This is a genomic window from Octadecabacter dasysiphoniae (genome assembly GCF_021532615.1).
GTDB lineage: Bacteria > Pseudomonadota > Alphaproteobacteria > Rhodobacterales > Rhodobacteraceae > Octadecabacter > Octadecabacter dasysiphoniae.
Map to the genome: position 1 here is coordinate 229,402 of NZ_JAKGAQ010000002.1, position 54,837 is coordinate 284,238.

Annotated in this window: 66 protein-coding genes (2 of these 66 cut by a window edge); 42 read left to right on the plus strand and 24 right to left on the minus strand. The window is 58.3% G+C overall.

Features of this window, described 5'->3' with window-relative positions; genetic code table 11:
- Both L0664_RS07970 and L0664_RS07975 read right to left on the minus strand, forming a co-directional pair.
- Positions 1-421, minus strand: partial view of a coiled-coil domain-containing protein gene (locus L0664_RS07970; RefSeq protein ID WP_235225123.1) — the beginning only. It extends 656 nt beyond the left edge of the window; the window shows 421 of its 1,077 coding nt (coding positions 1-421); its start codon is at positions 419-421; its stop codon lies beyond the left edge, outside the window.
- Between the two features lie 256 nt (positions 422-677).
- Positions 678-1,469, minus strand: a complete 792-nt coding sequence (locus tag L0664_RS07975; RefSeq protein WP_235225124.1) for a L,D-transpeptidase — start codon at positions 1,467-1,469, stop codon at positions 678-680.
- Between the two features lie 145 nt (positions 1,470-1,614).
- On the opposite strand from L0664_RS07975, the gene L0664_RS07980 reads away from it, so the two are divergent.
- Genes L0664_RS07980 through L0664_RS07990 form a run of 3 tightly spaced genes read left to right on the plus strand, consistent with a single transcriptional unit; the run spans position 1,615 to position 3,124 of the window.
- A complete protein-coding gene (locus L0664_RS07980) occupies positions 1,615-2,343 on the plus strand; it encodes an SDR family oxidoreductase (protein ID WP_235225125.1) in 729 nt (242 codons plus the stop codon).
- 2 nt (positions 2,344-2,345) lie between these two features.
- Positions 2,346-2,702, plus strand: a complete 357-nt coding sequence (locus tag L0664_RS07985) for a cupin domain-containing protein (RefSeq protein ID WP_235226159.1) — start codon at positions 2,346-2,348, stop codon at positions 2,700-2,702.
- Complete coding sequence (locus tag L0664_RS07990; RefSeq protein ID WP_235225126.1) at positions 2,702-3,124, plus strand: hypothetical protein; 423 nt, start codon at positions 2,702-2,704, stop codon at positions 3,122-3,124. The genes L0664_RS07985 and L0664_RS07990 overlap by 1 nt, the downstream gene beginning before the upstream one ends.
- Here the strand turns inward: L0664_RS07990 and L0664_RS07995 are convergent.
- On the minus strand, positions 3,117-3,869 hold the full coding sequence (locus L0664_RS07995) for an alpha/beta hydrolase (protein ID WP_235225127.1): 753 nt from the start codon (positions 3,867-3,869) through the stop codon (positions 3,117-3,119). The genes L0664_RS07990 and L0664_RS07995 overlap by 8 nt on opposite strands.
- A gap of 72 nt (positions 3,870-3,941) precedes the next feature.
- On the opposite strand from L0664_RS07995, the gene L0664_RS08000 reads away from it, so the two are divergent.
- The 5 genes from L0664_RS08000 to L0664_RS08020 all read left to right on the plus strand — a co-directional run bounded on the left by L0664_RS08000 (position 3,942) and on the right by L0664_RS08020 (position 9,667).
- Complete coding sequence (locus L0664_RS08000; protein WP_272492451.1) at positions 3,942-5,420, plus strand: NAD-dependent succinate-semialdehyde dehydrogenase; 1,479 nt, start codon at positions 3,942-3,944, stop codon at positions 5,418-5,420.
- A gap of 147 nt (positions 5,421-5,567) precedes the next feature.
- Complete coding sequence (locus tag L0664_RS08005) at positions 5,568-6,197, plus strand: hypothetical protein (RefSeq protein ID WP_235225128.1); 630 nt, start codon at positions 5,568-5,570, stop codon at positions 6,195-6,197.
- Positions 6,198-6,619: 422 nt separating this feature from the next.
- Positions 6,620-7,036 carry a CopD family protein gene (locus tag L0664_RS08010; RefSeq protein ID WP_235225129.1) on the plus strand — a complete coding sequence of 139 codons (417 nt, stop codon included), beginning with the start codon at positions 6,620-6,622 and terminating at the stop codon, positions 7,034-7,036.
- An 85-nt stretch (positions 7,037-7,121) separates the two neighbouring features.
- On the plus strand, positions 7,122-7,658 hold the full coding sequence (locus L0664_RS08015) for an RNA polymerase sigma factor (protein WP_235225130.1): 537 nt from the start codon (positions 7,122-7,124) through the stop codon (positions 7,656-7,658).
- A complete protein-coding gene (locus tag L0664_RS08020; protein WP_235225131.1) occupies positions 7,655-9,667 on the plus strand; it encodes a YfbK domain-containing protein in 2,013 nt (670 codons plus the stop codon). Before L0664_RS08015 ends, L0664_RS08020 begins: the two co-directional genes overlap by 4 nt.
- A gap of 58 nt (positions 9,668-9,725) precedes the next feature.
- On the opposite strand, the gene L0664_RS08025 is transcribed toward L0664_RS08020, so the two are convergent.
- The 4 genes from L0664_RS08025 to L0664_RS08040 all read right to left on the minus strand — a co-directional run bounded on the left by L0664_RS08025 (position 9,726) and on the right by L0664_RS08040 (position 12,218).
- A complete protein-coding gene (locus L0664_RS08025) occupies positions 9,726-10,409 on the minus strand; it encodes a helix-turn-helix transcriptional regulator (RefSeq protein WP_235225132.1) in 684 nt (227 codons plus the stop codon).
- Complete coding sequence (locus L0664_RS08030) at positions 10,410-10,781, minus strand: VOC family protein (protein WP_235225133.1); 372 nt, start codon at positions 10,779-10,781, stop codon at positions 10,410-10,412.
- Between the two features lie 73 nt (positions 10,782-10,854).
- Entirely contained in the window at positions 10,855-11,583 is a 729-nt protein-coding gene (locus tag L0664_RS08035; protein ID WP_268821616.1) for a hydroxypyruvate isomerase family protein, read from the minus strand.
- A gap of 26 nt (positions 11,584-11,609) precedes the next feature.
- A complete protein-coding gene (locus tag L0664_RS08040) occupies positions 11,610-12,218 on the minus strand; it encodes a DUF1285 domain-containing protein (protein ID WP_235225135.1) in 609 nt (202 codons plus the stop codon).
- Between the two features lie 66 nt (positions 12,219-12,284).
- Here L0664_RS08040 and L0664_RS08045 point away from each other — a divergent pair, with 66 nt between their 5' ends.
- The 4 genes from L0664_RS08045 (at position 12,285) to L0664_RS08060 (ending at position 19,206) form a co-directional block, all read left to right on the plus strand.
- The gene (locus L0664_RS08045; RefSeq protein ID WP_235225136.1) at positions 12,285-13,292 is read left to right on the plus strand and encodes an AAA family ATPase; all 1,008 of its coding nucleotides are present in this window, start codon (positions 12,285-12,287) and stop codon (positions 13,290-13,292) included.
- Positions 13,289-14,164 (plus strand): DUF58 domain-containing protein, encoded by an 876-nt coding sequence (locus L0664_RS08050; protein ID WP_235225137.1) that lies wholly within the window; start codon positions 13,289-13,291, stop codon positions 14,162-14,164. Before L0664_RS08045 ends, L0664_RS08050 begins: the two co-directional genes overlap by 4 nt.
- A gap of 139 nt (positions 14,165-14,303) precedes the next feature.
- Positions 14,304-17,060: a DUF4159 domain-containing protein gene (locus tag L0664_RS08055; RefSeq protein WP_235225138.1), complete on the plus strand. Its 2,757-nt coding sequence runs from the start codon at positions 14,304-14,306 to the stop codon at positions 17,058-17,060.
- A 70-nt stretch (positions 17,061-17,130) separates the two neighbouring features.
- Positions 17,131-19,206 (plus strand): hypothetical protein, encoded by a 2,076-nt coding sequence (locus tag L0664_RS08060; protein ID WP_235225139.1) that lies wholly within the window; start codon positions 17,131-17,133, stop codon positions 19,204-19,206.
- Here the strand turns inward: L0664_RS08060 and L0664_RS08065 are convergent.
- Together L0664_RS08065 and L0664_RS08070 are read right to left on the minus strand one after the other, a co-directional pair.
- Positions 19,203-19,535: a hypothetical protein gene (locus tag L0664_RS08065; protein ID WP_235225140.1), complete on the minus strand. Its 333-nt coding sequence runs from the start codon at positions 19,533-19,535 to the stop codon at positions 19,203-19,205. The two genes, L0664_RS08060 and L0664_RS08065, sit on opposite strands and share 4 nt — an antisense overlap.
- A 35-nt stretch (positions 19,536-19,570) precedes the next feature.
- The gene (locus L0664_RS08070) at positions 19,571-20,290 is read right to left on the minus strand and encodes a DUF599 domain-containing protein (RefSeq protein WP_235225141.1); all 720 of its coding nucleotides are present in this window, start codon (positions 20,288-20,290) and stop codon (positions 19,571-19,573) included.
- An 81-nt stretch (positions 20,291-20,371) separates the two neighbouring features.
- Here L0664_RS08070 and L0664_RS08075 point away from each other — a divergent pair, with 81 nt between their 5' ends.
- The 6 genes from L0664_RS08075 to L0664_RS08100 all read left to right on the plus strand — a co-directional run bounded on the left by L0664_RS08075 (position 20,372) and on the right by L0664_RS08100 (position 26,027).
- The gene (locus tag L0664_RS08075; protein ID WP_235225142.1) at positions 20,372-21,811 is read left to right on the plus strand and encodes an FAD-linked oxidase C-terminal domain-containing protein; all 1,440 of its coding nucleotides are present in this window, start codon (positions 20,372-20,374) and stop codon (positions 21,809-21,811) included.
- Between the two features lie 9 nt (positions 21,812-21,820).
- A complete protein-coding gene (locus L0664_RS08080) occupies positions 21,821-22,915 on the plus strand; it encodes an FAD-binding protein (protein WP_235225143.1) in 1,095 nt (364 codons plus the stop codon).
- The gene (locus L0664_RS08085; protein ID WP_235225144.1) at positions 22,912-23,229 is read left to right on the plus strand and encodes a hypothetical protein; all 318 of its coding nucleotides are present in this window, start codon (positions 22,912-22,914) and stop codon (positions 23,227-23,229) included. The genes L0664_RS08080 and L0664_RS08085 overlap by 4 nt, the downstream gene beginning before the upstream one ends.
- Position 23,230: 1 nt before the next feature.
- A complete protein-coding gene (glcF, locus tag L0664_RS08090; protein WP_235225145.1) occupies positions 23,231-24,550 on the plus strand; it encodes a glycolate oxidase subunit GlcF in 1,320 nt (439 codons plus the stop codon).
- 55 nt (positions 24,551-24,605) lie between these two features.
- A complete protein-coding gene (locus L0664_RS08095; protein ID WP_235225146.1) occupies positions 24,606-25,418 on the plus strand; it encodes a trypsin-like serine peptidase in 813 nt (270 codons plus the stop codon).
- Between the two features lie 141 nt (positions 25,419-25,559).
- Positions 25,560-26,027 carry an Hsp20 family protein gene (locus L0664_RS08100; protein ID WP_235225147.1) on the plus strand — a complete coding sequence of 156 codons (468 nt, stop codon included), beginning with the start codon at positions 25,560-25,562 and terminating at the stop codon, positions 26,025-26,027.
- A 91-nt stretch (positions 26,028-26,118) separates the two neighbouring features.
- Here L0664_RS08100 and polA read toward each other — a convergent pair whose 3' ends face one another.
- The 3 genes from polA to L0664_RS08115 form a co-directional block, all read right to left on the minus strand.
- Entirely contained in the window at positions 26,119-28,908 is a 2,790-nt protein-coding gene (gene polA / locus L0664_RS08105; protein WP_235225148.1) for a DNA polymerase I, read from the minus strand.
- Between the two features lie 61 nt (positions 28,909-28,969).
- Positions 28,970-29,575 carry a Pr6Pr family membrane protein gene (locus L0664_RS08110; protein ID WP_235225149.1) on the minus strand — a complete coding sequence of 202 codons (606 nt, stop codon included), beginning with the start codon at positions 29,573-29,575 and terminating at the stop codon, positions 28,970-28,972.
- Positions 29,572-29,745, minus strand: a complete 174-nt coding sequence (locus L0664_RS08115) for a zinc-finger domain-containing protein (RefSeq protein ID WP_235225150.1) — start codon at positions 29,743-29,745, stop codon at positions 29,572-29,574. The genes L0664_RS08110 and L0664_RS08115 overlap by 4 nt, the downstream gene beginning before the upstream one ends.
- Positions 29,746-29,841: 96 nt before the next feature.
- Between L0664_RS08115 and L0664_RS08120 the strand changes: the two genes are divergently transcribed.
- Complete coding sequence (locus L0664_RS08120) at positions 29,842-30,768, plus strand: ABC transporter ATP-binding protein (protein WP_235225151.1); 927 nt, start codon at positions 29,842-29,844, stop codon at positions 30,766-30,768.
- Positions 30,769-30,867: 99 nt separating this feature from the next.
- Here the strand turns inward: L0664_RS08120 and L0664_RS08125 are convergent, their stop codons facing one another.
- Entirely contained in the window at positions 30,868-31,230 is a 363-nt protein-coding gene (locus tag L0664_RS08125) for an HIT domain-containing protein (protein ID WP_235225152.1), read from the minus strand.
- A gap of 9 nt (positions 31,231-31,239) precedes the next feature.
- Complete coding sequence (locus tag L0664_RS08130; RefSeq protein WP_235225153.1) at positions 31,240-32,817, minus strand: DUF5928 domain-containing protein; 1,578 nt, start codon at positions 32,815-32,817, stop codon at positions 31,240-31,242.
- A gap of 144 nt (positions 32,818-32,961) precedes the next feature.
- Here L0664_RS08130 and L0664_RS08135 point away from each other — a divergent pair, with 144 nt between their 5' ends.
- Positions 32,962-33,780 carry a sulfotransferase family protein gene (locus tag L0664_RS08135; protein ID WP_235225154.1) on the plus strand — a complete coding sequence of 273 codons (819 nt, stop codon included), beginning with the start codon at positions 32,962-32,964 and terminating at the stop codon, positions 33,778-33,780.
- A gap of 345 nt (positions 33,781-34,125) precedes the next feature.
- Positions 34,126-34,815, plus strand: a complete 690-nt coding sequence (locus tag L0664_RS08140; protein ID WP_235225155.1) for a hypothetical protein — start codon at positions 34,126-34,128, stop codon at positions 34,813-34,815.
- Here L0664_RS08140 and L0664_RS08145 read toward each other — a convergent pair.
- Both L0664_RS08145 and nth read right to left on the minus strand, forming a co-directional pair.
- Entirely contained in the window at positions 34,812-35,789 is a 978-nt protein-coding gene (locus L0664_RS08145; protein ID WP_235225156.1) for an adenosine kinase, read from the minus strand. The genes L0664_RS08140 and L0664_RS08145 overlap by 4 nt on opposite strands.
- Positions 35,786-36,430 carry an endonuclease III gene (gene nth / locus L0664_RS08150; RefSeq protein ID WP_235226161.1) on the minus strand — a complete coding sequence of 215 codons (645 nt, stop codon included), beginning with the start codon at positions 36,428-36,430 and terminating at the stop codon, positions 35,786-35,788. The genes L0664_RS08145 and nth overlap by 4 nt, the downstream gene beginning before the upstream one ends.
- Positions 36,431-36,539: 109 nt before the next feature.
- Here nth and L0664_RS08155 point away from each other — a divergent pair, with 109 nt between their 5' ends.
- The 4 genes from L0664_RS08155 to L0664_RS08170 all read left to right on the plus strand — a co-directional run bounded on the left by L0664_RS08155 (position 36,540) and on the right by L0664_RS08170 (position 40,052).
- Positions 36,540-37,535 (plus strand): Hint domain-containing protein, encoded by a 996-nt coding sequence (locus L0664_RS08155; protein ID WP_235225157.1) that lies wholly within the window; start codon positions 36,540-36,542, stop codon positions 37,533-37,535.
- A gap of 9 nt (positions 37,536-37,544) precedes the next feature.
- Positions 37,545-38,378 carry a methylated-DNA--[protein]-cysteine S-methyltransferase gene (locus tag L0664_RS08160; RefSeq protein ID WP_235225158.1) on the plus strand — a complete coding sequence of 278 codons (834 nt, stop codon included), beginning with the start codon at positions 37,545-37,547 and terminating at the stop codon, positions 38,376-38,378.
- A gap of 140 nt (positions 38,379-38,518) precedes the next feature.
- Positions 38,519-39,178, plus strand: a complete 660-nt coding sequence (locus L0664_RS08165; RefSeq protein ID WP_235225159.1) for a YiaD family glycine zipper/OmpA-like lipoprotein — start codon at positions 38,519-38,521, stop codon at positions 39,176-39,178.
- Between the two features lie 106 nt (positions 39,179-39,284).
- Complete coding sequence (locus L0664_RS08170) at positions 39,285-40,052, plus strand: FadR/GntR family transcriptional regulator (protein ID WP_235225160.1); 768 nt, start codon at positions 39,285-39,287, stop codon at positions 40,050-40,052.
- Positions 40,053-40,107: 55 nt separating this feature from the next.
- Here L0664_RS08170 and L0664_RS08175 read toward each other — a convergent pair whose 3' ends face one another.
- From L0664_RS08175 to L0664_RS08195, 5 genes are all read right to left on the minus strand, one after another.
- Positions 40,108-40,680, minus strand: coding sequence for a F0F1 ATP synthase subunit B (locus tag L0664_RS08175; protein WP_235225161.1), 573 nt, complete (start codon positions 40,678-40,680; stop codon positions 40,108-40,110).
- 4 nt (positions 40,681-40,684) lie between these two features.
- The gene (locus L0664_RS08180; protein WP_235225162.1) at positions 40,685-41,209 is read right to left on the minus strand and encodes a F0F1 ATP synthase subunit B'; all 525 of its coding nucleotides are present in this window, start codon (positions 41,207-41,209) and stop codon (positions 40,685-40,687) included.
- A 90-nt stretch (positions 41,210-41,299) separates the two neighbouring features.
- Positions 41,300-41,524, minus strand: a complete 225-nt coding sequence (locus L0664_RS08185; protein ID WP_015496525.1) for a F0F1 ATP synthase subunit C — start codon at positions 41,522-41,524, stop codon at positions 41,300-41,302.
- Between the two features lie 67 nt (positions 41,525-41,591).
- On the minus strand, positions 41,592-42,347 hold the full coding sequence (locus tag L0664_RS08190; protein WP_235225163.1) for a F0F1 ATP synthase subunit A: 756 nt from the start codon (positions 42,345-42,347) through the stop codon (positions 41,592-41,594).
- The gene (locus tag L0664_RS08195; RefSeq protein WP_235225164.1) at positions 42,347-42,685 is read right to left on the minus strand and encodes an AtpZ/AtpI family protein; all 339 of its coding nucleotides are present in this window, start codon (positions 42,683-42,685) and stop codon (positions 42,347-42,349) included. Before L0664_RS08195 ends, L0664_RS08190 begins: the two co-directional genes overlap by 1 nt.
- Before the next feature lie 204 nt (positions 42,686-42,889).
- Between L0664_RS08195 and L0664_RS08200 the strand changes: the two genes are divergently transcribed.
- Positions 42,890-43,219, plus strand: coding sequence for an ArsR/SmtB family transcription factor (locus tag L0664_RS08200; protein ID WP_235225165.1), 330 nt, complete (start codon positions 42,890-42,892; stop codon positions 43,217-43,219).
- Here L0664_RS08200 and L0664_RS08205 read toward each other — a convergent pair.
- Complete coding sequence (locus L0664_RS08205; RefSeq protein WP_235225166.1) at positions 43,216-44,094, minus strand: LysR family transcriptional regulator; 879 nt, start codon at positions 44,092-44,094, stop codon at positions 43,216-43,218. The two genes, L0664_RS08200 and L0664_RS08205, sit on opposite strands and share 4 nt — an antisense overlap.
- A gap of 107 nt (positions 44,095-44,201) precedes the next feature.
- Between L0664_RS08205 and L0664_RS08210 the strand changes: the two genes are divergently transcribed.
- The 16 genes from L0664_RS08210 (at position 44,202) to L0664_RS08285 (ending at position 53,244) form a co-directional block, all read left to right on the plus strand.
- A complete protein-coding gene (locus L0664_RS08210) occupies positions 44,202-44,726 on the plus strand; it encodes an FMN-dependent NADH-azoreductase (RefSeq protein WP_235225167.1) in 525 nt (174 codons plus the stop codon).
- A gap of 47 nt (positions 44,727-44,773) precedes the next feature.
- Positions 44,774-45,247 (plus strand): hypothetical protein, encoded by a 474-nt coding sequence (locus L0664_RS08215; RefSeq protein ID WP_235225168.1) that lies wholly within the window; start codon positions 44,774-44,776, stop codon positions 45,245-45,247.
- Complete coding sequence (locus L0664_RS08220; protein WP_235225169.1) at positions 45,244-45,516, plus strand: hypothetical protein; 273 nt, start codon at positions 45,244-45,246, stop codon at positions 45,514-45,516. Before L0664_RS08215 ends, L0664_RS08220 begins: the two co-directional genes overlap by 4 nt.
- Positions 45,513-46,040: a hypothetical protein gene (locus tag L0664_RS08225; protein ID WP_235225170.1), complete on the plus strand. Its 528-nt coding sequence runs from the start codon at positions 45,513-45,515 to the stop codon at positions 46,038-46,040. The genes L0664_RS08220 and L0664_RS08225 overlap by 4 nt, the downstream gene beginning before the upstream one ends.
- A gap of 150 nt (positions 46,041-46,190) precedes the next feature.
- Positions 46,191-47,693: a signal recognition particle protein gene (ffh, locus tag L0664_RS08230; protein WP_235225171.1), complete on the plus strand. Its 1,503-nt coding sequence runs from the start codon at positions 46,191-46,193 to the stop codon at positions 47,691-47,693.
- A complete protein-coding gene (locus L0664_RS08235) occupies positions 47,690-48,022 on the plus strand; it encodes an NIPSNAP family protein (RefSeq protein WP_235225172.1) in 333 nt (110 codons plus the stop codon). Before ffh ends, L0664_RS08235 begins: the two co-directional genes overlap by 4 nt.
- Entirely contained in the window at positions 48,019-48,579 is a 561-nt protein-coding gene (locus L0664_RS08240; RefSeq protein ID WP_235225173.1) for a GNAT family N-acetyltransferase, read from the plus strand. Before L0664_RS08235 ends, L0664_RS08240 begins: the two co-directional genes overlap by 4 nt.
- Complete coding sequence (locus tag L0664_RS08245; protein WP_235225174.1) at positions 48,576-48,875, plus strand: chorismate mutase; 300 nt, start codon at positions 48,576-48,578, stop codon at positions 48,873-48,875. Before L0664_RS08240 ends, L0664_RS08245 begins: the two co-directional genes overlap by 4 nt.
- Before the next feature lie 12 nt (positions 48,876-48,887).
- Entirely contained in the window at positions 48,888-49,301 is a 414-nt protein-coding gene (rpsP, locus tag L0664_RS08250) for a 30S ribosomal protein S16 (protein WP_235225175.1), read from the plus strand.
- 47 nt (positions 49,302-49,348) lie between these two features.
- The gene (gene rimM / locus L0664_RS08255; RefSeq protein WP_235225176.1) at positions 49,349-49,876 is read left to right on the plus strand and encodes a ribosome maturation factor RimM; all 528 of its coding nucleotides are present in this window, start codon (positions 49,349-49,351) and stop codon (positions 49,874-49,876) included.
- A gap of 14 nt (positions 49,877-49,890) precedes the next feature.
- Entirely contained in the window at positions 49,891-50,673 is a 783-nt protein-coding gene (locus L0664_RS08260; RefSeq protein WP_235225177.1) for a hypothetical protein, read from the plus strand.
- Complete coding sequence (gene trmD / locus L0664_RS08265; protein ID WP_235225178.1) at positions 50,663-51,454, plus strand: tRNA (guanosine(37)-N1)-methyltransferase TrmD; 792 nt, start codon at positions 50,663-50,665, stop codon at positions 51,452-51,454. Before L0664_RS08260 ends, trmD begins: the two co-directional genes overlap by 11 nt.
- 51 nt (positions 51,455-51,505) lie before the next feature.
- Positions 51,506-51,919: a BLUF domain-containing protein gene (locus L0664_RS08270; RefSeq protein ID WP_235225179.1), complete on the plus strand. Its 414-nt coding sequence runs from the start codon at positions 51,506-51,508 to the stop codon at positions 51,917-51,919.
- A gap of 256 nt (positions 51,920-52,175) precedes the next feature.
- The gene (gene rplS, locus L0664_RS08275) at positions 52,176-52,562 is read left to right on the plus strand and encodes a 50S ribosomal protein L19 (RefSeq protein ID WP_235225180.1); all 387 of its coding nucleotides are present in this window, start codon (positions 52,176-52,178) and stop codon (positions 52,560-52,562) included.
- An 11-nt stretch (positions 52,563-52,573) separates the two neighbouring features.
- On the plus strand, positions 52,574-52,795 hold the full coding sequence (gene rpmE / locus L0664_RS08280; protein WP_235225181.1) for a 50S ribosomal protein L31: 222 nt from the start codon (positions 52,574-52,576) through the stop codon (positions 52,793-52,795).
- A gap of 68 nt (positions 52,796-52,863) precedes the next feature.
- Positions 52,864-53,244: a DUF1294 domain-containing protein gene (locus tag L0664_RS08285; RefSeq protein ID WP_235225182.1), complete on the plus strand. Its 381-nt coding sequence runs from the start codon at positions 52,864-52,866 to the stop codon at positions 53,242-53,244.
- Here L0664_RS08285 and L0664_RS08290 read toward each other — a convergent pair.
- The gene (locus tag L0664_RS08290) at positions 53,241-54,728 is read right to left on the minus strand and encodes an inorganic phosphate transporter (RefSeq protein WP_235225183.1); all 1,488 of its coding nucleotides are present in this window, start codon (positions 54,726-54,728) and stop codon (positions 53,241-53,243) included. The two genes, L0664_RS08285 and L0664_RS08290, sit on opposite strands and share 4 nt — an antisense overlap.
- A 72-nt stretch (positions 54,729-54,800) precedes the next feature.
- Positions 54,801-54,837: the 3' portion of an NUDIX hydrolase gene (locus L0664_RS08295; RefSeq protein ID WP_235225184.1), read on the minus strand. 428 nt of this gene lie beyond the right edge of the window; the window shows 37 of its 465 coding nt (coding positions 429-465); its start codon lies beyond the right edge, outside the window; it ends in the stop codon at positions 54,801-54,803.

A 54,837-nucleotide genomic window follows, 5' to 3' on the forward strand; every position in this document is an offset into this window, starting at 1 on the left:
TCGCGAGCTGGTTTTCCAACAGCTGAGTAATCACGTCGGATTTCGAAATCAGGTCTTGCAGCTTGTCATCCACAGACGCCGTGCGCATCCGTTCTTCGCGCATGCTGTCCGACTTGGCCCCGCTGAAAAAACCGACAAAGCTTTCCCATCCGGTTTTGGATCGCATCTCGTCGAAATCCTGCTGGAACCCAGCGGTGACATCATCCAGCCCCATAATCAGTTCTGCGATGTTGGCGTTCATCAGCTCGGTGTGCGCGTGCACATCCTCAAGCGACGCATTTTCGATATCGACAGCAATATCCGTCCCCTCGGCCATTTTTTGACGGGCCGTTTCGATCCGGCTGGTCAGCTCGGAAATCTTGGATTGCGCTTCTTGCACTTGTGTCTGGGATTCACGGATTTGGGCGTCGAAATCAGCCATTTTAGTCCTCACTGCGATAATCGGTTGTGGGTTACATAGGTAATGTTAACGGCATTTATTAGGCGCGAGTAGTCCGAATTTGGGATTAAGGCCCCAAAAAGGGTCTGGAAAACCCGACTGCGCACCCGACATATGAACGCCGTTCAATGCACATTCGCCAGCATCGCAACGGCCTGCGGTTCGTGGTGTTTGCACTGCTTTTCTGGACGCCCTATTGAGGCCGACCCCTTAATACCGACGTCATCGAATGCAGATTTTAGGCGTCAACTTCAGCGTCAGTGTTTGTATCTTCTTGGGCGCTATCATCGTCGTCCGTGCCATAAATCAGCTCGGGGTCAACGATGTTGGGTTCCAGAACCACACCACGATTGGCCAGTTCCTCCCCCTCAAGCTCAACCGATTGCGCCTTGGTGCGCACGACAACACGGGTGCCGTTGGGCACGCGATCATACAGATCAATGATATCGTGGTTGAACATGCGGATACATCCCGCAGACCCCGAATTGCCGATGGATGGTAAATCGTTGGTGCCGTGAATGCGGAAATGCGTGTCGCGCCCGTTCTGGAACAAATACAGCGCGCGTGATCCCAGCGGGCTGGCCAATCCTCCCTCGATACCGCGTGCGAACGGGCCATACACCGCAGGTTCGCGGCGCAGCATGTTTGCGGTTGGGGTCCAGCCGGGCCATTCGCGTTTCATCTGGATGGTGGATGGTTGGCTCATGCGTAGGCCTTGCTGGCCCACGGCGATCGGATACCGGCGCGCCATGCCGTCTTCTTCTACGAAATACAACAGCTTGGCATGAGGATCGACCACGATCGTTCCCGCTGCTTCGGGCCCGTTATATTCAACAACCGCGCGCTGATTGACCCCTTGCAAATACTCAGCCGGGATCGGGGGCAGCGTGTATTCGCCGTCTTCCAACAACCCGTAACCCTCGATGATCTCATCAACCGGCACATCGCCAATCAGCTCTGGTTCGGGCGATCCGCAGGCGGCCAGAAACCCCAACGCAAGGGCGGCAAAGGGTGTCGAAAGTCTGTGCATAGGTGTCCCCGAAATCCAAGTGTTGTCGAAACCTTAACAGCCAAGCGCCGCCCAAAACCAGCCCCAAAGCCCCTGCAACACATTCGGATCGGGCGGCGTTCACAATTTTCTGGGAATCCGGCGCATCCCTGCCCATGTTGGGGGTATGAGACTGACAGGAAAAACCGCAATCGTTACCGGGGCTGGCTCCGGTTTTGGGGCAGGCATTGCCCAGAAATTTGTCGCCGAAGGCGCGCGTGTGCTGGTGGCCGACATCAACGGCGATGCCGCCAATGATGTTGCCCGCCAGATCGGGGCATCGCCTTGGGTGGTGGATGTGTCTGACAACACGTCCGTGCGGCGCATGGCGGGAAAACTGCCCAACCCAGACATCATCGTGAACAATGCCGGTATCACGCATTTGCCCGCGCCCATGGAAACGATCAGCGACGAAGACTTTGATCGCGTGTTTCAGGTCAACATGAAATCCGTGTTCCTGATGGCCCGCCATTTCGTGCCAAAAATGAAAGACCGCGGCAGTGGTGTGATCCTCAACATCGCGTCCACTGCGGGCGTGTCGCCGCGCCCGAACCTGAATTGGTACAACGCCTCAAAGGGGTGGATGATCACCGCGACCAAGGCAATGGCGGTTGAACTTGCGCCCCACGGCATCCGCGTGAACGCGCTGAACCCCGTTGCAGGCGAAACCCCGTTGCTCAAATCCTTTATGGGTGAAGACACCCCCGAAATCCGTGCGAAATTTCTGTCCACGATCCCGCTGGGCCGGTTTTCCACCCCCGAAGACATGGGAAACGCCGCCGCGTTCCTGTGCAGCGATGAGGCAAGCATGATCACCGGCGTCGCCATGGAAATCGACGGAGGGCGATGTGTATGACCTTGAAAAAAGTAAACCTCGCCGAAAAACTCGCGATGTTCAGCACCCATTGGGACCCGCACGTTGTGGCCAGCTACAATGGCAACGACGTCATGGTGGTAAAATTCACCGGCGAATTTCCGTTCCACAAACATGACACCACCGACGATTTCTTTTTGATCCTCGAGGGCGAGGTCACGCTGGACGGCGAAGATGGTGATGCCGTCACCCTTGGCCCGGGCGAATTGTGCGTGGTGCCCAAAGGCATGATCCACCGCCCCCGCGCCACGTCAGAGGCGAAAGTGCTGCTGATCGAACCCAAAGGCGAACCCAATTCAGGCGACAGCGACCGCCCCCCAGCCACAAAGCCGACCATCTGATGCCGGGACTCTACAGCTTTTTCAGGCGTGTCTTGGGCCTGTCAGATAAACTCGAATTGTCAGACACCGCGACACCACCGCCCACCAATCCCAACCGCGTGCATATCTTTCACGGCACGTTCGCATCCGAGCTTGAAGCGACCGACTATTGCCTCACACCAGTGGGGCGTAACAAACCCGAACCGCTGACCCGCGATTTGCCTGATGCCATGATCGACACATCCGAGGTTGAGATTATTTTCGGCCAAGCCCGCATCGCAGCCGCCACTCCGATGTTCACCCCGAATCCGAACGGTTTGCTGCGCGACATCGGCACGGATAACACCGTTATCATGATCGCCGACGCCGCATTTGGCGGGCTGCCTTACACGCTGAATGACACGCCATGCCTGCGCTATGCCGGCCCTTATGAAGTCACCTGAAAAGCGCGCGCATCATCGGGCTGACAGGGCTTTCCAAACCTTCGATCACATCGAAATGGTGGCGGTCCGCCTCAACCGTCAGATCACAATGCCATGCATCCGCCAGCCACTTGGCTTGATCAATAAACGCAGGTCTTTCAGCACTACCGACCCATGCGGTCACCGCCATATCCTGGCGCGCATGATGGATCGGGCTTTCGGCGTGGGCTTCCGCCGCATCAATCCCCAACGTGTCGTTCATCGTGGTGTCCATCAGCGGGGCCAGATCGGTGAGCGGTGAAATCGCCATGACGCGGGCCACGCGGGGCGACCAATGTGCCGCCATATCAACGCAGGCCATGCGGGCCACCAGATGCGCCCCCGCAGAATGGCCGACCAGATATAGCGGGCCGTCGATGGCTTGGGCAATTTCATCTATCCTGCCTGCGATCTGGCGGGTCATATCGCCGATGCGCGCGGCGGGCGCCAAGGTATAAGACGGCAACGCACAGACATATCCCGCCGCCACCGCACCCGCCGCCAAATGGGAAAACATCGACGGTGATCCCGCCATCCAATACCCGCCATGCACAATCACCACCGTGCCGCGCAACGCGCCATTGGGGGCGTATATCTCTCCGTTGGGGCTCGACTGGGTCAGGCCTTGGGCCGCGCGAAACGCCGCCGCCGCCGCATCCCAACGGGCGTAATAGCCATCCCCGTCAGGAATATAGGCAGAATTGGCGTAGGCTTCGTCTGGTGTCATACATCCATCCCCTTGGACATCACGCGCATCACGGCTAACTGTGTGCCAAACAATGTCCCTTCGGAGGCCACCATGCTTGATTCCATCACCGACCTCAAATCCATGCTCACCCGTGCTGATCTTGTCTGCGAAGATGCTTTCGTGGGCGGCAAATGGGTGCAGGCGCGCAGCGGCGACACCATCGACGTGATCAACCCCGCGCGCGGCGATGTCATTGCCCGCGTCCCCGACCTCAGCCGCGCAGAAGTCGCCGAAGCAATCGCAAGCGGCGAAACAGCCCGCCACGATTGGGCCAAACGCACCGCCAAAGACCGCGCCGGCGTGCTGCGCAAATGGTTCAACCTGATGATGGACCACCAAGAAGACCTCGCGATTATCCTGACCGCAGAACAGGGCAAACCCATCGCCGAAGCACGCGGCGAAATCGGCTATGGTGCATCGTTCATCGAATGGTTCGCCGAAGAGGCCAAACGCATCTACGGCGAAACCATCCCCGGCCATCAACCCAATCTGCGCATCAACGTCATCAAGCAGCCCATCGGCGTCGCCGCGGGCATTACCCCATGGAATTTCCCCAACGCGATGATCGCCCGCAAAGTCGCGCCCGCGCTTGCTGCGGGTTGTGCGTTCATCATCCGCCCGTCCGAACTCACGCCGCTGTCCGCGCTCGCGATGGGTAAACTCGCCCAAGAAGCAGGCGTACCTGACGGGTTGTTTTCCGTCGTCACGACCAGCGACGCATCCGGTACGGGAAAAGAGTTTTGCGAAAACGAAGCCGTGCGCAAACTGACGTTCACAGGATCAACCCAAGTGGGCCGCATCCTGCTGAAACAGGCCGCCGATCAGGTCATGAAATGTTCCATGGAACTGGGCGGCAACGCACCGTTCATCGTGTTTGACGACGCCGATCTTGACGAAGCCGTCACAGGCGCCATCGCCTGCAAATTCCGCAACAACGGCCAGACCTGCGTGTGCGCCAACCGCATCTATGTGCAATCGGGCGTCTATGATGCCTTCGCGGAAAAGCTCAAAATCGCTGTCGAAAAGCTCCAGATCGGGGACGGCTTTGCAGATGGCACGACGCTCGGCCCCATGATCGAAGCCAAGGCTGTGAAAAAGGTTGAAAACCACCTCGCGGATGCGCTGTCCAAGGGCGCCACCGTGATTACGGGCGGCAAACCCCACAAGGACGGCGGCATGTTTTATGAACCCACCATCGTCACAGGCGCGACGCAAGATATGGCCGTCGCCACCGAAGAAACATTCGGCCCCTTCGCGCCCCTGTTCAAATTCGACGACGTGGATGACGTGATCGCGCAAGCCAACGACACGATCTTCGGACTTGCCGCGTATTTTTACGCCAAAGACCTCAGCCGCGTGACCAAAGTGGCCGAAGCGCTGGAATACGGCATCGTCGGCGTAAACACAGGCATCATTTCAACCGAAGTGGCCCCGTTCGGCGGCGTCAAGCAATCCGGCCTTGGGCGCGAAGGATCCCGCCACGGGATCGAGGATTACCTGGAGATGAAATACATCTGCATGTCTGTGTGAAACACGCTGCGCGCTGCGCCTTCCAGATGGTGCAGCGAACGGCAGCTTCGAGCCCGAAGTGACGGATGCTGCGGTGTGGTTTAAGGTCTGCTCTTGTGAGAACTATGCAAATCTGATTGGTTCGGTGACGATTGAGAGGCGCTTTTTATGAATGGCAATGATCTTCTTAAATACTTGGAGGTGAATGCGGATCACGACGATCCAATTTATGGACCGCAATGCCGATGTTCGGTCACCTTAACAGATGGGCTCTTTTTGCCGTGCGTGGTATTGCGACAGGCGAAGCCGACCGTTGATCTAGCACTGCGCCGGTTCGACAAAGAAAAGCATGGCAAAGGTGTTTTTGGCAGGTCAAAAAAGCCTTACCAACAGATAGTTCGTCACTTCATCACATCCGGTTCGTCGGTCGACAATCGCTATGTTCAGTCAATCGATCCAAGCCCATTCGCGCTTCCATCAGAGGTTATGAGCCAAATCAAGGGCGAGACCATGATGAGTTGGACAGGTTGGGTTTTTGAGATGACGGACGGTTCCATCTTTTCCTATGGTTCGACATTTTCGTTCGATTTTTTTGAATTGCCAGAAGGGTATGACTTCCGCGACGTGGCGAAAGTTTATAACCATTCTTACGTAAACGCCGATGGAGAAGTTGTTTCAATTAACGAAGATCGAGCTGGCTACGTAGAGAAACGAAATGCTGATGACCAAGCCAGAGTCTACCGGGAAAGACCCTATTTTATCTGCTTTGCGGACAGCGGGCCTCAGTTTGAGCGATAGGAGCGTAGACTCATTGCCGCCATTCGAACAAACGGAACCAACGGCAGCAAAGTCCGCCAAGCCGCTATTAGCCCCATCACCCCACCCACCAACGCAACGCCAACCGAACGCTGTGTTCACATCCCATTCATCTCGCGCTCTTACCCTCACACATGGTTAACCCGCGTGCCTAAACCCCACGCGCCATGGAATTTTCGAAAACGGCAGCCGGTCCCACAGACCACCTCGTTCTATGCAGAGACCCTGGTAGAGAAAAGGTGCAGGGACAGGTCGCAGCGCACAGACCTGAGGGGGCCTAAAACACCCCCACGGCCACCGCCTTCGCCCCGCCAAACAAAGGATCGCAATCGCGCCCGACCCCCGTCAGCATTCGCTGCTTCGGGCCGCTTGCGCATGTGCGATCCTTGCGCCATTAAGCCTCCATGGATTGGCTGAAAATCATACATATTTTGTGCGTCATGGGTTGGATGACATCCATCTTCGCCGTCCCGCGTGCCCTGATTTACTGGAAACGCGATTTTGCCAAAACGGGTGTTGCGCTCAGCCCGCTGGGTGATCTCACCTATCGTTTGTATCGCTTTTCCGCCGGGCTGATGGTCATCGCGCTGATCACGGGCATCTGGCTGGGGGCTGCCGTTTGGGCGTTTGATACATGGGTGATCGTCAAACTCGCCCTCGTTTCGCTGCTGGTGATCCACTACATGATGACGGGTGGCATGGTGGTGCGCGCCAAAAAGGGCACCTTCAAAGAATCCGATTTCTACCTGCGGATGTTCAACGAAATCAGCGTTCTAGGTGTGATTGCCATCCTTTGGGTCGTTGTCGCTAAACCCTTCTAGGGATCGCACCAACAAAAACGTAAAACTATTTTGACTTTTCTCCCAAGGATTGACGCCGCGCGCGCGTCATACCCTAGTGATGCGCATGACAGTAACAGACGAAGACTTGGCCGTGGCGGCCCAAAACGGCGACGAACAGGCCTTTGCCAGCCTGATCGCGCGCCAATACGACCGCCTGTTCCGTTTGTGTTTTCGCCTGACCGGATCGAGCCACGAGGCAGAAGACCTCACCCAAGACATCTGCGCCGCCCTGCCCGCCAAACTTGCCAGCTATGACAGGCGCGCGCGGGTCACCACGTGGCTCTACCGTGTTGCCGTCAACGCGTCGCACGATCGGCGCCGCAAACAACAAACCCACGGGCGTGCCGCAGACGGTTGGGGCGATTGGGAACTCAACCGGCAAGCCGTCATCGCCGAAAACCAAACCCGCGCCGATTGGCTCGTTGCGGCTATGGCCCAACTGCCCGTCGATCTGCGCGACACGCTTGCCTTGGTCCTTGATGATCTGACCCACGCAGAGGCTGGCGATATCCTCGGCATCTCCGAAGGCACCGTATCATGGCGCCTCTCAGAGGCCCGCAAACACCTGAAATCCCTCAAGGAAAAGGAGGGCGTAGCATGAATGATTTTGACCTAGACGACCTCAAGTCCGCCCTGAACAACGCGACCCCTGCGCCCGATCCAAAGGCAAAGGCTGACAATATCGCGTTGGCCACGAAAAATTTCGCAAATTCGCAGGCGGCCCTCCAAGGATCGCGTCAGCACCCCCGTCCCACGTCCAGTAGCAACATCTGGACTGGAACGATGAACATGCTGAACCACCTCACCTCCCGCGCTGGCCTCACGGTCACAACTGCCATCGTCGCCTGCGGCTTTATGGTCGTCACCCCGCAAGGGCGCGACCTGCTGAACCTCGATCCGACGACGGCAAAAATCGCAACGCCCGAAGTGGCTACGACCGAGGCCTTTAGCCCCGATGTAGTGGCCGCCGAAACCACAGCCCCCGCCGCACGCACCGAAGACGCGCCCGTCGTGATCCTACGCGAAGCCGTCCCGCAAGCGGATGCGACGGTCAGCGTTGAAGGTATCACCACCCCACTTTTGTCGCAGACCGATCAAGCACCCGAATATAATGATCGCATCATCATCGAACCCTTCGCTGTCCCCGCGCCGCGCCAACCACAAGCACAGGGCCAAATCGCGCCAAACGACAATGCGGCAGATGCCGAACTGATGCCCATGCCGAACACCGAAACCTTCGCCAACGACGCACCCAACCCGCTGAAAATCACCTCGGATGAACCGGTTTCCACCTTCTCCATCGACGTTGACACCGCCGCCTATTCCCTGATCCGTTCGTCCATCACCGCAGGGCAACTCCCCCCACCGGACGCCGTGCGGATTGAGGAAATGATCAACTATTTCCCCTACGCCTACCCCGCCCCGGACGGCGACGCGCCCTTCCAACCCACGGTCAACGTGTTTGAAACCCCGTGGAACGCTGACACGCAACTGGTGCACATCGGCATTCAGGGTGAGATGCCGAGCACGGATGACCGCCCACCGCTCAACCTCGTGTTTCTGATCGACACGTCGGGTTCCATGGAAAGCGCAGAAAAACTCCCCCTCCTGCGCCAATCCTTCCGCCTGATGCTGGACAACCTGCGCCCCGAAGACGAGGTCGCGATTGTCACCTATGCGGACTCAACCTCAGTCGCGCTGGACCCCACCGCCGCCAGCAACCGCGCAGATATCCTCGCCGCGCTGAACGCTTTATCAGCAGGTGGATCAACCAATGGCCAAGGCGGGATCGAAGCCGCCTACGCACTTGCCGAAACCATGAAAGACGACGGTGACGTGTCCCGCGTGATCCTCGCCACGGATGGTGATTTCAACGTCGGTCTGTCCGATCCGCGCGGGTTAGAATCCTATATCGAAGACAAACGCGACAGCGGCACCTACCTGTCCGTCCTCGGCTTCGGGCGCGGCAACCTGCAAGACGCGACGATGCAATCGCTGGCCCAAAACGGCAACGGCACCGCCGCCTACATCGACACATTATCCGAGGCGCAAAAGGTGCTGGTCGACAACCTCACCGGCGCGCTGTTCCCCATCGCCAATGATGTGAAAATTCAGGTCGAATTCAACCCCGCCACCATCGCCGAATACCGCCTGATCGGCTACGAAACCCGCGCGCTTGCCCGCGAAGATTTCAACAACGACGCGGTGGATGCAGGCGAACTCGGCGCGGGCCACACGGTTACAGCCATCTTTGAGGTCACCCCCGTCGGCAGCCCCGCACAACTCAGCGATCCATTGCGCTATCAAGCGGCTGAAACCACCGCAACGTCCGACGAACTCGGCTTTCTGCGCCTGCGCTACAAAGCCCCGGGCAGCGACACCAGCCAACTGATCGAAACGCCTTTCACCACTGGCACGCCCAACACCGAAGCCCTGTTCGCGGCCTCCATCGCCGCCTTCGGCCAACTGCTGCGCGATGATACCTACCTGAACGGCTACAGTTTCGATGATGCAATCGCGCTGGCAAACGCCAACCGCGGGGACGATCCGTTCGGCTACCGCACGCAAGCCGTGCAACTGATGCGCCTCGCAGGGTCGCTTAGCAACTAGGCCCCTTCATCTAGGCCCAAAAACTCCCGCCGGAGGCTCCCGTCCGATCCTCCGGCGCTCAATTCTTTGGAAATCCCAGCGCATAAAAATCACGCAATGTCTGGCCTTTTTCTGGTTTGAACGGCCCGATTTCTTCCATGCCTTTGATGCGGTCCAGCCGGAACATGCGGAAATCATTGCGCAATTCACACCATCCCACGACCGTCCAAACCTTGCCCCAAAACCACAGGCCAAGCGGGCGGATCACGCGGGCCGACGTCGCACCGTGCTGATCGGCATAGTCCAGCTCAAGCCGGATGCGTCCGTCCGATGCGGCTTCGATCCGGTCGATCCGCTCGCGCACATCTGCCCCCATATCCCCCATCGTAAAGGCATGAATAGGCACCGACGCAGCCTTTGCGCGGGCCTCGTCTGACAGCACGGCTTCGATCTTGACCAATGCTTCTTCCGCGTTGGCCGCCATCTGCGCCCCGCCCCAGGCACGGATCATCCGCGCCCCAGCAACCAACGCCACGATTTCTTCTGAATTGAACATCAGCGGCGGCAAATCATACCCCGCCCGCATCACATATCCGACGCCGGCCTCGCCCTCGATGGGCACGCCGGACCCGATCAAATCCGCCACGTCGCGGTAGATCGTCCGCTTCGTGACCTCCAGGCGTTCGGCCAGCGTCTGCGCCGTAAGCAGCCGACCGCCCCGCAGATATTGCACGATCTGGAAAAGGCGGTCAGCGCGTCTCATTTAGGCGGCCTTCAGTTCGAACATGCCGATGGAATTGCCATCCAGATCGGTCATGTATTGGAAACGGCCTGATGGGATATCCACGATCGGCCCCATCACCTGCCCGCCTGCTTTTGTGGCGCGTGCGGCGGTGGCCTCAACGGTGTCGGTCACCGTCAGATGCACGGTTGATCCGCTGTTGGCCGCAGGGGTGCCGGGGTACAAATGCCCGCCGCCCGCCTCATCCGCGCCGTTCAAAACGACAATCGGGTTCGGGCCCATGTCTGTGATTTTCTGCGATGTCCAACCGAACACCGCGTCATAAAACTTTGCAGATGCGTCGAGGTCAGTCACCGGAATTTCGATCCACGCTGTCATTGGTTGAAAAGTCATTGTCTCATCTCCTTGGTTATGTTGATGAGCCCTGTCTGACATACCCCTGCTGACAGCATTATGTCAGCATGTTTTAGCCGATCCAGTTTAATCCGTCTTCGGTGCGCCCCGCAGGGTTATATTCGCCGCTGACCCAGCCTTTGTATTTCTGCTTATCAAGCAGCTTGAAAAAGGCAGGATAGTCGAAATCGCCACCCTCTGGCTCACGGCGATCAGGCACACCGCCAACCTGAACATGCGCCACCCGCGCGCGCACATGTTCCCATGTCTTCAAAACGTCGCCCGTGATCTTGGCCGCATGATAAGCATCAAATTGCAGATGCAGATTTGGCGCATCGACGTCTTCAAGAACCGCCATCGCAAGGTCAAAATCATTCAGGAAATACCCCGGCATGTCGCCAGAGTTAATCGGTTCAATCGTCAATTTCTGGCTGGGTGCAAATTCCGCCGCCCATTTGAGGTTCTCAACAAAAACCGCCCGCGCCTGCGGCCCCTCAGCCACCCCCGCCATGATATGCACGAACTCTGCGCCCAGCGCGCCCGCGTACCGAATTGTGCGCCGGAACGCCTGTTGAAACCGCGTTTCTTCACCCGCCACGGCGGCGAATCCCCGTGGCCCGTCAGGGTCTATGTAATTGGGGGGCGGGCAGTTGATCAGCGCCAAATGCACCCCCGCCCGCGCAATTGCAGTGCCCAAATCAGCGGCGTTTTCTGCGTAGGGAAACAGGATTTCCACCGCCTCGAACCCAGCCAGCTTGGCCGCCAGCGGGCGTTCAAGCGATGGAGTTTCTGTAAACAACATCGTCAGGTTGGCGCAAAATTTTGGCACTAAACGTCAAGCTCCGCCGCTGGAATGATCGGGAAAAACTGCCCGCCCGACGTCACGCCGAACCAGTCCTCCCCGTCAAATGCCGCCACCTCACCCAGATCAACAAGGCGGTAAAACGATTTACGATCAATTAACGCCTCAAGGTTGCGGCGGATCAAAACATAGGGGCTCGGCTCCCCCGTTTCGGCGTCCCGCACCACACGAATGGGGTGATCCGGCCCCGCAATCGCGTCGTCCCCGACATTGGTCACAAACCGCAAATCATCCCCGACACGATCAAAATCGACAGCCACAAACGGCGCGTCATCCACCACGATGCCGACCTTTTCAACAGGCGTCACAAGGAAATAATCATCCCCGTCGCGGCGGATAATGGTCGAAAACAATTTGACCAGTTCAGCCCGCCCGATCGGCGTGCCCATATAAAACCACGTCCCGTCCCGCGCGATCCGCATATCCAGATCACCGCAAAACGGGGGATTCCATTGGTCAACAGGCGGTAAACCGCGCCCCTTGGCCACCGCACGTGCCGATGATGCGAGACTTTCCGCCGAAACACTAACTTTTCCGTCAATATTGGCGGCATCACTTTGGTTTGTTTTTGCCATTGGGGTCCATCGCGATATCTGTTCAACTATTACATAGACTATATGACCCTAACGAGGACGATTGCCATGCCAACCGACGCGCAGCTAGTAACTGACATTGAAAATCTGGCCGCCAAACTGGCGCAGGCCCGCACCTCTATCGCCAATCGCTTTATCGGGCAGGACGCTGTCGTAAATCTGACGCTCGGGTCGCTGCTGTGTGGTGGTCACGCGCTTTTGATCGGTCTGCCCGGTCTTGGAAAAACGATGCTGGTCGATACGCTGTCCACGGTGATGGGGTTGGATGGCAACCGCATCCAGTTCACGCCCGATCTGATGCCCGCCGATATCCTCGGTTCCGAAGTTCTGGAAACCGCTGCGGACGGCACCCGCGATTTCCGGTTCATCCAGGGGCCTGTTTTCTGCCAGCTTTTGATGGCGGATGAAATCAACCGCGCCTCCCCGCGCACGCAATCCGCGCTGCTTCAGGCGATGCAGGAAAAAGAAGTCACAATCGCAGGCGAACATCGCCCGCTTGGCGTGCCGTTCCATGTGCTCGCCACACAAAACCCGATTGAGCAAGAAGGCACCTATCCTTTGCCCGAGGCCCAGCTTGACCGCTTTTTGGTGCAGATCGATGTGCCTTATCCGGACCGCCATACAGAACGCGACATCCTGATCGCCACCACCGGGATCGAAACCGGGGCGGCAACCGCCGTATTCACCGCGCAGGAATTGCTAGATGCACAGGCCTTGTTGCGCCGCATGCCCGTGGGTGATGCGATTGTCGAATTGATCCTCGATATTGTGCGCGCCTGTCGCCCCGATGATGCCACCGCCCCCGAAATCGTCAGTTCCTCCGTCAGCTGGGGCCCCGGCCCGCGCGCCGCACAGGCGCTGATGTTGATGGTGCGCGCCAATGCATTGCTGAACGGCCGTCTTGTCCCGTCTGTTGATGACGTGTTGGAAATGGCTGGCCCGGTGCTGACCCACCGTATGGCGTTGTCGTTCGCGGCCCGCGCCCGCGGCGAAGTTCTGGCCCGCGTCATTGACGATGTCGCAGACCAAATCGCAAATACCACCGCCGCCGCATGAGCGATACGCCCCTCACCCTAAGATCGCACGCTGAATCCCTCGCAGCACCGTTTCCTGCGCTGCTGGCTGATGCTGAACACCTCGCCTCAACGGTGCTGGTGGGCGATCACGGGCGACGGCGCGCCGGTGTGGGCGATACGTTCTGGCAATACCGCCCCGCGCAAAACCACGACGAAATGCGCACCATTGACTGGCGCCGCTCTGCGCGATCTGACGCACAGTTCGTGCAAGACAAAGAATGGCAAATCGCCCAATCCGTTCTGCTGTGGGTCGATCAATCCGCATCGATGTCGTTCACATCGCTCAAGAATGGCACCACCAAAGCGGCCCGCGCGCGCACCCTCGCGCTGGCGACGGCGATTTTGCTGCTGCGTGGCGGTGAACGGGTCGGCCTGACGGGTAATCTGCTGCCTCCGCGCCGCGGCGAACCGCAGATCGCGCAAATGGCGGCGCTGCTGTCCCAAGACACCGCCGCTGATTATGGCACCCCGGACGCCGACAATATGCTGCACCATTCCCGCGCCTTTTTCGTGTCCGATTTCATGGGGGATATCGACGCCATCGAAACCGCTATCGCCAAGGCCGCAAGCCGCGATGTGCGCGGCGCCTTGGTACAAATCCTCGACCCCGCAGAAGAGGCCTTTCCCTACGACGGGCGCACAATCTTCGAATCCATGTCGGGCAGCATGGTCCACGAAACCCTCAAAGCGCGCGATCTGAAATCGCGCTATCTGGATCGGCTGGCACAACGCAAAGACCGCCTCGCCACCCTCGCCCATCAGGCCGGATGGCAATTCAGCACGCACCACACAGATGCTTCCGCCACATCGGCCCTGCTCTGGGCTTTCACGGCGTTGGAACGCCGCGCATGACCCGTCTGAGCTTCATAAATATTCCGGGGGGAGACGCCAAAGGCGGCGGGGGGCAGCGCCCCCTCCCCGCGCCGCAGGCGCGCCCTTATAAATTAGCGGTCGGCTTTGCGAAGCAAATTCGATCTATTGGACACCGCCCATGCTGACCCTCGGCCCCATCGCCTTTGCCGCCCCGTGGCTGCTGCTTGGCCTGATCATCCTGCCCATTTTGTGGTTGCTGCTGCGCGCCGTCCCACCTGCGCCGATCCGTCGCCGTTTCCCGGGTGTGGCGCTGCTGCTGGGGCTGAACGACGACGACAGCCAAACAGATCGCACACCGTGGTGGCTGTTGCTGTTGCGCCTGTTGGCCGTCGCCGCGATCATCACCGCCTTTGCGGGCCCCGTCCTGAATCCCAAAGACGACACACCGGGCGATGGCCCCTTGTTGGTTCTTGTGGATGGCACTTGGGCCGACGCGCGCGATTGGGCACGACGGGCAGACCGCATTGATGCCGCGCTAGCCGAGGCCGCGCGCGACGGACGCACTGCCGCCCTTGTCACGCTCACCGATCTGCCGCCAGAACCGCCGGTGTTCCAGGACGCGCAAGCGGTGCAGCAACGCATCGCGGCCCTGCAACCGCGCCCCTACGGCCCCGACATCGATGACATCACCGCTTGGGCCAACAGCCTGACGGGCAATTTTGACACCTTCTGGATGTCGGACGGTCTTGCTCGTGACAGCCGCGACACATTGCTCGCCGCGTTGGAAACACACGGCACCGTCACCGCGTTCCAATCGCCGCGCCCGATCATCGCCCTGCGCCCGGCCACATTCGAAGACGGTGAGGTCACGGTGACCGCCCTGCGCGCCGCGTCAGGCACCGAGTCCGAGACAACAATCACCGCCATGGGTCTTGATCCCGCGGGCATTGAACGCCGCCTTGCCACCGCAACCGCCACCTTTGACGCCACTGCAACCAGCGCCATCGCGACCTTCGATCTGCCCCCAGAACTGCGCAATCGCGTCACACGGTTCGAGGTTCAGGGCGTGCAATCCGCGGGTGCTGTCGCCCTCACGGACGATGCCCTGAAACGCCGCGAAGTCGCGCTGCTTGCGGGGTCCAACGACCGCGAAGCGCTCGAGCTGTTGTCACCGCTGCACTACCTCGAACAGGCGCTGATCCCCACAGCGGATTTGATTGATGGCACGCTCAATGACGTGCTTCTGGCCAATCCTGATGTGATCATTCTGGCCGATGTGGCGACCCTGACGGCGATTGAAACCGACGCCATGATCGAATGGGTTGAGGACGGCGGCGCGCTGGTGCGGTTCGCGGGTCCGCGCCTTGCATCAAGTGATATCAGCCGCATCGACGAAGACCCGCTGATGCCCGTGCGCTTGCGCATCGGAGGCCGTTCCATCGGCGGCGCGATGTCGTGGGGCGAACCCAAAGAACTTGCGCCGTTTGCCGACACGTCGCCGTTTTTCGGTCTGCAAATTCCCAAGGATGTGGCCGTCACCGCACAGGTCATGGCGCAACCCGATCCGTCATTGGCCAGCCGCGTTATTGCGCAACTGGCGGATGGCACACCGCTGGTCACCCGCAAGGATATGGGCGACGGATCAATCGTTCTGTTCCACGTCACCGCGAATGCGGAATGGTCCACGCTGCCGCTGTCAGGATTGTTTGTTCAAATGCTCGAACGGCTCGCCATATCAACGCGCCCCTCCACACCAAGCGAGGAAGACCTTGCAGGCACATCATGGACCCCCGAAGACGTGCTGAACGCCTATGGTGATCTGAACCCCGCCGACACGTTGCCCGGCGTGGCAGGCGAAGACATCGCCACCGCAACGCCATCGGCCACCATGCCCCCCGGTTTATATGCCGGCGAAGACCGCCGTATCGCGGTGAATGTGATTGGCGCGGGCCGCGAATTGGCCCCCGCGATCTGGCCTGCCCGTATCGCTGTAGAAGGATTGGACGTTGTGCGTGAAACCTTGTTGAAAGGCTGGCTTTTGGCGGCCGCGCTGGTCCTGCTGAGTATTGATATCATCGCATCCCTCGCGCTGTCCGGCCGTTTGCGTGGCCCCCGCGCGGCGACTGTTGCCATTGCATTGATCGCGCTGATGATCGCCCCACAGGCCCGTGCGCAGGATGACACCTTTGCGATCAATTCCACGGCCAACGTGGTGCTTGCCTATGTCATCACGGGCGACACCCGCGTTGATGAAATTTCGGACGCCGGGCTTTATGGTTTGTCCAACACGCTGTTTCAACGGACATCTATTGAACCCGCAATCCCCGTGGGCATTGATATCGAGGTCGATGAACTGGCGTTTTTCCCGTTCATCTACTGGCCCGTCACCGCCAATCAGCAGCTGCCCACCCGCGAGGCTTATGCCAAATTGAACCGCTACCTTCGCAGCGGCGGAATGATCCTGTTTGACACCCGCGATGCGGATCTGGCGCGGTTCGGGTCGTCTTCGCCCGAGGGTCGCAAGCTACAGGCGATTGCCCGTGGCCTTGATATTCCCGCGCTTGAACCGATCCCACAGGACCATGTTCTGACCCGCACGTTCTATTTGTTGCAAGATTTCCCCGGCCGCCACCCCAGCCGCGATGTCTGGGTCGAAGCCGCCCCAGCGGGCGCTGAAATTCAGGATGGTATGCCGTTTCGCGACCTTAACGATGGCGTCACGCCCGTCGTGGTTGGCGGCAACGATTGGGCCGCAGCCTGGGCGACGGATCGGCTTGGAAATCCGCTGGTGCCCATCGGGCGCGGGCAGGCGGGCAACCGCCAGCGTGAAATCGCCCTGCGTTTTGGTGTGAACCTGATCATGCATGTGCTGACGGGAAATTATAAATCAGATCAGGTGCATGTGCCCGATCTGCTGGACCGGTTGGGCCAATAACGATGGCTTGGATAACGTTGCAAAGTCCGGGTTTGGATATTTATGAACCAAAGAAGCGAAAGGTGAGCGCATGATCGGGCAGGTTATTCTTGATCCATTGGTGCCGGTTTTTGTTCTTTATGTGCTGGCCGGATTGGCCGCTGTCGGTGTGGTGTTTGCGGTGTGGCGCAGGTTGCTGGGCTGGGCGCTGCGCGGTCTGGCGGCCATCGTGATCTTGGGCGCCATCGCGAACCCGTCGCTGCAACAAGAAGACCGCGCCAATCTGGCCGACATCGTCGTCGCCGTGGTTGATGAAAGCGCGAGCCAGCGAATTTCGGACCGCGCCGCCCAGACAGCCGAAGCTTTGGAAAACCTACAATCCGAAGTCGCGCGCCGTGCCAATACCGAATTGCGCGTGATCACTTTGGGCGACGGTGAGGGCGACGCGGGCACCGAACTGATGACCGCCCTGTCAGAGGCTTTGGCCGACGAACCCCAAGCGCGGGTTGCGGGCATGGTTCTTTTGACCGACGGGCGCGTGCATGATTTGCCCGCAGCGCCCACCGTTCTGCCCGCCCCGTTGCATGTGTTGCTGACAGGTCGGGAAGAGGATTGGGATCGCCGATTGGTCGTGAAAAACGCACCAGCCTTCGCGATCCTTGGTGAACCTGTGACGCTGACGTTGCGGGTCGAAGACCAAGGCGCGGCACCTGATACGGACTTTGTCGACCTGAGCATCGCAATTGATGGTGGCGCGCCGTTGGCGTTTCAAATTCCCGTCAATCAGGACGTCGAATTGCCCATCGATCTGCCCCATGGTGGCATGAACGTCATGCAATTTGCCACCCCTTTGGCGGACGGCGAATTGACCGACCGCAACAACGAAGCCGTGATCCAGATCAACGGTGTGCGGGACCGTTTACGCGTGCTTCTGGTCAGCGGTGAACCCCACGCAGGGGAACGCACGTGGCGCAATTTGTTGAAATCTGACAGCTCGGTCGATTTGGTGCATTTCACCATTCTGCGCCCGCCGGAAAAACAAGACGGCGTGCCGGTGAACGAATTGTCACTGATCGCATTTCCAACGCGTGAGCTGTTCCTGGAAAAGGTCGATGAATTCGATCTGATCATTTTTGATCGCTACAAGCGGCGCGGGATTTTACCGTCGCTGTACCTCGAAAATATCGGGACCTATGTGCAAAACGGCGGGGCTGTTCTGATTTCTGCGGGGCCGGATTACGCCAGCGCCGACAGCATCTATCGATCCCCTTTGGGCAGCGTTTTGCCCGGCCGCCCGACGGCGCGTGTCTATGAAGAAGGGTTCACGCCGCTGATCACCGACCTTGGCCAGCGCCACCCCGTCACCGAGGGGCTTGAGGCATTTTCACCAACGCCCGCGTCAGAAGACGGCACGCCGACATGGGGGCGCTGGTTCCGCCATATCGAAGTCACGCCAACCGACGGTGCGGATGTTGTGATGTCGGGCATCGATGACCAACCGCTGTTGATGCTGGAACGGATCGGCGAAGGGCGCGTTGCGCTGATGGCATCGGATCATTCATGGCTGTGGGATCGCGGCTATGAGGGCGGTGGTCCGCAGCTCGAACTCCTGCGCCGCCTCGCCCACTGGATGATGAAAGAACCCGAGCTTGAAGAAGAAGCGATGTGGGTTGAACCCAACGGGTTGTCCATGCGCATCATCCGCCGCACGTTGGAAGACAGCACAGGCGAAGTCACGATCATCCACCCCGATGGGACCGAAACAATCGTCACCTTGGATGAAATCACCCCGGGGCGCTACGAACTGCTGTGGGAAGCACCCGAGGTCGGCCTGTACCGTTTGCGTGACGGGGACGTTGAAACTGTCATTGCCCTCGGCCCCGCCGCCCCGCGTGAATTTGAACAGACAATTGCCAGTGGTGATGTGCTGGCTGATCTGGTTGCGGGCACGAACGGCGGGATCGTGACGATGACAGACGGTTTGCCGAGCTTGCGCGATGTCCGCGCGGGCCGTCCGGCTGTGGGAAACGGCTGGATCGGCATCACCCCGCGCGACGCCTACCGCACGGCAGACGTCAGTGTGACACCATTGCTTCCGGCATGGCTCGCGCTGTTGCTGGCGGGTCTGTTGGTGATCGGCGCGTGGCTGCGTGAAGGCCGGCGTTAATTTGGGCTGAATGGCACAGTGTCATCGGCCCAGCCGCCCACGTTGTCGGACGCACGGATAAATACCTGCGTTACGCCGTCGGGCACCATGATCTGGCTGGACCGTGTGAACGGCTGTTCGTTCACATGCGGGTGGGCCAGAACGCGGGTGCCCAGAACGGTTCCATCCGCCAATTCAACCCGCCAGCCATCTGCGTAATCGTCCCAACCGGTATCGCCATGCGACAGGGTGACGTCGAACCGCCCGTCAGAATAGGTGATGTTTTCGACAACAGGTGCATCGGCCAAAACGGGCGATGCGGCGAACAGCAAGGGGATCAAATATTTCATGGGGCTAGAATAACGACACGCGCCCGCAGGCCAAATCACGCTTTGGTGTCGGCGTCATCTGGCATGTCTTCCATGATGATGGCACGCGGCACTGACGCGAATTCGCGGCTCCAGATGACCCAAGCGGTGACGACCACGGCACCCAGCAGCGCGATCGGCCCCGCCAGCCACGCCACGGCCCCCAGCGCGAAATACATCGACCGCAAACCGCGGTTGAAATTCATCGCAGATCGTATGTTCAGCTCCGCCGCTTTGGATGCCATGGGCTGCGCCATCGGGTCATTCGGGTCGTTCGGCACGGCGGCGATCATCACGCTGCAATAGCCGAACACGCGGTTGGACCACACGAATTTCAAGAACGCATTGCCGAGCAGAAGCAGAACCAGCCCGAGTTTGATTTGCAGAATCAGGATCGGGCTTTGGACCATAGTAATTTCTTCGGCCACGCCGCGCAGAGGTTCGACATTGCCGATCAGCGCCAGCACACCACCCACCGCCAACAGGCTGGTTGAGGCGAAGAATGCAGTGCCTTGGCGCAGGCTGGCGATGATCTGCGCGTCAAATATCCGCGTGTCGCGGGTGATCAGAACGCGCATCCATTCACGGCGGTATTCCGACATGACAATCGTCACAGACGGGCGCGCCGCTGTGGGATGTTCAATCCACCACGTCAGCCCAAGCCACACCGCAACAAGAAGGCCCACGGCGATGGCATCAAGCCCCGTCAGGCTGTTGAATTCTGTCATAAAGTTCATGCGCCGGACCCTATCTGGAAAGTCTGCCATAGACACGGGGCCAAATTGGTTATATTTCTTTACCAATCGGAGGATATACCCATGGAAATGCCAATACCCAACGCCAATGTATTGTCGCGCAAATCCCAGATTGTCGAACGTTTACAATCTGTTCTGCCGCCCGCGGCCGTGATCCACACCGAATCCCAAGTGCGCGCCTATGAGTGCGATGCTTTGACCGCTTACAAATGTCCGCCCCTCTGCGCCGTTCTTCCGGCCTCAACCGAGGAGGTCGCGGCGGTGCTGAAGGTATGCCATGACATGGGCGTTCCTGTCGTGCCGCGCGGGTCGGGCACATCGCTGGCGGGCGGCGCGTTGCCGACGGCAGATTGCGTGATTTTAGGCACCGCGCGGCTGAATGCCGTTTTGGAAACCAACTACGATGATCGTTATATTCGCGTGCAATCGGGCCGCACGAACCTATCCGTCACAGGCGCGGTTGAGGAAATGGATTTCTTCTATGCGCCTGACCCGTCCAGCCAGCTTGCCTGTGCGATTGCGGGCAACGTGGCGATGAATTCGGGCGGGGCGCATTGTTTGAAATACGGTGTGACGACGAACAATTTGCTCGGCGTGAAAATGGTGCTGATGGACGGCACAATCACCGAAATCGGCGGCGGGCATCTGGATGCGGCGGGGCTTGATCTGCTGGGGCTGATCTGCGGATCAGAAGGGCAATTGGGCGTCGTGACCGAGGCGACATTGCGGATTTTGCGCAAGCCCGAAGGCGCGCGGCCTGTGCTGATGGCGTTCAACGACAACGAAGTCGCGGGGGCCTGTGTCGCTGACATCATCAAGGCGGGTGTTTTGCCTGTCGCGATCGAATTTATGGATCGTTTGTGCATCGAGACCACGGAAAACTACGCCAAGGCCGGATATCCCGATTGCAACGCGCTATTGATCGTTGAGGTCGAAGGCGCGCCCGAAGAAATCGACGAACAGCTTGCGCTGATCCTTGAAATCGCGCGCCGCCATGATCCGGTTGAACTGCGCGAAGCGAAATCACCAGAAGAAGCCGCGCGCATCTGGTTGGGCCGCAAATCTGCGTTTGGTGCGATTGGCCAGATCAGCGATTACATGTGTCTGGACGGGACGATCCCCGTGTCGTCCCTGCCCATGGTGCTGCGCCGCATCGGGGAGCTGTCAGAGGAATATGGCCTGAAGGTCGGCAATGTATTCCACGCAGGGGATGGCAACATGCATCCGCTGATTTGTTATGACGCCAACAAACCCGGCGATCTGGAATTGTGCGAAGCCATGGGCGCCGAAATCCTCAAACTGTGTGTTGATGCGGGTGGCTGCCTGACGGGTGAACACGGCGTGGGTATCGAAAAACGCGATCTGATGAGCCACCAGTTTGATCCGGCTGATCTGGAAATCCAGATGGCCGTTAAGGATGTGTTTGACCCTGACTGGTTGCTTAATCCGGCCAAGGTGTTCCCGCTTGATACCAGCCAATCGCGCCGCATTGCCGCAGAATAGAAGACCGTTATGACACCAAAGACCGAACAAGAACTGGCCGACGCAATTGCATCCGCCAAAGGCCCGCTGCACATCACAGGCGGCGGGACGCGCCCGATTGGGAACCCCGTTGTCGGCGAGGGGCTGAGCACTTCGGGCCTGTCTGGCATCACGTTGTATGAACCGGGTGCACTGACGATTGTGGCGCAGGCCGGAACCCCCGTGGCCGAGATTGAGGCGGCTTTGGACAGCGAAAATCAACGCCTTGCCTTTGAACCGATGGATCACCGCGCCCTGCTGGGCACGTCAGGCGCGCCGACAATTGGTGGCGTCGTGGCGGGCAATGTCAGCGGATCGCGCCGCATTGCCGTTGGCGCATGTCGTGACCATGCCTTGGGCGTGCGGTTTGTCGATGGCGCGGGCGAGATCACCAAAAACGGGGGCCGCGTGATGAAGAACGTCACGGGATATGACCTCGTGAAACTGATGTGCGGATCGTTCGGGACGTTGGGCGTTCTAAGCGAAGTATCGCTAAAGGTTCTGCCCAAGCCTGAAACATCTGCGACGTTGACGCTGCATGGGCTTTCTGTTGCGCAATCTGTCGAAGCGATGTCAGCCGCGCTTGGATCGCCGTTCGAAGTAACCGGGGCCGCGCGCACGCACGACACGCATATTCGCATCGAAGGGTTTGCAGCATCCGTGGCGTATCGGTTGGAAAAGTTGAAAGACCTGCTGTCGGGTTATGGCGAAATAAGCGTTACCGAAGATGCCAATCTTTGGGCTGGTATCACCAACGTCACAGGGTTCGCCAAAACTGACAGCGACATATGGCGCGTGTCCATCAAGCCAAGCGATGCGCCCGCGCTGATCGCGGCCCTGCCGGACACCTGTGAAACAAGCCTGGATTGGGGCGGTGGTTTGATCTGGGTGGCAACGCCCGCCGGAACAGATTTGCGCGCAACGATGGCCGTGGATGGCCACGCGACCCTTGTGCGCGCCAGCACCCAAACCCGTGCGGCCCTGCCCGTGTTCCACCCCGAAAACCCCACCGTCACGGCACTGTCCCAAGGGTTGCGCGCCAAGTTTGACCCGCGCGGCATTTTGAATGCGGGGCTGATGGGGTGAGCGGTGTTTCTGTCGCTTTCGTTCTTATTCCCTGCATCGCCGCAGTGATCACGGCCGCAGTGATCAGCGATTGGCGGCTGGCGGCGGCGGCGTTTTTCGGCGCGGTTGGCATGCTGTTTCTTGCGCCCACCCTGCCCGACGGCGTTCGCGTGTTCGGCAGCCCTGTTTTTAGCGGTGTGGCGATTGGTGCCGCGACGCTTGTGGCACAATTGCTGTGGCGCCCGACCGTATCCACGTGGTCGCGTATGACCGCCGCTATGATGGTGACCTTTGCGGTCACGTTTGGCCATCTCATCTCGCTTGGAGTGTTCTGATATGCAGACGACATTTACCCCCGATCAGCTGCGCGACAGTGGCACGGCCCGTGCCAATGAAATCCTGCGCACCTGTGTGCACTGCGGATTTTGCACGGCCACCTGCCCGACCTATCAGGTTCTTGGCGATGAGCTCGACAGTCCGCGGGGGCGGATTTATCTGATCAAGGACATGCTGGAAAACGAACGTGTGCCGGACGAAAAGACCGTTGGCCACATTGATAAATGCCTGTCTTGTCTGGCCTGCATGACGACCTGCCCAAGCGGCGTGCATTACATGCATCTGGTTGACCACGCGCGCGAATATATTGAAAACACGTATAAACGCCCGCTGTCTGACCGCGTGTTGCGTTGGACGCTGGCGAAAATCCTGCCCTACCCGATGCGGTTTCGGGTTGCCCTGCTCGGCGCCAAAATCGGGCGGCCTTTTGCGCGGTTCATGCCTGATGCGCGGCTGCGTGCGATGCTGGAAATGGCCCCGAAAACGATCCCGCCCGTGTCGCGCAATGATGACCCGCAGACCTTTCCCGCGCAGGACAAAAAGATGCGCGTGGCGCTGATGACGGGCTGTGCGCAAAAGGCGCTGAACACGGACATTAACGATGCAACAATCCGCCTGCTGACCCGTTTGGGCGCAGAAGTGGTGGTCGCCGCAGGCCAGGGCTGCTGCGGTGCGCTGACCCACCACATGGGCAAAACCGCCGAAAGCCATGGCACAGCGGCCAAGAACATCCGCGCGTGGAAGGCGGAAATGGACAACGGCGGACTGGATGCCATCGTCATCAACACATCCGGCTGCGGCACCACCGTAAAGGATTACGGGCATATGTTCCGCGACACCGATCTGGCGGAGGATGCCAAAGCTGTCGCCGCGATTGCGATGGATGTTTCTGAGGTGTTGATGAAACTGGACCTGCCCGAAAACGGAGCGCCGGATGTGACCGTGGCCTATCACGCCGCCTGTTCGTTGCAGCACGGCCAGCAGATCAAAACCTTTCCAAAAGACCTGCTGCGCCGCGCCGGTTTCAAGGTCGCCGAACCTGCTGACAGCCACCTGTGCTGTGGGTCTGCGGGCACCTACAACCTGATGCAGCCCGAGATTTCCAAGCAGCTTAAGGCGCGCAAGGTGCAAACCCTTGAGGCCGTGAAGCCTGATATTATTGCCGCCGGAAACATCGGATGCATGATGCAGATTGGTGGCGCCACGGACGTGCCGATTGTGCATACTGTTGAACTGCTCGATTGGGCGACGGGTGGGCCAAAGCCACCAGCCCTCACCGCGCCGGGCAAACGCGCGCCCGAGGTGCCGATCCTGCGATAGTGCCTCATTTGTGCCGTATTGGAGCGTTAATTATTACGAAACAAACGGATGAGTGATGCGTTTAGCCTTTATTTCATTGATGCTTTGGGTCGTTGCAGCCGTGACTGCACAGGCCCAGACAAGCGCGTTGCAAGAACTGTCCACCGGCAATGACGCTCGTGGCTGGGAGGCCGTGGGCCGTTTGGACATTGACGGCAAAGGGTTTTGCACGGGCGCGCTGATCGCCCCTGATCTGGTTTTGACCGCCGCACATTGCATGTATGACAAGAACGGCGGCGACGCGGTTGATACGTCGCGCATTCAGTTTCTTGCCGGATTGCGCAGCGGCCGCCCCGAAGCGTCGCGGTCCGTGCGCACTGCCGTGATCCACCCGTCCTACACACACACCGGCGAAGCAACCCCCGCCATCGTGCGCTATGACGTGGCTTTGTTGCAGCTTGATCGCCCTATCAGATCAGCGCGCATTGAACCGTTCGCGGTGTCGACATCCATGCGGCGCGGTACAGAAGTCGCGGTGGTGTCGTACGCACAAGACCGCGCCGAGGCCCCGTCTTTGCAAGAGGTGTGCAATGTGTTGGGCCAACAGGACAGCGTGCTGATCATGGATTGTAACGTCAATTTCGGATCATCCGGCGCGCCGATCTTTCGGTATGAAAACGGCATTCCGCGTCTGGTGTCAGTCGTGTCCGCGATGGCCGAATTGGACGGTGAAAAGGTCGCGCTCGGTATGGATTTGGCCGAACCGATCGCGGTTCTGCGACTGGCGCTGGAACGGGGCCGTTGGCAGTTCAACACGCCGCCCGCCACCGCACGTGTCACCCGCCCGGGCGAACGCGCGGATACCGGTGCGCTTTTCGTGCGCCCCTGATCTTGCGCATTCGCGGGTCTTGAAACCTGCACAACCCCTCACCAAATACTTTTCATCGGGACGCCAATCATGGGTCTCGTGACGACCTGCCTTGCCCATATGGGAAGGCGCACATTGTTATCGCTTTACGGAGGATACCCCATGCGAACTTTGAATCTTGCCCCGCTGCACCGTGCGACTGTCGGTTTTGACCAGATCACCGATATGATGGACCGCATTTTGTCCAATGACGCCGGCCAGCAAAGCTACCCGCCCTATAACATCGAAAAAACCGCAGACGACGGCTGGCGTATTTCCATCGCCGTGGCCGGATTTGCCGAGGATGACCTGCACGTTGAAATCAAAGAAAACGCGCTGCATGTGACCGCGAAAAAGGCCGAAGACGAAGCAGAGCGGACGTATTTGCACCGCGGCATCGCGACCCGTGCATTCAGCCGCCGTTTCCATCTGGCCGACCACGTGAAGGTCACCGGTGCGACCCACGAACACGGCATGTTGCACATTGAACTGGTGCGCGAAGTGCCAGAGGCGCTGAAACCCCGCCGGATCGAGATCGCGAAATCCGCGCCAAAAGCGGCGGATGTGATCGAGGCTGAAAAGGTCAACTAAGCCTATCCAGATAACGAAAGAACGGGCGTGCGGTCCTCCCTCCGCGCGCCCGTTTTCTGTTCTTACGAACCTGTAAGGCCTGCGCGTTTCGTTAGTGCGCTTCGGCCCATGTGGCCCCGATGCCCGCGTCCACGACCAGTGGCACATCGAATTTCACCACAGGATTAGCAGCGTTTTCCATGACGTCCTTAGCCGCCGCGATCAAATCATCGGCGGCGTCTTTGTCGACCTCAAACACCAATTCATCGTGCACTTGCAGCAGCATCTTCGCAGGCAGATGGGCAATCGCATCATCCATACGGATCATCGCACGGCGGATCACATCGGCGGCGGTGCCTTGGATCGGCGCGTTGATCGCGGCGCGTTTGGCAAAGCCCGCGCCGGGGCCTTTGGCGTTGATTTCCGGCGTGTGGATTTTGCGGCCAAACAGGGTTTCGACGCGGTCGTGTTCCTTCGCAAAGGCAATCGTGTCGTCCATGTAGGTGCGGATACCGGGGAAGCGTTCGAAATAGCGGTCGATGAACCCCTGCGCCTCGGCGCGCGGGATGCGCAGGTTGCGCGCCAACCCGAACCCGCTGATCCCGTAGATCACACCAAAGTTGATCGCCTTGGCCTGACGGCGCACGTCTGACGTCATTTCATCAAGGGGCACGTTGAACATCTCGCTCGCCGTCATGGCGTGGATATCGTGGCCGTCTTTGAACGCCTGTTTCAGTGCGGGGATGTTGGCGACATGGGCAAGGATGCGCAGTTCGATCTGGCTGTAATCCAGCGCGACCAGAACTTTGCCATCCTCGGCGACAAATGCTTCCCGGATTTTGCGGCCTTCGTCTGTGCGGATCGGGATGTTTTGCAGGTTCGGGTCGGTGGATGCCAGCCGCCCCGTGTTCGCGCCCGTGATCGAATAGGACGTGTGTACGCGCCCCGTTTCTTCGTTGATGTGGGTTTGCAGCGCGTCTGTGTAGGTCGATTTCAGCTTGCTCAATTGGCGCCAATCCAGCACGCGGCCCGGAAAATCATGTTCCGTCGCGAGGTCTTCTAGGATGTCGGCACCGGTGGAATACTTCCCGGTCTTGCCCTTTTTGCCGCCCTCAAGCCCCATTTTATCAAACAGGATTTCACCGACCTGCGCGGGCGATCCGACGTTGAATTTGCCACCTGCAAGCTCGTACAGCTCGTCCTCTAGGGCGGCCATTTTCTGCGCGAACGCGTTGGACATGCGCGACAGCGTATCGCGATCCACCTTGATGCCGGACATTTCCATTTTGGCAAGCACAGGCACCAGCGGGCGTTCCATCGTTTCATAAACAGACGTCACCTGTTTGCGGTGCAGCTGCGGTTTGAACATTTGCCACAGGCGCAGGGTGATGTCGGCGTCTTCGGCTGCGTATTTTACGGCTTCTTCCACGGGCACACGATCAAACGTGATCGCGGATTTACCGGACCCAAGCAGTGGTTTGATCGGGATCGGCGTGTGGCCCAGATAGCGTTCGGACAGCGTGTCCATCCCGTGATTGTGCAGGCCCGCGTTCATCGCATACGACATCAGCATCGTGTCATCAATGGGCGCAACGTCGATCTTGAGACGCGCAAAAATCTTGGCGTCGTATTTCATGTTCTGCCCGATCTTGAGGATACTGTCGTCCTCAAGCATGGGTTTGAGAAGCGTCAGGCATTCCTCAAAATCCATCTGTCCATCGGCCAGCGCATCATCGCCAAACAGATCATCCGCAGCACCACCTTTGTGGATCAGCGGGATGTAACAGGCCTGCCCCGCCTCAACACATAGGCTGATCCCGACAAGTTCGGCACGCATTTCATTCAGGGCCGTGGTTTCGGTATCAACGGCCACATAGCCGCGCGCATAAATCCGGTCGATCCACGTTTGCAACGCAGTCGCGTCTTTGACCCATTCGTATTTTTCCGCATCAAAGGGCGGTTGTTCGGGCGCGTCTTCGGCCACAGGGGCTGCGTCTTCGATAACGGGCGCATCCACGCCCAGCTTGTCAGAAATCCGTTTTACAATCGTGCGGAATTCCATCTCAGCGAGGAAGGCAAGCAGGGTGTCGGGGTCAGGGTCCTTGACCTCAAGATCGTCCAAAGTGAACGGCAGTTCCATTTTATCATCCAGCGTGACCAGACGTTTAGACAGCTCAATCTGTTCGCGATGGTTGATCAGGGTTTCACGCCGCTTGGGCTGTTTGATTTCACCAGCGCGATCCAGAAGCTCCTCAAGCGATCCGTATTCGTTGATCAGCAAGGCCGCCGTCTTGATCCCGATACCGGGCGCGCCGGGCACGTTATCAACCGAATCCCCGGCTAGCGCCTGTACGTCGATCACACGTTCCGGCCCGACGCCGAATTTTTCCTCAACGCCTTCGCGATCAATGACTTTATTGCCCTTCATCGCGTCGACCATCACAACGCCGCCGCCAACCAATTGCATCAGGTCTTTGTCGCTTGAGATGATAGAACACCGCCCGCCTTCGGCCTCGGCCTGACGGGCGAGGGTTGCGATGATGTCGTCGGCCTCAAACCCTTCGATTTCTTCGCAGGCGATGTTGAATGCACGGGTCGCCGCGCGGGTCAGCGGCATCTGCGGGCGCAAATCCTCTGGCATGGCGTCGCGGTTGGCTTTGTATTGGTCATACATGTCATTGCGAAACGTGTGGCTGCCTTTGTCGAAGATCACCGCCACGTGGGTGACATCACCGCCCACGTTGCCCTCAACATAGCGCTGGAGCATATTGCAAAACCCCGACACGGCCCCAATCGGCAACCCGTCAGATTTGCGCGTCAGGGGCGGCAATGCGTGATAGGCGCGAAAGATAAACGCGGATCCGTCGATCAGATGTAAATGGTGACCTTTGCCGAACGCCATGGACGAACCCCCTTATGCAGACCACGTATAGGTAACGGGGACTGGGAGTGGGTTCAATCGTTCAAGCGTGCCGTGCGGTGCGATGGGCGGTACCGACAATGATCGCACCCGCCAGAACAAACACCAGCGCCAATCCAGCCACCCAAAGGCCGACGCCCGCCGCCCCGATGTTTGAAACATCAAGAAAGAAATACGGATACACCCCATCCAACGTCCCGCGCGCAATGGCATAGATCGAATACAGGGTGGGATATGCGCTCCAGATAATTAAATCACGCCACGCAAGGCGGCCCTTTGGTAAAACGAACAGCCAAAAGGCGATAAAGGCCGCGGGTATGATCGTGTGCATCATCATATCAACCGCGTATTCTAGCCCCATCAGATTGCGCCCCGCGGCCAGCAGGGCGTGATACACCCCCGCCACAAGGGCGATGGCCAACGCAGGGCCCGCCGTCAGCCATTGGGGCAGACCACGGCCCAGCGCAATCGCAGCGCCGACCACACCAACCAAGGCATTCGTCCAGATCGTGAAAAATCGGAAATCAATCCACAGCGCACCCAGCACGGATGCGTTGTTTTCCTGCATGGTCATGCCAATGCGCACGGCCAACGTCACCACCACCGCAACAGCGATCACTGCGGCCAGCATGCGCACCCGTCGTGTCACTCTGCGGTTTCACCGTGCACGTATTTGCAATCGCAATACGGGCATTCGACCCAGCCCTGTTTCTTGGAAATTTGCAGCCAGACGCGCGGATGGCCCAATGCGCCTTCGCCGCCGTCACAGGCAATCCGCCACTGGTCAACGATCTTGGTTTCGGGGGCGGACGTTGTCATGCATTTGCCTCTGGGCTGGGGGCGCGCTAGGTGCCTGTGGGATTGGGTGACATTAGCGATTCCGCCCCCCACGAACAAGACGGGAAAATGCCTGCTATGGCTGACAATGCACTGGAAATCACGGGCCTGCGCAAAACCTACGCCGCCACCAAACGCACAGAAGCAAAGACAGCGCTGAACGGGGTTGATCTGGTCGTGCCGCGCGGGTCGATTTTCGGGCTGCTGGGGCCGAACGGGGCGGGCAAATCCACGTTGATCAACATCCTTGCAGGGTTGGTGACAAAAACCGAAGGGTCCGTGCGCATCTGGGGCTTTGATCAGGACGAAAACCCGCGCCAATCCCGCGCCAGCATCGGGATCATGCCCCAAGAACCCAACCTTGATCCGTTCTTTACACCGCGTGGCAGTTTGGATGTGCAGGCAGGGTTGTACGGCGTGCCCAAATCCCAACGCCGCACCGACGAACTGCTGGAACTGACGGGATTGTCCGACAAAGGCGACGCCTATGCGCGATCCTTATCAGGCGGAATGCGGAGGCGTTTGTTGCTGGGCAAAGCGCTGGTCCATAGCCCCCAAATCCTCGTGCTGGATGAACCGACAGCGGGCGTGGACATTGAACTGCGCAACATGCTGTGGCAACACGTGCGCCGCCTCAACGACGAAGGCATGACAATCATCCTAACGACCCACTACCTTGAGGAAGCCGAACAGATGTGCGACCAGATCGCCATCATCAACCACGGCAATGTCATCGCCAATGACACCACCGCGAACCTTCTTGGTCAGCTGGATGCAAAGACGATGGTGATCACACCAGACATGCCAAGCGACCTGCCCGCCCTACCCGCCGGAATCAGTGGCGTGAAACACGACAACGGGGCCCTCGCCTTCACCTACAACACATCAAAAACCCGCGCAGATGAAATTCTCAGCCTTGTTCAGAACGCAGGTATCTCGATCAAAGACGTGCGCACCCAGCAACCAGACCTCGAGGACGTCTTCCTTGATCTGACCCGCAGCTAACCCGCTCCCGTTTCTTTGGTTCACAAATATCCCGGGGGGCCCGCGCAGGGCGGGGCAGAGCCCCAATTGGTCGGACAGGCATCGCCTGTTCGACACCTGTTACCGGGTCAGCATCGGCCCCAAATTACGCCCTGCCAGAATGTGCAGATGGTAGTGCGGCACTTCTTGCACACCATCCTCGCGCGTGTTGGCCACGGCGCGAAATCCGGCCTCTACCCCTTCAAGGCGGCACACCTCGGCGACGGCCTGCATAAAACCAACCTGTTCGTCTGCCGATGCATCGCGCGCAAAGTGATCGAGCGACATATACGGCCCCTTCGGGATCACCAGCACATGCACGGGCGCCTGCGGGTATAAATCACGAAACGCCAGTGCGTGATCGTTTTCAAACACAGTCGCATTCGGAATTTCTCCGCGCAGGATTTTGGCGAAAATGTTTTGATCGTCGTAGGCAAAATCCATGATGTGTCCTTAGTCGGCGAATAAATATGGCGTCTGGGCGATCCCGCGTGCGACGTCTTCGGACACGCTCAGGAAATCGCAAATCGTTGGTGTGTTCTCATCGGGGCTGGCCAGTTCACGCAAACGCAGATGATGTTCAAACCCCGCATCGCGAATACGGTCGCTTTCATACACAACATCATAGCGGATCGTGGGCAACAGCTGTTGCATGGTTTCATCCGCCGTCTGATCCCCCGCAAGACCCACACGTTTGGCGTGACCCGTCAGGTAATCGTCGCTGAATTCGCATTCCAGTTCCAACAGCCGCGTGGTCGACCGGTCATTGAAAAAGTCCTGCATCAAATCAAGGTTGGCCGTGTCCAGACAGATGATCAGACGATCCGTGTCGTAATAGTCAAACAGCATCCGCATCAGCGCGCGGCGATGACGGGTGCGTTTGCCCAGCGTGGATTGGATGCCGCCCAGATCAGGCAAATCTGTGTCTTCTTCGTTGAACAGATAATCGATCGCCGGAATGTTGGTGTGGTGTTTGATCGACCCCACCAGACGTTTGGCGACGTGCCACTTTTTGCACGCCACAATCAGCAGTTCGCGTTCACGGCCCAGCGATGTTTCCGTTTCCCAGAACCGCGGCGCAAACCGGCGGCCGATGCGCCCGCGCCCCGTGAGGAAACCGAACAGTTTGCGCCCCTCGTCGGAAATCTTGAAATCATCGCGTTCGGACGCATAAAGGCGGCCCAACCGATCCTTCAGGTCCGTCGCCTCAGGCGAGATTTTGCGCGCAAACAGGAAATCCTGTGACAGCAGCAGATCGTAGTGATCATTGTAGAACGTCACCGGCATGCCGTAGTCGGTGAACATCAGGAAGGTCAGGGTGCGGGTGCGGATTTCCGATTCGGGCACCAGATGCCGCACAAGGGTTTGAAAGAACGTTTCATCCGGAATCCACGTCGTGCGAAAGAATTTCATCACGTCGGGGCGGGTTTTGGTCATGTTAATGATCCATTCCACCGTGCGGCGGCGCAAACACCACCACTGCGACCCGATCATAATCTGCAAATCAGCCGGAATTTCGCGTTCCAGCCCCAATTTTCGCTGCGCCCACCACGAATTGTAGAAAACCGTCTTGTTGGTACGTTCATTGAAGAAATGGCGATAGATCAGCCGTTCTTCTTTCATGCCGGTCTTGATCCAGTCGGATTCAAAGAAATCAAAGCTTTCGATGTAGTCGCAATCGTCGCTGTCCAGCAGCGCCTTGGCATGGCTCGCGGATTTGATCGCCATGCAATCACCCGACACCATGTAAAAATGGGTGGCGCGCGGAAAGGCGTCTACTGCCGCCTCAACAGCATAGAGCGTCGCCTGCACCAATGACCATTCGCCCCAACCGCATTTGATCCGCGTTTTGGCAAAGGCGACATTGGGATTATCGCCCAACTTGTCCTGAATATGTGCAAAAGCAGCCGCAGGGGCGCGCGCATCAAAGTGGATCGCGATATAGTCGCCCATCGCCGTCAACTGCTGCGCCTGAAGCACAATCGCCTCAGGATCCTTATGACACAGCAAGATGAAGGCGATATTTGCCATTTTGGAAACAATATTCCCCTGTGGGTTTGATTGTTTTTCATGTCTAAACGTGAAGACGCATTGAATAAACACGAATTCTTTGCTTTTTTGCGTAAAAGCAATGCTGACGCAAACGGCAACGCGCATAACATGAGGACGAGCGATATGGGTTTCCCCGGTACATGGATGACCGAAACAGAAAGCGTGGTCTACCGCGTGGTGCCGAAATGCGCGTGTTCCAGCATCGGGCAGATCATGTATTATTCCGATCACGGCGAATTTTTCGACGGTGACATCCACGATGCCACGGGCGGGATGCACAAATGGGCGATGGACGACAGCCAGCCGTTGATCACAGAAAACGTGAAGAACCACAAAAGCTACGCATTCACCTGCGTGCGCAATCCCTACACGCGCATCCTGTCATCGTTCTTTGACAAAATTTGCGGCATCCAGCGCAACGGCAAACGCTACCGTGGCAATCTGGTGCCCCTGCTGATCCAGAAATACGGGATCGAGGTGGGATCACCCGAGGATGATTTCGATTTTGACCAAGTAAAATCCTTCCGCCGGTTCCTACTGTTCGCGCGCGACACCATCAAATACCGCCGCCCCATGGATCCGGACATTCACTGGTCTGCCATGTCGGGCCATATTTCTACCTTCATCGTGAACGGTGGGCGCTACGACAAGATTTTCTGGACAGAACAGTTCAACGACGGAATGCAACAGGTTCTCGATGGGATTGAAACGCCCAATGCGATTGATCTGGAAAACATCCCGCGTTTCAACGAATCCGAAGGCCACGGCCCCAAACGCGCCCATCCGGTTGAGGATTACTTTGACGATCTGTCGATGCACCTGATGTATGAAATCTACAAAAAGGATTTCAACCTGTTCAAATACGACTTCGACAACCCCGGCAACAAGATGCCCGTGGGCGAGATTGATCTCGATGAGGTCCACGCGAAGCTTGGAAAATAACCGATCGCGGTTTGCGCCTGCGGCGGGCGGGTGCAGGGGGCTGTTTGCCCCCTCGTCGCTGCGCGCCTCACCCCCAAGGATATTTTCAAACCAAAGAACCTGAATGTAACCAATTATTAAGGTTAACGCGCAACGGTTTCGGGGCGGTACAGGCAGGGATGCCGATGGCCGTAACCGAAGAAAACGCGGCCCTCTTGCATACACCTGGTGATTGATGGAGGGCCGCACTTTCGTTTTCTTTGGTTTCAAAATATCCCCGCCGGAGGCAACTGGACGTTTTCTGATCCCTCGACCCGCGCCAAATACACGCTAGTTTTCCGCCAGAACCGGTGAGGGAAAAGTCGTTTGAACATTCTGATACTAGGAAGCGGCCCGAATGTCACCGATGCCAGAACGTGGCCGCGCGCGCCATTTGACCAGATTGTCGCGATCAACAACGCATGGGCGGTGCGGCCCGATTGGGATTACCTGATCCATCCGTCTGATTTCGCCGCTGACAAGATGCCGGGCCACATCGGCGCGAGCCAAAAGATCGTGACGTATGAAGATTACGTGCCCGCGCAAAATGCCCTTGGCGGGTTTGTGTACGGCGGTGGGACGATGGCATTTACAGCCGGATATTGGGCACTTCATGCGCTGAAACCCACCGTTTTGGCGTTCATGGGCTGCGACATGATGTATGACGCGCCCCAAACCCATTTTTATGGCAAAGGCACCGCAGACCCGTTGCGCGATGACGTCACCCTGCGATCCTTGGAGGCAAAATCTGCGCGTCTGGCGGCCTTGGCCCACCGCCAGGGATGCACTGCGTTGAACCTGTCGCACGCGCCCAGCCGATTGGTGTTCCCCCGCGCCACACCGCAAGATCTGACCATCCGCGCGCAGATAGACGAAGCCGCGATAGACCACGCCCTGCGCCTTGAGGAAGACGCAGGATACATGGTTCCGTCCGGTAAATACTGGAAAGAAGAAAGCCGCTTTGACACCGACGTCATCGATGACATCGACGCCGCTTGGTTAAAGACGCACCCTTAGATCAAACCGTGTTCGGAAAAGATTTTGGACATTGATACCTCTGGCCGCGGGCCGATATGGCCGATCACTTCGGCGGCGCACAGCACGCCCATTTGTGCCGCCACATCCAACGTGCGACCCGTCGAGACCCCATAAAGGAAACCGGCGGCGAATTGATCGCCCGCACCTGTGGCGTCCACGGGGGTGACGGGTGTCACATCTGCGGTGAACCGCTGATCGCCCTGCTGGACCCAAACCGCATCACCGGACCGCGTGCAGGCCACGATGTCACACACCGCCGCCGCTTGCGCCAATGCCGCATCAAGATCGTCGGTTTCATAGAGCGTCATCCATTCGGCAGCGTTGCCGATGGCAATGTCCATGTCCTCAGAAATCAGGCGTTTGAAATCATCGCGGTGGCGTTCAGCGCAGAAGGGATCGGAAATCGTGATCGCAGATCGCCCGCCCGCTGCTTTCATCTGTTGGGCCGCTTGGGAAAACGCGGTTTTGCCTTCGTCTTTGTCAAACAGGTATCCCTCAAGGAACAGCAGGCCCGTGCCAAACACATCCGGCACATCGTTGCTGTCGATGTCGGCCCCGGCACCTAAATAGGTGTTCATCGATCTCTCACCGTCCATCGATACGAAAATCATCGACCGCGATGTGGGCAGATCAACGTCTTGGGGCGGCAAGGGAAACGCCGTGCCTGCATCGGCCAGCGAATCCGCATAGAATTTGCCCAGCGCGTCGTTCTTCACCTTACCGATGAAGGCCGTTTTCAAACCCAATTCGCCAATGCCTGCGATGGTGTTGCCCACGGACCCGCCCGGGGCCTCAACGCGGCTGTCCATCGACGCATAAAGCAGTTCCGCACGGTCGCGTTCGATCAGCTGCATGATGCCTTTGGTGATGCCCATCTGGTCCAGAAACGTGTCGCTACTGGGGGAAATCACATCAACCATTGCGTTGCCGATGCCGATTACGTCGTAATTCATTCAGTTTTATCCTCGAATAGGCACAGGTCGCGAATATGGCACGCCTGACATTTGGGTTTGCGCGCCACACAGATGTAGCGTCCGTGAAGGATCATCCAGTGATGCGCGTGAAGCTGGAAATCAGCGGGAATATTGTCTTCGATGGCGCGTTCAACCGCGTCCACGTCTTTGCCGACGGCGACACCGCTGCGATTGCCGAACCGCAGGATATGGGTGTCGACCGCTTGTGCGGGCTGGCCCCACCACATGTTCAACACGACATTGGCCGTCTTGCGCCCCACACCGGGAAGAGATTGCAGCGCAGCGCGTGAATTGGGGACAACGCCGCCATAGTCATCCACCAGAATTTGCGCGGCCTTCATGACGTTTTTCGCCTTCTGGCGGTAAAGACCAATCGTTTTAATGTGATCAGTCAGTGCATCAATCCCAAGGTCGAGCATCTTTTGCGGCGTGTCGGCGACCTTGAACAATTCTGCCGTGGCTTTGTTCACGCCCTTGTCGGTGGCTTGTGCGGACAGGGCCACAGCAACCACAAGCGTATAGGCGTTCACGTGGTCCAGCTCACCTTTCGGTTCTGCATCGCCCGCATGAAAGCGCGTGAAAATCTCACGGATGGTGGTGTAGTCGAGCTGTTTGGTCAATTTTGCCATGCCGTTCTTTTGGCGTGTGGCGCGCGAGGGGGCAAGCCCTGCCGTCTTAGGAATATGGAAACCATGACGCGCTAGGACGGCCATACAAACCGGAGCGCAGATGCCAACCTATACGTTCTTCATTATTTCAAACGCTGTTTTGTCGTTTAATGGCGGCACCAATGCGTTCGATTTCGACGCCGGTTATGATTTTTCAACAGACCGATTTCGCATTGAGGTGAACGACGATGATGAGGTTATGAATTCGGGTGGGGATGCCAACCAGTTCGCATCCATCTACGACATGAACGGTAATTTGATCGACAGTGGCATCATCACGGTGCCCGCCTACGCCGAACTGACCCTGCCCGGCGGCGGAACCGGATTTATCGACAGGATTGAAATTGACGGTGTGTCTTACGGCTACTTGCCGTCGTTCACCCTGACACCGGGGACGAGCTATCCCGTCGCCAGCAGTGCGACGTTCGAAGAACCCCACACCTATTACGAAAACAACAGCGTGCCCTGTTTCGGGCCTGATACGCTGATCGAAAGAACGGATGGCCCCTGCCCTGTTGCGCACTTGCAGGTGGGTGACCTTGTGCTGACCTATGATAACGGGCCGCAACCGATATTATGGACAGGGTCCCGCCACGTCCCCGCCATTGAGGCCGTGCGCCGCCCGCAGTTGCGCCCGGTATTTTATGACACCGAAGAAGGGCGGGTCACATTATCCCGGCAGCACCGCATTTTCATGCAATCCCCGCGGATTGATTTGATGGGATACAGCGACGGGGCGTTCGTCGCAGCAGGCCAAGCCGGATCTGCGCAGGTTCCAAAGACCGCACTGCAATGGCATCATTTTCTGTTGCCACGCCATGAAATCGTGCGTGCCAACGGCATCTGGGTCGAAAGCCTGTTTATCGGCCCCGCGCTGAACACCCTGTTGACGCCCGCCCAGTCGGATGATGCGATATCCGCCCTTGGTGCCACGCAACACCAACGCATGGCGCGGCCCAGTCTTAAACAGTTCGAGGCGACATTTGCATTGTCAGGTGTCGGCCCCCATCAGCCAAAGCGCAATAATCGGGTCGCACAAGGACAGCGCGCCGCCTAATCTCGGGTCATGGAACAGTCAGACCGATATCACTACCACGTCATCCGCCGCGCCCTGTCCGAAATCGACAGCGCGCAAACGCCCCTTTCGCTTGATCAATTGGCGGGCCGGATGGACATGTCGCCCGCCCATTTTCAACGCGTGTTCAGCCGCTGGGTCGGTGTGTCGCCCAAGCGTTACCAGCAATATCTGCGCCTTGATCACGCCAAATCCATGCTTGCCGATAATTTCACGACGCTGGCCACGGCGGACGCTGTCGGGCTGTCGGGCTCTGGCCGTTTGCACGATCTGTTCTTGAAATGGGAAGCCATGTCGCCCGGCGATTATGCCAAAGGCGGCGCGGGTCTGACAATCCGCTGGGGGTGTTTCGAATCTGCCTTCGGGCCGGTGATAGCCATGGCGACGGATCGGGGAATTTGCGGCATCGGGTTCACATCCGAGCAAAGCGAAGATGAGGCCTACGTCGATCTGGCAACGCGCTGGCCCAACGCGACATTCCTCAAAGACCCGGACACAATCCGCGCGTGGGTCGATGCGGCCTTGTCGATGGAGGGCGAAACCAAGTTGCACATGATCGGCGCGCCGTTCCAGCTCAAGGTGTGGGAGGCGTTGCTGACAATTCCGTCCGGCCACGTTACCACCTACAGCGAAATCGCACGCAGCATTGGCAGCCCCCGCGCGGTGCGCGCCGTTGGCACGGCCGTCGGGCGCAACCCCGTGTCGTGGTTGATTCCCTGCCACCGCGCCTTGCGCAAATCAGGTGGATTGGGGGGCTATCATTGGGGTCTTCCGGTGAAACGCGCCATGCTTGCCTATGAAAGTGCGCGCGACGACGTGGGCTGATGTTACGATTTATTCAATAAATTTGCAGGCTTCGGCGGAACCCCGCCGCCCTTTGTCGCGTTATTGGATAACATGCGGGTTTGACCGATATAAAACCCACCAAGCGCACCGTGTTGGTGCCCAACAATGGAATTTGAAGAATGATCCTGTCCAAAATGTCCCTCGCCGTTGCTTTGTCTGGCGTCATGGTTCTGACAGCCTGTGAGACAATGACCGACCCCAACAACCCCAACCGTAACACCCAACAGGGCGCCGCCCTTGGCGCTGCCGCTGGTGCGCTGGTCGGCCTTGCTGCCGGTGACAACGCCCAAGAACGCCGCAACGGTGCCATCGTGGGCGCGCTTGTCGGTGGTGGTATCGGTGGTGTCGCAGGGGCCAACCTTGATCGCCAAGAGGCAGAGCTGCGCCAGCAGTTGGGGTCCAACGCACGGATCGTCAACACGGGTGACCAGTTGATCGTGACATTGCCGCAGGACATCCTGTTCGCAACGAACTCGTCCGATCTGACAGGCGGTTTGCGCAGCGATCTGAACGCGCTGGCGTCTTCGATCAACAGCTTCCCGAACACCACGGTTAACGTGATCGGCCACGCCGACAACACGGGCGGTGCTGCGTTCAACCAAGACCTGTCCGCGCGCCGTGCGCAGGCCGTGTCCTCGCAGCTGATTTCCTCGGGCGTTGCGCCAAGCCGCATCCGTTCTATTGGCCGCGGAGAGGACGCACCGATCGCATCCAACCTGACAGCCGAAGGCCGCGCGCAGAACCGCCGCGTTGAGATCACGATCACGCCAAACGGCTAATCGATCTGCAAAAGTTTTGGAAAGGGGCTGCCAATGCGCGGCCCCTTTTCGTTTGCGGCTTTGCGCGACTGGTCATATGATTTGACCAATTCTTGAAAGGGCTGCTATGCCATTCGAACCCGTCCAACCTGAAAAGATTTCCCATTCTGTGGTGCGCCAGATCGAACAATTGATCCTGCGCGGCATCCTGAAACCGGGGGAACGCCTACCATCAGAACGCGAATTGTCCGAACGGCTCGGCGTGTCGCGCCCGTCCCTGCGTGAAGCCCTGACAGAACTTCAGGCCAGCGGATTGCTAACGTCGCGCGCGGGATCGGGCGTGTTCGTGGGCGATGTCTTGGGGTCTGCCTTTTCGGAAACCTTGGTGCGCCTGTTTGCCGGCCATGATGAGGCAGTGTTCGACTACATCGCTTTTCGCCGCGACATGGAAGGGCTGGCGGCGGAACGCGCTGCGACGCGGGGCACGGACACCGACCTCAAGGTGATCGACACCATTTTCAAGAAAATGGAAGCCGCGCACAGCAAACGCAACCCGACCGAAGAAGCAGGCCTAGACGCTGATTTTCACCTTTCCATCATCGAAGCATCCCACAACGTCATCATGCTGCATATGATGCGGTCAATGTACCAACTGCTGCGCGAAGGCGTGTTCTACAACCGCCAAATCATGTTCAAACAGCGCACCACCCGCGATACATTGCTGGATCAACACCGCGCGATCAACGTGGCGCTACAGGCCCGCGATGCGGCAGGCGCGCGCGCCGCCGTTGAAGCGCATTTGGGGTTCGTGGAAACCGCGCTGTTTGATCAAGACAAGGCAGAACGCAACGAAGCGATTGCCAAAAAGCGGTTCGAACACGAATTGCGCCGCTAAACGAAAAAGGCCCGACGCATCGCTGCATCGGGCCCGTTTCTGAATTTCTATCAGCTTAGTGCAGCTTTGCGCCGACCTCGGCGATGGCGTCATCGATCAGCGCGTTCGCGCTGGCGGCCGTTGTCTGCTTTGCGATCACGTCTTGCGCGGCGGCGACAGCGACTGTCACGGCTTGGTTGCGCACGTCGCGGATGGCGGATGCTTTTGCGCTTTCGATCTGGTCTTTCGCGGCGGCCAGACGACGTGTCACGGAATTCGCGATGTCTTCTTTGGCTTGCGCCGCGGAACGGGTCGCTTCTTCTTTGGCACTGGTCACGATGCGATCAGCCTGTTCCTGCACTTCGCGCTGCTTACGTTCGTAGGACGCCAGCAAAGTCTGGGCTTCTTCGCGCAGCGCCTTGGCTTCGTCCAGATCGGATTTGATACCGTCTGCGCGTTTGTCCAGAAGGCCTGTCAGCATGCCCGGCACGCCGAACTTGATCAGGACACCAACGAAGATGATGAACGCGATCAGAACGATCATGTCCGTGTTGGACAGCTTCCAGAATTCAGCGGAAAACGGGTTCTTGGACGCGGCCATTGCGGGCGATGCGGCCAGAGTGATGAGGGCGGCGAGTTTAAGTTTCATGTGCTTACCCTTTCATCCGTGCGGTGACGGCAGCGGTGATCGTCTTGGCGTCGGCCTTGCCACCCATGGCGGCGATGATTTCTTTGGCGGTGTCTTTGGCAACAGCTTTCACTGCGGCGTCGGCACCTGAATTAATTTCGCCGATTGCTTTTTCGCTCTCGGCGGTTTGTGCGGCAATTTCAGCGTCGGCCTTTTGCATTTGCACATCCAGATCGGCTTGGATGTCTGCTTTGGCGTCGGCAACGATTTTGCCAGCTTCCGCACGGGCGTCGAGCAATGCTTGATCGTAGGCGGCCTCGGCCTCCTGCGCGCGCTGCTTGAGTTCTTCTGCGGCTGCGATGTCGTTTGTTATCGTGCCCTGACGTTCGGCCAAAACCGCGCCAATGCGTGGCAATGCCACACGGGACAAGATGAAGTAGATCACAAGAAGTGTGACCACGAGCCAGAAAATCTGGTTCGGGAAGGTCGAGAAATCAAGTTGCGGCATGCTGCCCCCGCCTGCTTCTGCTCCTGCTGGTGTATCAGCCATAATAAACGTCCCTCATAGACAATCTTTTGGTCTTACATCGGGGCCAGTCGCAATGACCGACCCCGAGCGTAAGGATTTTAGTGCGTGTTCTTAAACAGCGAACATCAGCAGAAGTGCGACGAGGAACGAGAAGATCCCCAAAGCTTCTGCGAATGCGATGCCGATGAACAGCGTAGCAGTCTGGCCAGCAGCAGCTGACGGGTTACGCAGTGCGCCTGCGAGGAAGTTGCCAGCTACGTGACCAACACCGATTGCGGCAGCGCCGGATCCGATTGCAGCCAAGCCAGCGCCGATGTGTGCGAGTTCGCCTTCCATAATGTATCTCCTTACGATTGGAAGTTTAGCATCCCGGGGCTTTTCCCCGAGGGAGCATGGGTAGTAATTAGTGTGACGGGTGAAGCGCGTCTTTCAGATAAACGCACGTCAGGATTGTGAATACGTAGGCCTGAATGGCCGACACGAGAACTTCGAGGGCGTAGATCGCGACGACACCAAGAATGGCGACAGGCGCGATGATAAAGCCCACTTGGGCAAAGCCCGCGAAGACCTTAAGAACCGCGTGGCCCGCCATCAGGTTACCCGCCAAACGAATGGAGTGGCTGACCGGGCGCACGAAGTAGGAAATGACCTCAATGATCGCGAGGATCGGACGCAGCGCCAGTGGCGCGCTTGAGACCCAGAAGAGACCGAGGAACGCCGCGCCGTTCTTTACGAAACCGATGATGGTCACAGTAAAGAAGACTGCAAACGCGAGGATCGCTGTGACAGCGATGTGCGAGGTTGTTGTGAACGACATGGGCAGCAGCCCAAGGAAATTCGAGAACAGGATGAAGATGAACAGCGTGAAGATGTAGGGGAAATACTTGATCCCGTCTTTGCCTGTCACGTCTTCGACCATTGTATAAACGAAACCGTACAGCGTTTCAGCGACCGACTGTGTGCGGCTTGGAACGATGGCGCGCTTTGATGTGCCGATGACCAGCAACAACACGATACATACGACGGCGACGGCCATCCATGCGGTCACGTTGGTGATCGTGTACCACTCAATCGGGCCTTCGCCGAAGATGCGTTTGACTTCGAACTGATCAAGCGGGTGAAATTCAAGTCCGCCACCGCTGGTTGCTTCGTCTGCCATCAGTCTTCCTCACCTTTGTCAGCCTGTTTGGCCAACGCTTCATTCTGCATCTCAGCGGCGCTGCGCATCATGGTTTTAACACCGGCTGCGAGGCCAAAGAATATGAACAGCACCATAAAGATGGGCGTGGTGTTGAACAGAATGTCCAATCCGTACCCGATGCCAAAACCGATCCCGAGACCGGCCACTAATTCGATCACCATCCGCCATGCCATATTGGCCTGTGAATAATGCTCCTCGGAGTGGGGTTTACGTTCTTCCCCCTTGGCCGCTGCAATCCGTGTTTCGAGCGCCTTGAGGCGGTCGGCGGCGGTGCTGTGGTCGTCGGGATCGGACACGGGCAAGCCCCTTCCTTGGTTGGCGGTGGTTTAGGGTTTGCAGCGAACAGAGTCAACGCACAGATGGAGCGCGTTATATCGCTGATTTCTTTGGATATTTAAGAACCAAAGAAGGGCGAAAATTGCGCATCAACCGCCCGCGCCGTACTTTGTGATATTCAACCATTTGGTTGACGTTTTCAGCCACTTGGGCTTCATGGGGCTATGTCGATGCACCTTGATACCGTGTTTGCCGCCCTTGGCGACCCCACCCGCCGCGCCATTCTTGCGATGTTGCTGGAGGACGATATGGCTGTGACCGATGTGGCCGAACCGTTCGATATGTCGCTCGCCGCGATTTCAAAACACCTTGTCGTACTGACAGGGGCCGGATTGATCAGCCAGGAAAAACGCGGGCGGGTGAAATGGTGCAAACTGGAACCGGACGCGATGCGCGAAGCATCCATCTGGATGCAAAGTTTCGGACAATTCGAGGCGGTGAACCTTGATGATTTTGAACGGTTCCTCGCTGCTGAATTAAAGGCGGAGCCCTAGACCTCCCAATTGGCGGCCTCTGCTTTCAGAAATTTCAGGAACGCCTGCACTTTGGTTGTGCGGTGCAAATCCACGTGGGTCACAAGCCACAGCGCGCCTGTCCATTCTTCTTGGGATGGCATGACCTCAATCAATTCAGGATGCTGGCGCATTTCCCAAGTGGACACGAACCCGATGCCCGCACCCGATATAACGGCATCGACCATTGCGCGGTTGTCGGTGGTGCGAAACACGATGCGGTTTTGGGGCACCTTTTCGGACAGCCAGCGAATGAACGGCGCGCGGCTGTCGACATTGTCGTGGCTGATGAACCAGTGGTTGACCAGATCGCTGACGCCAGTCGGCATGCCGTGTTGTTCGACATAAGATGGTGTCGCGACCAGATGCATGGCCTGGGAAAAGAACGGTTGGACGACGTTGTCGGGCTGACTGGGTGCTTCACCTGCGCGGATCGCGACGTGAGCTTCGCCGTATTCCAGCCGGAACAGCCGATCCCCCGTCAGGAACCGCACCGTAAGGTCGGGGTTCTCGCGCCGGAATTTTACCATCACGGGGGTCAACAGTGGTGACAGAATGACCAGCGATGTCACCACCAGATCACCAGACACCCCTTCGCCCTGCCCACGGATACGGCCCGCCAACTGCGTAAACTGATCATCCGTGGCCGTGGCCACCTGCATCAGATCCTGCCCTGCTTCGGTGGCGGTGTAACCGCGCGCATGGCGTTGGAACAGTTTCACCCCGAGGCGCTGTTCCAGTGCGTCGATGTGGCGGATCACTGTGGCATGGTGAACACCCAGAACATCCGCCGCGCCGCTGACTGTGCCGATGCGGGCCACTTGAAACGCGGTCCTGATCTCATCCCAATTGTCCATGGCTGTCCCCTGTGCAAATTTGAACATCAGTTGTGAAAAACCGAATATAGCGTTCGCGAACGCAAATACCATAGAAGGGGTCATCACAGCTGCATGAGGACGCACAATTGACCCATATTCTACACATCGATTCATCGGCCAACCTGACGACCAGCGTCAGCCGTGCGGCTTCTGCTAAAATCGTGGCGGACCTTGGCGGCACTGTCACCTATCGTGATCTGGCCACCACGCCCCTGCCCCAGATCGACGGGGAATGGGCCACCGCCCGTCTAAGCGACCCTGACACGCGATCACAATCGGACAAAGACAGTCTGGCGTTATCAGACGTTTTGGTCAGCGAAATGCAGGCCGCCGATACGATCGTCATTGGCGCGCCTATTTACAATTTTGCGGCGCCCGCATCGCTGAAGCTGTGGATGGATCTGGTGGCGCGGCCCCGTGTTACATTCAAATACCTTCCCGATGGTCCGGTCGGACTGCTAACGGGGCGCAATGTTGTTGTCACCGTGGCGTCCGGTGGTGTGCCTGTGGGATCGCCCAGCGACCATCTGACACCGCACATAAAGACGTTCTTTGGCCTTCTTGGGATCACAGATGTCGCCGTGTTGGTCGCCAAAGATATCGTGCCGTAGGCAATCACTGAATTGACACCCAGAAGGCCCCGCGTTTGATTGGGCGGATGAAAGTCACGACCACATCCGACACCCTGATCGTGGACAATCGCCCTTGGGTGCTTGGCCTGTTGATGGGCGCATTCGGGTTCGGGCTGATCGCGTTTTTGATCCAGAAAGTGATGAACGGTCAGGTGTTTGTCGTGTTGATCCTGATTTTCGTTCTGGCGGTCCTTCTTTTGTTTTTCACAGCCTTTGTGCAGCGTGACCAACTGGTTCTGGACGCGCGCGCGGGTACTGTCGCGCACCGCCGCAAGACCCTGCTGAATTACACAGAAAACCACCACAGCCTGTCTGATTTGTCCCATGTGTCCGTGCAGGCGCACAAACGCGCCAGTGGTGACACCTACCGCATGGTGTTTCACATCACAGGGGGCGGCGCGGCGGGCATCCATCCGTTTACAATGGCGTTTACGGACTGCCCGCGCTGTGCTGGAACCGTCAAAACGGTCAACGCGTGGCTCAAGGCGCGGCGCGCATGAAGATAACGCAAACCACGCCTGATGTTTTCGTCACCGGGGCCCGCACCTTGGGCTGTGCCATTCCAGCAATTACTATGGCAATGGGGATCATCTGGGGCATGATGGCGATCCTGACCTTGGACAAAGGCATCCCCAACAAGATTTTCGCGATGGTGTTCTTTGGTATCTTCGTTGTGTTGTTCCTCGCGATGAGGTTGCCGTCGGTCTATCGCAACCAGCTTGTGCTGAACCGCCCCGGTGGTGTTGCAGAACTGCGGCTGGCCGCGTGAAGATCACCCATGACACATCCGACCTTTTGGTTTTGCGGTTTACCCGCTGGAAGGAACCGCTGTTTTACGCGGTCTTTTCACTGGTCTTCCTCGGTGCGGCGGCGGCGTTGGTTTACGTCGTGGATGTCCCCATCTGGATGTTGATCGCATGGCTGGGCGCATCGGCTGCTTGGTCCGTGCCAATGGCGCTGCTTCGGGTGGAAAAATCCATGCTGGTCCTCAACGCGACAACGCGGCAGGCCGAATTGCGCCACCGCGACATTTGGGGGCTGCACCGTCATGTCTGGCCACTGGATGAGGTCCAATCAACCCGCATCACCCGCGCATACGGATCAAAGGGGCCCGCAACGACAGACCCCAAGCGCGAAATCACGTTATATGTGCGCGAAGGCATGGACGAAGGCCGCCACAAACTGGCAAAACGTGCGATGAACGCGCGGGATGCCTTGGCCGCATCCGCACGGGTCAGCGATTGGATGCGGGATTGGCGCGCATCCCTTGACTCACAACAGCCAAAACCCTAAACGCACCCTAATTCCGGAGAGCATTGCCTTTCCGGTCCTGCCTTATGTCAGGATCGCCCCCAGTCAGCGCGTTGCGCCCACTGGGGCTGAATTGCTTTGAACGGTCCCTATATTAGGGGCATTGATGAAACCGACGCAAAGGAAGCGCCCATGTTCGAGTCACTGTCAGATCGCCTAGGCGGCGTCTTTGATCGCCTCACCAAACAAGGCGCGTTGTCCGAGGATGACGTTAAAACAGCCCTGCGCGAGGTGCGTGTCGCCTTGCTTGAGGCCGACGTATCCCTGCCCGTCGCGCGTGATTTCATCAAAGCGGTGCAAGAAAAGGCATCCGGCCAGTCTGTTACGAAATCCGTCACCCCCGGTCAGCAGGTCGTCAAGATCGTGCACGACGAACTGGTGCATGTGCTTGCCGGTGATGGCGGCGACGGACAGCTGAAAATCGACAACCCGCCCGCCCCGATCCTGATGGTCGGTTTGCAGGGTTCGGGTAAAACCACGACGACCGCGAAACTTGCCAAGCGGATGAACGAACGCGACGGCAAAAAGGTTTTGATGGCGTCGCTCGATGTGAACCGCCCCGCTGCGATGGAACAGCTGCAAATCCTTGGCGTGCAAATCGGCGTTGATACCCTGCCGATCGTAAAGGGTGAAAACCCCGTCCAGATCGCCAAGCGCGCTAAGACCCAAGCGAACCTTGGCGGCTATGACGTCTATATGCTCGATACTGCGGGCCGTTTGTCGATTGACGAAGAACTGATGCAGCAGGTCGAAGCGGTGCGCGATGTCGCGCAGCCCCGCGAAACCCTGTTGGTGGTTGACGGCCTGACCGGACAAGACGCCGTGTCCACGGCTGAAAACTTTGACGGACGCATCGGGATTTCCGGTGTTGTCCTGACGCGTATGGACGGTGACGGGCGCGGTGGTGCTGCCCTGTCCATGCGCGCTGTCACGGGTCGCCCGATCCGCTATGTCGGTCTTGGCGAAAAGATGGACGCGATCGAAGAATTCCACGCCGAACGCGTCGCGGGCCGTATCCTTGGCATGGGCGATATCGTGTCGCTTGTCGAAAAGGCGCAAGAAACGATTGAGGCCGAACAGGCCGAACGCATGATGAAACGGTTCCAGAAGGGCCGCTTCAACATGAACGATATGAAAATGCAGCTGGACCAGATGCTCAAGATGGGCGGAATGGAAGGCATGATGGGCATGATGCCCGGCATGAAAAAGATGTCCAAGCAGGTCGAAGAGGCCGGATTTGACGACACTGTGCTGAAGCGCCAGATCGCCATGATCCAGTCGATGACCAAAAAAGAACGCGCCAACCCGCAGATTTTGCAGGCCAGCCGCAAGAAACGCATCGCGCAAGGGTCCGGGCTTGAGGTGCGCGAACTCAACCAGCTGATCAAAATGCACCGCCAGATGTCGGACATGATGAAAAAGATGGGCAAAGGCGGGATGCTTAAACAGGCCATGAAGGGCATGTTCGGCAAAGGCGGCCCAGAGGGCGGTATGCCAGACATGAGTGATCCAGCAGCGATGGAAGCCGCAGCCAAACAGCTTGGCGCGAAGATGCCCGGCGGTATGGGCCTTCCGGGTCTTGGTGGTGGCGCCGCATTGCCCCCCGGTCTGTCAGGGTTCGGCAAAAAGAAATGATCACCTGCACCGTACGATACGAGATCGATCCAGATCAGCTTGAGGCCTTTGAGGTCTACGCGAAAGCGTGGCTGCATCTGGTGCCCAAACTGGGCGGGGTCCATCACGGCTATCACATGCCCCATGAAGGCCCCAACGACATCGCCTATTGCCACTTTTCGTTCCCGACGCTGGCCGACTACGAATCCTACCGCGCGAAAATGTGGAACGATCCGGAATGCCTGCGCGCGTATGAACACGCCAAGGCGACCAAATGCATCCGCCGCTATGACCGATCCTTCACCAAGCCGCTTTTCACAGGCGCCACCGTGGATGAACTGGGCCTATGAACGTGACAATCCCGACATTGCAAACAGAACGGCTGATCCTGCGCGGTCCGCGGATGTCTGATATGCAAACCTATGTGGACTATAAAATGTCCGAACGCTCCAAGTTCACAGGTGGGCCGATTGACCGTGAAAAGGCGGCGTTCCAGTTTGCCTCGCTCGCCGGATTGTGGGCCCTGCGCGGTTACGGTCTGTTCATGGCGGCACTAAAAGACACGCCCGACACTGTGATCGGCGGCTTTGGTATTTTCCACCCGTTGGTGGACCAGGAAGAACCCGAATTCGGCTGGACGGTGTATGACGCAACGCTCGAGGGCAAAGGGTACGTCACCGAAGCCATGCGCACGGTCATCCCGTGGGCGTGGGACGTGATGGGCGTTGAAACCGCCCAAAGCCATATCGACGAAGGCAACGACCCATCCGTGGCTGTGGCCCGCGCGTTGGGTGCGACGTTCGACGCCAAACAAACAGAAATCGCAAACGCGCCCGGTGGTGAATTTCACGGCGGCGACGGCCCGTTGGTGAACATCTGGCGTCACCACAAAGGGGCCCTCACATGAGCGACGAATTGCGCGCAGCCGACATCCTCAAAGAACACCGCGACAGCATCGACCGCCTTGATGCGATCCTTGTGTATACGTTGGGTGAGCGGTTCAAACACACGCAGGCTGTGGGGAAACTCAAAGCCAGCCACGACCTTCCACCGTCCGATCCTGCCCGTGAATCCACGCAGATCGCACGGTTGACAGATTTGGCAACCCGGGCCGACCTCGACCCGGAATTTGCCAAGAAGTTCCTCAACTTCATCATCGCTGAAGTCATTCAGCATCATCAAAACCACAAAGACAAAACTTAAAGGACTAACATCATGGCTATGAAAATTCGCCTCGCCCGCGGTGGCTCCAAGAAGCGCCCGTTTTACCGTATCGTTGCTGCGGACTCCCGTATGCCACGCGATGGTCGCTACGTTGAAAAGCTGGGCACATATAACCCGCTTCTCGCCAAGGACGCAGAAGACCGCGTAACAATGAACATGGAACGCGTGAACTACTGGTTGGGCGAAGGCGCACAGCCAACAGACCGCGTATCCCGCTTCCTCGAAGCCGCTGGTGTTCTTGAGAAGAAAGAGCGCGCGAACCTTAAGAAGGGTGAGCCGGGCAAAGCCGCCAAAGAGCGTCTGGAAGAAAAAGCTGCCAAAGTTGCCGCCGCCGCTGAGGCCGCCGCAGAAGCCGCTGCTGCACCAGCAGAAGAAGCCCCTGCCGAAGAAGCAGCAACTGAGTAATCAGTTTTGGTGGGGCGGCACCGGTTGCCCCACCACTAGGATCGATCATGTCGGATGATAAAATCATTGTTGGCGCACTGTCCGGGTCCTTTGGGGTCCACGGAGACGTGCGCGTAAAATCCTTTTGTGCAGACCCGGAGGCGATTGCGGATTACACCCCGCTGACCCGAAAAGACGGCACGGTAATCACCACAATCGTGATCAAGGGCCAGACCAAGGGCAGCCTGATTGCACGGGTCGACGGGATCACAACCAAAGAAGAAGCCGACGGATTGAACGGCATGGAATTGTTCGCACAGCGCGACCAGCTGCCATCCCTGCCTGACGATGAATTCTACCACACCGATCTGGTCGGATTGATGACGTTTGACACCGGCGGGGCCGAACTGGGCCGCGTGAAAGCGGTGCAAACCAACGGGTCCGACGATCTGCTGGAAATCATCAACCCCGCGCACAAAGACACCGTGTTGGTCCCGTTCACCAAAGCGATTGTGCCGACGGTTGATCTGGCATCAGGTCGCATCGTGCTCGACCCGCCACGCGGGTTGTTTGACGACACACCAGAGACCGAGTGATGCCAGGGCGGCGGGTGATCGTACACGCCGGATTTCACAAAACCGGCACGACGTCCGTGCAACGGTTCCTGCGCGCCAACGGCAAACATATTTATCCGCGCTGCGCGATGGTTTTGCCCGCACGGCTGGACCGCAAGGCGGCGCACATGGCGTTGCGATATTCCGAAATCGGATCGCAGGACTATCTGGATGCCTTCGGGGCGGAACTCCATGAAACGCTCAGCGCGATTGTCCCGAAAAACCGCTCTGTGCTGATCACCGACGAACGGCTTTCGGGGCGGATGCCCGGGCGCGACGGACAGGTTGGGTATCCGGCGGCGCCCGCATTGCTCGCCCGCGCCGAAGACGTGATTTGTGACGTGTTCGGCACAGAGGCGGATGTCGTGTTTCATTTCAGCACCCGTGATCCCCTCAGCTGGCTGCATTCCACCTACAAACACAATTTGCGCGTGTCGCGGCTGAACATGGACGAAAACGAACACCGCGCCGCCTACGCCCTGCCCGGCACGCTGGGTGACATCGCGGATGATGTCGCCAAGGGGCTGACAGGCACGGTCCATACAACTGACCTTGCCGACATGACGACAGATTTCGGCCCCGCGCAGCCCCTGATCGATCTGATCAACCTACCAGCGCACCTGCACAAACGGCTTAAGCCGCAGCCAGCCGCGAATGTTGGCCCCAAAGACGGGCTGATTGAGGATCTTTTGGCGTTGAACCGCGCCGGATTGTCCGACCAGGCGTTGCGCGCTGCAAAATCGGCACTGCTTGGAAAGGCCAAGACACATGACGGATAAACCAAGCAAATCAATCGGCCGCAAATCAGTACAAGTGAGCGTGAAGCCACAAGAACTGATGACCGACAAACCCCAACTGGCCCACGCATGGACGGCCCAGATCATCACATTGTTTCCCGATGCCTTTCCCGGATTGCTGGGCGAAAGCCTGACAGGCAAGGCGTTGAAGGACGGGATTTGGCAGCTGCACACCACCGATCTGCGCCGCTTTGGCGTCGGCAAACATCGCAACGTCGATGATACGCCGTCAGGTGGCGGTGCGGGCATGGTGCTGCGCGCGGATGTGGTGGCCAATGCCATCGGCGACACACGCCGCCGTGCGCGCGGGCGAATGCCCTTGATTTATCTGTCGCCGCGCGGCGTGCCGTTCACCCAGAAAATCGCGCAAGACCTCAGCGAACAGGATGGCGTGACCTTACTGTGCGGACGATTTGAAGGCGTGGATGAACGGGTGCTGGAACATTACGACATCATCGAAATTTCGATGGGGGATTATGTTTTGACGGGCGGTGAACTCCCCGCGATGACGCTAATCGATGCCTGCGTGCGCCTGCTGCCCGGTGTGCTGGGCAACGCTGATTCCGCGGTTGAGGAAAGCCATTCAAACGGGCTGCTGGAACATCCGCAATATACCCGCCCCGCCGACTGGGAAGGCCTTACAATTCCGTCTGTCCTGACGTCCGGTGATCATGGCAAAGTCGCCAAATGGCGCCGCGACATGAGCGAGAAAATCACGAAAGACCGCCGCCCCGATTTGTGGGCGAAACATCGCGGCGACTGATCCGGCACGCTTTGTCCGTTACTTCTGGCGGCACATGGCGTAGGTGTGTGCATGGACCTCAAACAAATTATCTATTCCTCGCAGCCTTTTGGCTACGACAACGCCATCCTCAGCGGCATTCTTTTGGATGCGCGGCGGTGTAACAACCGCGATGGAATCACCGGCGCGCTTGTGTGTCGCCACGATGTGTTCCTGCAACTTCTCGAAGGGCCCGCCGATGTAGTGGACGCCGCGTTCGGGCGCATCGCGCGCGATGATCGCCACGTGAACATCACGCAGCGCGCATCCGGCCCCATTGATGCGCGCATGTTTGGCAATTGGGACATGCTGCATGACCCTGCAAAATCATGGCTTTGGTCCATTGAAGACATCGCGAACGGCACCCTTGATCGCGCATCAGCGGCAGATGTGCAGGCGGTGTTTGCCACGCTGCAAGCCAAGGTAAACGCGACGCCGGACCCATAGGCAGATTTGGGGCGCTCATGCAGCCCAAACCCCTTGCCACACACACCCCTTCCCCCTATACGGCGCTAGTCCGTGACCCAAAATGAGTCGTCGGACCTGTTTGGTATGGCCGCGACGTCTTCACCGCGAAACCGCCCCGCAGCATATTAAGGCCGTTAATACCTTTGGTGGGCAGTGCATCTGACCCGATGAAGACCAAAGCTCTGGCAGCCCTCACATCCGCGGAAAAACCGCGTGAACTATAGGAGATCGGTTCATGAACCTGATCGCACAACTCGAGGCGGAACAAATCGCCGAACTGGGCAAAGAAATCCCAGACTTCAAAGCCGGTGACACGATCCGTGTCGGCTTTCGCGTGACCGAGGGTACTCGTACACGTGTTCAGAACTACGAAGGCGTGTGCATCGCACGTAAGAACGGCAAAGGCATTGCCGGTTCGTTCACAGTTCGCAAAATCTCATTCGGTGAAGGCGTGGAACGTGTGTTCCCGCTGTATTCCACCAACATCGACAGCATCACAGTGGTCCGCCGTGGTCGCGTTCGTCGCGCCAAGCTGTACTACCTGCGCACACGTCGTGGTAAATCCGCACGTATCGTCGAAAAAACCAACTACCGTCCGCTGTCCAGCGGCGCAGACGCGTAAGGATTGGCATCATGAAAAAAGATATCCACCCCGATTACCACACCATCGAAGTCAAACTGACAGATGGCACGGCATACGAGATGAAAACAACTTGGGGCAAAGAAGGCGACAGCCTTCAGCTCGACATCGACCCGACTGTGCACCCTGCATGGACTGGTGCAGGCGCACGCCTGATGGACACCGGTGGCCGCGTGTCCAAGTTCAAGAAAAAGTACGAAGGTCTGGGCTTCTAAGCTTAGCACTTTTGAAATTAGAAACGCCGCCCCGATCTAGGGCGGCGTTTTGCGTTTGAGGGACGTTCATGGAACAAATCGTAGTCGAAACGCTGACGTTTCAAGACATGGCAGACTGGATCATGCGCCACAAAATACCGTTGGCCTGGATCGGCGGATTGGTGTTCTGGGTTCTGATCAACCTCATGACCTACAACGATTTCAAGCAAGACAAGAAACGCGCCATATCAGGCGACCGTCGCATTCCGGAAAACTCGCTCCTGTTCGGGGCTTTGATTGGTGGCACTTTGGGCGCAAAGATTGCCCAGCGCAGATTCCGCCACAAAACCCGAAAAGAACCCTTTCGGACACTGCTGAATCTGATCTGCAGTGTCCATTTAACAGGGCTGGCCGTGTTCGCCATTTGGTGGCTGGGTTATCTCCCGACAGTTCTGGACTGGCTTCGTTAAGACCCAAGCACCGAATTCAGCACAAAGAAGATCGCACCAGACAGCAGCGCTGCGGCGGGCACAGTGATGATCCACGCGGCAATGATTGTCATGAAATGCGAACGACGCACCAGTTTGCGGCGGCGGCGTTCCTCAACCGAATAAACGGGGCGGTCCGGCATGGCTTCGCGTGCAGCGCGCAACCGCTTTTCGGCGTCCCATTCACGGTAGAACCCGACGCCAAACACACCACCCACCGCGATGTGCGTTGAACTGACGGGCAGGCCCAGCCAGCTTGCCACGATCACTGTGATCGCCGCAGACAGCGCCACGCAATAGGCACGCATGGGGTTCAGCTTGGTGATCTGGCTGCCGACCATGCGGATCAGTTTGGGGCCAAACAGAAACAACCCGAACGAAATACCGAACGCGCCGATCACCATAACCCAGAACGGAATGCCAAAGCTGTGGGTGAAATCACCCGATTGGGACACCTGCACGATGGCCGCCAGCGGGCCAACCGCGTTGGCAACATCATTGGCACCATGCGCGAACGACAGCAGCGCGGCCGAAACCACCAGCGGGATACCAAACAAAACCTTGAGGGATTTGTTGCGGTTTTCCAGCCCTTCGGACTGTTTGCGGATCACGGGGATCATCACCAACCAAACCAGAACAGCGATGCCAAGGCCAATCAGCAGCGCCGTGGGCATGTCGATCTTGATGATCTTCTTAAGCCCCTTAAGCGCCAGATATGCACCAAACGCACCAGCCATAATGCCCACCAAAATAGGCACCCAACGGCGTGCAGCCGCAATTTTATCGTCGGTATAAATAATGCGGGACTTGATCACGAACAGGAAGAACGCAGCAATCACACCGCCCAGAACTGGCGAAATCACCCAAGACGCAGCAATCGCGCCCATGGTGTCCCAGCTGACAGCGGCAAAACCCGCCGCGGCGATACCAGCGCCCATCACGCCGCCCACAACCGAATGGGTCGTAGACACAGGCGCGCCCACGAATGTCGCAAGGTTCACCCACAAAGCCGCCGACAACAGCGCGGCCATCATTGCCCAAATGAACGTCGCGGCGTTGCCCATGCTTTCGGGCGCGATGATTCCCTTGGCAATCGTGCTCACCACGTCGCCACCCGCAATCAACGCACCGGCACTTTCAAACACGACAGCAATCGCAATCGCGCCGCCCATGGTCAGCGCATTGGCACCCACCGCAGGGCCCATGTTGTTGGCCACGTCATTGGCACCGATATTCAGCGCCATGTAGGCGCCCAAACAGGTCGCCACAATCACGATCATCGCGTTATTTGTCTGGCCAAAGAACAGCGCGGCGGCCAAACCGGCCAGCACGATAAACAAAAGCGAAATCGCAGGGCCGACCAAAGGACGCCCGGCGTATTGTGTCGCCATTTCAAGCCGTGAAAAACGCGCCAGATCCCGGTCCAGCGTGTCGAGGTGGCGCAGATCGCCCTGATTGTCTGACATGGTTTTCCCCCGTAAAGTCGGCGAAACACTTGTCAGCATCACTGCATCAAATCAATGCTTATTGCTTAGATTTTAGGCAGGAAGCACACGCAAAATGGATTTCAGCTCT

Coding starts and splice junctions, on each gene's coding strand:
- L0664_RS07975 (WP_235225124.1), bottom strand. CDS start 1,469: ATGCACAGACTTTCGACACCCTTTGCCGCCCTTGCGTTGGGGTTTCTG.
- L0664_RS07980 (WP_235225125.1), top strand. CDS start 1,615: ATGAGACTGACAGGAAAAACCGCAATCGTTACCGGGGCTGGCTCCGGT.
- L0664_RS07990 (WP_235225126.1), top strand. CDS start 2,702: ATGCCGGGACTCTACAGCTTTTTCAGGCGTGTCTTGGGCCTGTCAGAT.
- L0664_RS07995 (WP_235225127.1), bottom strand. CDS start 3,869: ATGACACCAGACGAAGCCTACGCCAATTCTGCCTATATTCCTGACGGG.
- L0664_RS08000 (WP_272492451.1), top strand. CDS start 3,942: ATGCTTGATTCCATCACCGACCTCAAATCCATGCTCACCCGTGCTGAT.
- L0664_RS08005 (WP_235225128.1), top strand. CDS start 5,568: ATGAATGGCAATGATCTTCTTAAATACTTGGAGGTGAATGCGGATCAC.
- L0664_RS08010 (WP_235225129.1), top strand. CDS start 6,620: ATGGATTGGCTGAAAATCATACATATTTTGTGCGTCATGGGTTGGATG.
- L0664_RS08015 (WP_235225130.1), top strand. CDS start 7,122: ATGACAGTAACAGACGAAGACTTGGCCGTGGCGGCCCAAAACGGCGAC.
- L0664_RS08020 (WP_235225131.1), top strand. CDS start 7,655: ATGAATGATTTTGACCTAGACGACCTCAAGTCCGCCCTGAACAACGCG.
- L0664_RS08025 (WP_235225132.1), bottom strand. CDS start 10,409: ATGAGACGCGCTGACCGCCTTTTCCAGATCGTGCAATATCTGCGGGGC.
- L0664_RS08030 (WP_235225133.1), bottom strand. CDS start 10,781: ATGACTTTTCAACCAATGACAGCGTGGATCGAAATTCCGGTGACTGAC.
- L0664_RS08035 (WP_268821616.1), bottom strand. CDS start 11,583: ATGTTGTTTACAGAAACTCCATCGCTTGAACGCCCGCTGGCGGCCAAG.
- L0664_RS08040 (WP_235225135.1), bottom strand. CDS start 12,218: ATGGCAAAAACAAACCAAAGTGATGCCGCCAATATTGACGGAAAAGTT.
- L0664_RS08045 (WP_235225136.1), top strand. CDS start 12,285: ATGCCAACCGACGCGCAGCTAGTAACTGACATTGAAAATCTGGCCGCC.
- L0664_RS08050 (WP_235225137.1), top strand. CDS start 13,289: ATGAGCGATACGCCCCTCACCCTAAGATCGCACGCTGAATCCCTCGCA.
- L0664_RS08055 (WP_235225138.1), top strand. CDS start 14,304: ATGCTGACCCTCGGCCCCATCGCCTTTGCCGCCCCGTGGCTGCTGCTT.
- L0664_RS08060 (WP_235225139.1), top strand. CDS start 17,131: ATGATCGGGCAGGTTATTCTTGATCCATTGGTGCCGGTTTTTGTTCTT.
- L0664_RS08065 (WP_235225140.1), bottom strand. CDS start 19,535: ATGAAATATTTGATCCCCTTGCTGTTCGCCGCATCGCCCGTTTTGGCC.
- L0664_RS08070 (WP_235225141.1), bottom strand. CDS start 20,290: ATGAACTTTATGACAGAATTCAACAGCCTGACGGGGCTTGATGCCATC.
- L0664_RS08075 (WP_235225142.1), top strand. CDS start 20,372: ATGGAAATGCCAATACCCAACGCCAATGTATTGTCGCGCAAATCCCAG.
- L0664_RS08080 (WP_235225143.1), top strand. CDS start 21,821: ATGACACCAAAGACCGAACAAGAACTGGCCGACGCAATTGCATCCGCC.
- glcF (WP_235225145.1), top strand. CDS start 23,231: ATGCAGACGACATTTACCCCCGATCAGCTGCGCGACAGTGGCACGGCC.
- L0664_RS08095 (WP_235225146.1), top strand. CDS start 24,606: ATGCGTTTAGCCTTTATTTCATTGATGCTTTGGGTCGTTGCAGCCGTG.
- L0664_RS08100 (WP_235225147.1), top strand. CDS start 25,560: ATGCGAACTTTGAATCTTGCCCCGCTGCACCGTGCGACTGTCGGTTTT.
- polA (WP_235225148.1), bottom strand. CDS start 28,908: ATGGCGTTCGGCAAAGGTCACCATTTACATCTGATCGACGGATCCGCG.
- L0664_RS08115 (WP_235225150.1), bottom strand. CDS start 29,745: ATGACAACGTCCGCCCCCGAAACCAAGATCGTTGACCAGTGGCGGATT.
- L0664_RS08120 (WP_235225151.1), top strand. CDS start 29,842: ATGGCTGACAATGCACTGGAAATCACGGGCCTGCGCAAAACCTACGCC.
- L0664_RS08125 (WP_235225152.1), bottom strand. CDS start 31,230: ATGGATTTTGCCTACGACGATCAAAACATTTTCGCCAAAATCCTGCGC.
- L0664_RS08130 (WP_235225153.1), bottom strand. CDS start 32,817: ATGGCAAATATCGCCTTCATCTTGCTGTGTCATAAGGATCCTGAGGCG.
- L0664_RS08135 (WP_235225154.1), top strand. CDS start 32,962: ATGGGTTTCCCCGGTACATGGATGACCGAAACAGAAAGCGTGGTCTAC.
- L0664_RS08145 (WP_235225156.1), bottom strand. CDS start 35,789: ATGAATTACGACGTAATCGGCATCGGCAACGCAATGGTTGATGTGATT.
- L0664_RS08155 (WP_235225157.1), top strand. CDS start 36,540: ATGCCAACCTATACGTTCTTCATTATTTCAAACGCTGTTTTGTCGTTT.
- L0664_RS08160 (WP_235225158.1), top strand. CDS start 37,545: ATGGAACAGTCAGACCGATATCACTACCACGTCATCCGCCGCGCCCTG.
- L0664_RS08165 (WP_235225159.1), top strand. CDS start 38,519: ATGATCCTGTCCAAAATGTCCCTCGCCGTTGCTTTGTCTGGCGTCATG.
- L0664_RS08170 (WP_235225160.1), top strand. CDS start 39,285: ATGCCATTCGAACCCGTCCAACCTGAAAAGATTTCCCATTCTGTGGTG.
- L0664_RS08175 (WP_235225161.1), bottom strand. CDS start 40,680: ATGAAACTTAAACTCGCCGCCCTCATCACTCTGGCCGCATCGCCCGCA.
- L0664_RS08180 (WP_235225162.1), bottom strand. CDS start 41,209: ATGGCTGATACACCAGCAGGAGCAGAAGCAGGCGGGGGCAGCATGCCG.
- L0664_RS08185 (WP_015496525.1), bottom strand. CDS start 41,524: ATGGAAGGCGAACTCGCACACATCGGCGCTGGCTTGGCTGCAATCGGA.
- L0664_RS08190 (WP_235225163.1), bottom strand. CDS start 42,347: ATGGCAGACGAAGCAACCAGCGGTGGCGGACTTGAATTTCACCCGCTT.
- L0664_RS08200 (WP_235225165.1), top strand. CDS start 42,890: ATGTCGATGCACCTTGATACCGTGTTTGCCGCCCTTGGCGACCCCACC.
- L0664_RS08205 (WP_235225166.1), bottom strand. CDS start 44,094: ATGGACAATTGGGATGAGATCAGGACCGCGTTTCAAGTGGCCCGCATC.
- L0664_RS08215 (WP_235225168.1), top strand. CDS start 44,774: ATGAAAGTCACGACCACATCCGACACCCTGATCGTGGACAATCGCCCT.
- L0664_RS08220 (WP_235225169.1), top strand. CDS start 45,244: ATGAAGATAACGCAAACCACGCCTGATGTTTTCGTCACCGGGGCCCGC.
- ffh (WP_235225171.1), top strand. CDS start 46,191: ATGTTCGAGTCACTGTCAGATCGCCTAGGCGGCGTCTTTGATCGCCTC.
- L0664_RS08235 (WP_235225172.1), top strand. CDS start 47,690: ATGATCACCTGCACCGTACGATACGAGATCGATCCAGATCAGCTTGAG.
- L0664_RS08240 (WP_235225173.1), top strand. CDS start 48,019: ATGAACGTGACAATCCCGACATTGCAAACAGAACGGCTGATCCTGCGC.
- L0664_RS08245 (WP_235225174.1), top strand. CDS start 48,576: ATGAGCGACGAATTGCGCGCAGCCGACATCCTCAAAGAACACCGCGAC.
- rpsP (WP_235225175.1), top strand. CDS start 48,888: ATGGCTATGAAAATTCGCCTCGCCCGCGGTGGCTCCAAGAAGCGCCCG.
- rimM (WP_235225176.1), top strand. CDS start 49,349: ATGTCGGATGATAAAATCATTGTTGGCGCACTGTCCGGGTCCTTTGGG.
- trmD (WP_235225178.1), top strand. CDS start 50,663: ATGACGGATAAACCAAGCAAATCAATCGGCCGCAAATCAGTACAAGTG.
- L0664_RS08270 (WP_235225179.1), top strand. CDS start 51,506: ATGGACCTCAAACAAATTATCTATTCCTCGCAGCCTTTTGGCTACGAC.
- rplS (WP_235225180.1), top strand. CDS start 52,176: ATGAACCTGATCGCACAACTCGAGGCGGAACAAATCGCCGAACTGGGC.
- rpmE (WP_235225181.1), top strand. CDS start 52,574: ATGAAAAAAGATATCCACCCCGATTACCACACCATCGAAGTCAAACTG.
- L0664_RS08285 (WP_235225182.1), top strand. CDS start 52,864: ATGGAACAAATCGTAGTCGAAACGCTGACGTTTCAAGACATGGCAGAC.
- L0664_RS08290 (WP_235225183.1), bottom strand. CDS start 54,728: ATGTCAGACAATCAGGGCGATCTGCGCCACCTCGACACGCTGGACCGG.